The sequence below is a fragment of the Streptomyces sp. WZ.A104 genome (assembly GCF_002382885.1).
Lineage (GTDB): Bacteria > Actinomycetota > Actinomycetes > Streptomycetales > Streptomycetaceae > Streptomyces.
Genome location: NZ_NWVL01000004.1, coordinates 115,344 through 172,485, shown reverse-complemented (window position 1 = coordinate 172,485; position 57,142 = coordinate 115,344). Strand labels below are relative to the sequence as shown.

Below are 57,142 nucleotides of genomic sequence, written 5' to 3'. Positions count from 1 at the left end.
GCCGACCGGCGCCGCTCCCCGGGCCAGGACCTCATCAGTACCCTGGCCACCGCCCGGGACGGCGCCGAACTGCTCGACGACGACGAACTGACCGTCATGGCCATGGTCCTGCTCATCACCGGTCAGGACACCACCACCTACCAGCTCGGCAACATCGCCTACACCCTGCTGACCCGCCCCGAACTGCTGAACCCCCTCCGGGCCGAACCGGAGCGGCTGCCCCGCACCCTGGAGGAGCTGCTGCGGTACATCCCCTTCCGCAAGGGCGTCGGCATCCCGCGCATCGCCACCGAGGACGTGGAGCTCGGCGGGGTCACCATCAAGGCGGGCGACGTGGTGCACGTGTCGTATCTGACGGCCAACCGGGACGCGGCCAAGTTCGACCGCCCCGACGAGCTGGACCCCGACCGCCCCGCCATCCCGCACATGACGTTCGGCTGGGGTGCCCACCACTGCCTCGGCGCGCCGCTCGCAGTCATGGAGCTGGAGGTCGCCTTCGCCACCCTGCTGGCCCGCTTCCCCGGCCTGCGCCTCGACGCGTCGCCCGAGGCCATCGGGTGGAACACGACGTCCATCTGGCGCTACCCCCTCGCCCTTCCCGTCACATGGTGACGCGAGCGCACGGTGTCGAGAGCCTCCGCTTGAGAGAACGAGGAGAACCCATGGCGACCCTGTGCCGACCGGCCATCGCTGTGCCCGAGCACGTCATCACGATGCAGCAGACCCTGGAGCTGGCGCGGGAGACCCATCACGGGCACCCGCAGCGCGACCTCGTCCTGCGGCTCATCCAGAACACCGGCGTCCAGACCCGGCACCTCGTGCAGCCCGTCGAGGAGACCCTCAAGCACCCTGGCTTCGAGGTGCGCAACCAGGTGTACGAGGCCGAGGCCAAGGCCCGGGTCCCCGAAGTCGTCCGGCAGGCCCTCGCCCACGCCGAGACCGAACCGGCCGACATCGACCTGATCGTCTACGTCTCCTGCACCGGCTTCATGATGCCCTCGCTGACCGCCTGGCTCATCAACACCATGGGGTTCAGACCTGAGACCAGACAGCTGCCCATCGCGCAGCTCGGCTGCGCGGCCGGTGGCGCGGCGATCAACCGCGCGCACGACTTCTGCCGGGCCTACCCCGAGGCCAACGTCCTCATCGTCTCCTGCGAGTTCTGCTCGCTCTGCTACCAGCCCACCGACATCGGCGTCGGATCGCTGCTCTCCAACGGCCTGTTCGGGGACGCCGTCTCCGCCGCCGTCGTCCGGGGGCAGGGCGGCACCGGCATGCGCCTGGAGCGCAACGGCTCGCACCTGGTGCCCGACACCGAGGACTGGATCTCCTACGCGGTCCGCGACACCGGGTTCCACTTCCTGCTCGACAAGCGGGTACCCGGCACCATGGAGATGCTGGCCCCGGTGCTCCAGGACCTGGTCGATCTGCACGGCTGGTCCGTACCGGACATGGACTTCTTCATCGTCCACGCGGGCGGGCCGCGCATTCTGGACGACCTGTGCCACTTCCTGAAGCTGCCGCCGGAGATGTTCCGGTACAGCAGGGCCACCCTCACCGAGCGCGGCAACATCGCCAGCTCCGTCGTCTTCGACGCCCTGGCGCGGCTCTTCGACGACGGGGGCGCGGCCGAGTCCGCGCAGGGGTTGATCGCCGGGTTCGGCCCCGGCATCACCGCCGAGGTGGCCGTGGGCAGCTGGGCGCGCCACGATCCGCCGGTGGACGTCGAACGCGATCTGGGCCGGCTGGGGCTGACCCCGAGCGTTGCGCTGTCCGGCTGAACCCGCTAAGGCGCCCGACGGGCCGGGACGAAGGAACGGGTGTTCGTGCTTCGCGGATGCCCCCGATCCGTGAACGGATTCCCCACCCCGAGGAGAATGCATGCGCCTGCCCGCCCGTTGGGCCACGGCCGCCCTGCTGCTGATCGCCCCGCTGATCGCCGCCCCCGCCCCGGCCTCCGCCGACACCGGACCGCAAGGGGTCCCGGTGGAGCGGTCCACCCGGGCCGTGCCCGGGCAGTACATCGTCACCCTGGAGCCCGAACTCTCGCCGGACGCCGTCCTGAAGGAGTTCGGGCTCCGCCCGATGTTCACGTACGGAAATGTCATGCACGGCTTCGCCGCCACGCTCACCGCCACCGAACTCGAAGCGGTGCGGACCGTACCGGGGGTGCTCGCGGTCGAGGAGAACGCCGAAGTGGCCGTGGACGCGCCCAGGGCGGGAGACCTCTTCCGGGCCCCCGCGGCCGGCTGGGGCACCGACCGCGTCGATCAGCGGACCCTGCCGCTGGACGGCACCTTCACCACCACGGCCACCGGCCGGGGCGTCAAGCTGTACGTCGTCGACACCGGGATCGACGCCGCGCACAGCGAGTTCGGCGGCCGGGTCGTGAACGGTTACGACTCCGTCCGGGACGGCCGCGGGGGCATGGACTGCAACGGGCACGGCACCCACGTCGCGGGCACCGCGGGCGGCGCCACCTCCGGAGTGGCCGAGGACGCCTCACTGGTCAACGTCCGAGTCCTGGACTGCCGGGGCCGGGGCACCTGGGCGGGCATCCTCGCAGGCTTCGACTGGGTCGCCAGGGACGCGGCGAGCAGTGGCACCCCGGCCGTGCTGAACGCCTCGCTCGGCGGGGCCCGCTCCCGCGCGGTCGACGCGGCGGTCGAGGCCGTCGCCCACGCGGGCGTGCTGCCCGTCGTGGCCGCCGGGAACGACGACCGCGACGCCTGTGGCGTCTCCCCGGCCGCCGCTCACGGTGTGGTCACGGTCGGGGCGAGCGACCGGCAGGACCGGGAGACCGCCTTCAGCAACTGGGGCTCCTGTCTTGAGCTGTACGCCCCCGGCGCCGACATCGTCTCCGCCCGCCTCGGCGGCGGCACCGTATCGCTGAACGGCACCTCCATGGCCAGCCCGCACGTCGCAGGGGTCGCCGCGCTCTACAAGGAGGAGAACCCGTCGGCCTCGCCCGCCGCCGTGAGGCGCTGGCTGACGGACACGGCCACCCCGGACGTGCTCTCGGGACTCGGCCAGGGCTCGCCGGACCGGCTGTTGTACACCGGCGGCCTCTGACGGCCTGCCGTCGGGGCCGGTGAGCGGCGACCGCGTCACGTACCTCCGCTCACCGGCCCCGCTGCCCGGCGGCGTTTCCACCGCGAAGGCACCTGGCTGAGCCCCGGCGGATCGCGGGCCTGCCACGGCTGCGGCACAGTGGGCACATGGACGACCTCAACGCACTCGCCGAGGAACACCTGACCGCGGCCCACGCCTCCGCGCACGGCCGCAGCGCCCACCTCCTGCTCCAGGAGCCCCCCTTGCGGCAGACGGTGATCGCCCTCACCGAGGGGACCGCGCTCGACGAGCACAACGCCCCGCCCGCCGCCTCCCTCCTCGTCCTGCACGGCACGGTCCGGCTCACGGCCGCCTCCGGGGACGCCGAGCTGCCGGCCGGGACCCTGCACCCGATCCCGCAGGAACGGCACGGGCTGCTGGCGCTCCAGGACGCGGTGGTTCTCCTCACGGCCGTCAACGACTGAGTCGCGGCCTTCCCGGGCTGACGCACTCGCCCGGGGCCCGGGGAGGGGTGTGCTTCCGAGCCGGCGCGGCAGGAGAGGATCGAGAGCGGTCGGCGCGTCCGGGAAAGGGAAGGGACTCGCCGTACCGCCCGCCGCGTCCGCCCACCTCCCCGGAGTACCAGCTTGCCCACCCAGACCGCCGCACCCGCGGAAAGCACCGCCCCCGCCGCCGGTCCCGGTCGCACCGGCCCGTCGCTTCGCTGGCTGACCGCCCTGCGCCGCACCCCGGTCTCGCTGTGGAACGACGACGTCTCCGACTGGGCCGCCGCCCTGACGTACTACGCCATCCTCGCGCTGCTCCCAGCGCTCCTGGTGACCGTGTCCGTGATCGGCCTGGCCAATCCCGACGCCACCAGGGTCCTGATCGCCGACATCACGGCCTTCGCCCCCGCCGAGTCCGGAGAGGCGCTGCGCCGCCCGCTGGAGGAGGCCACCCAGGAGCGCACCGCAGTCTGGGTGCTCGTGGCGACCGGCAGCGTGAGCGCCGTCTGGTCGGCGTGCAGCTACCTCGCGGTGTTCCGGCGGGCGATGCACGCCATGCACGACGTCCAGGACACCCGCCCGGCGCTGCGCAAGGCGCACATCATCGTCGCCTCCGCGATCGGGCTGCTCGTCCTGCTGATGACCAGCGCGTTCGCCCTGGTCATGACCGGCCCCCTGGCCCGCTGGCTCGGCCGCCGCGCCGGCCTGCCCCACGAGGGCGAAACCTTCTGGGCGGTCCTCAAGTGGCCGGTGCTCCTGTGCCTGGTCGCCTGCCTGATCCTGGTGCTCTTCCGTACCGGACCGCGTCCGGCGAGCGGCATCCGGCGCGGCCTGCCCGGCGGGGTGCTGGCCGCGTTCCTGTGGCTCGCCGCCTCGGCGGGCTTCGCGCTGTACGCGACCCGGATCGGCGGTTTCAGCAGGCTCTACGGCTCGCTCGCCGGACTCGTCGTCTTCCTGATCTGGGTGTGGTTCGCCAACCTCTCCCTGCTGGCCGGGGCGCAGTTCAACGTCGAACTGGACCGGCCCGGTCGGGACTCTCCCGGCACGACAGGCCCTTAGGGGGCGTCGGACCGGTCAGTCCCGCTCGCGGTATCCGGCCACGATCGGCATCGTCTCGCGCAGCACCCGTACACCGTCGTTGTCCGCGTCGCCCAGCCGGTGCCCGTTCCAGGTGCCCGTCGCACCGGAGAAACGGCTGATGCGCCGGCAGTGATCGCCGCAGGCCGAGCGGTACGCCATGATCGTGTAGTGGTTCCCGTCCTCGGTGATCCAGCCGGTGTTGTACGGGCGGGTGCGGCTCACGTTCATCGAGCCGCTCGCGTTGCCAGCCAGCGTCGTACGGTCGTGGGCCAGGCCCAGATTGTGGCCGATCTCGTGGCTCGCCGAATCCAGTTCGATGCCGTCGACGTCGACGACCGAGTAGGCGTACTCGTGCGTCGAAGGGTCGAGCGCGGGCGTGTAGTCCGCTGTTCCGCCGCCCCGCTCCGCCCGGTCCACGACGAGCGTGACCAGGTCCGCGCCGTACCGTGCGCGCTGCTCGTGGACCTGGCGTCCGAGCCCCGCCGACGCGTGGTCCTTGAGGACGGCGTACGCGGCGCGGAACTCCTCCGAACCCCCGTAGCCGGACGCCGTGTAGGGGTGGACGATCCGGATGGTGCCGCAGAGTCCGCCCGCCGCCAGGGAGCGGTTCATCCTGGTCGCGATGGGCTGGGCGGAGGCGGGCACCCGGTGTTCGCCCCCGACCCGCTCCGCCGCCTTCGGGGTGTAGACGGCGAGCACGTCGACCACGGGACACCGCGCAGCCCCGGCCACCCCTGTCGCCGGGCGCGGCGGAGCCGGTGCCGGGGCGCACGCGGAGGCCGCGCAGAGCGATGCGAGGCCGACGGCGGCCAGAGCTGCCTTCAGGAGGGGTGGGCGCACGGGGAGAGTCGACTCCGTCCGGAAGGGGCCGGCTCAGGGCACTGCCGGTTGACCGAGGGTGCCTACTTTCTAACATTCCGCGATTCCGCCCGCCCGTCGCTCCGGATACCGGGTGGGCGCGTTTGTTCCCTGGCCAGAGGGGTGTGGCGGCGGGGAGGTGGGCAGGTACACCTGTACGAACTCGGACGACCGGGACGGCAGTCGGCGGCAGAGGGGCGTGTGTGACGTGACGGAACAGAGCGAATGGCGGTTCTCCGACGACCGGGGTCAGCAGTCGGCGGCGCCCCGGCCGCCGGAGCGGGTGCTCGCCTATGTCCAGGCCGGGGCCACCCTGTGGGACCTGGGCGTCCGGCCGGTCGGAATCTTCGGTTCCGACCACGACGGCCCGGACCCCGACCGGGCCAAGGCCGGGACGCTGCCGCTGCACGAGGTCGACTACGTCGGTGCGGGGAGCGGCCTGGACGTGGGGCGGCTGCTGAGTGCCGGACCCGACCTCGTGGTGGCCGTCAGCTACGGCAACGGTCATGTCTACGGGCTCGCCCCGGAGACCGCCAAGCCCCTGGAGGAGCGGGTCCCGGTGGTCGTCATCGACGTCGGCCAGGCCCGTACGTTCGCCGAGATCGGAGACCGGTTCGCCGAGCTGGCGCGCTCGCTCGGCGCGGCGGGCCGGGCGGACGCGGACCGGGACCTGGACGCCGCCCGGGCCCGGCTGCGCGTCGTCGCCACCTCCGCCGACACGCCCCGGGTGCTCGCCCTCTCTCCAGCCGGGCCGGACCAGGCGCATGTCGCACGTCCCCGGATGTGGCCGGAACTGGGCGTCCTCACCGAACTGGGCGTCCAGGTCGTGGAACCGGCCGAAGGCTCCGGTGCGAACTGGTCCACGCTTGACCGGTCGGACACCTTCGCCCTGCGTCCCGAGGTGATCCTGACCGACATCCGCGCCCACGCGGGTTCGCTCGACGCGCTGCGGGGGAGCGACGCCCGCCCGACGCCCGTCGTTCCGTGGAATCCGGAGCCCCTGTACGGCCCCCGCGACCACGCCCGGTTCCTGGGCCTGGTCGCGGACGCCCTGGAGGCCGCGCGGGCGCGTTGACGCGCAGCGGAGTTACGGGGCGGTTCTACGGGGCCGGGCTCTGCGGGGCGGGGACGAGTCCGTCGGCGACCAGGCCGGCGAGCACGGCCTCGCCCAGCGCGTGGACCGCGGACTGCGGGCGGACCATCACGGTGAACTCCTTGATCCGTCCGTCCTCGTCCAGGTGCAGCAGGTCGATGCCGTGGATCTCCCGGCCGCCGACGGTCGCCCGGAAGAGCAGGACCGCCGACGGGGCCTCGGTCCCGTCGGCGGTCGTCTGCGAGGCGCCCGCGAACTCGCCGACGTAACGGAAGTCCTCGAAGGTGCGCAGCAGGACCCCGAACAGGCCGAGCACCATCGGCCTGCCTTCGAACGGGCCGAATTTCACCGGGCTGTAGAGCCGGACGTCCTGGGTGAACAGATCGTCCAGGGCACTGAGGTCGCGGCTGTCGACGGCGGCGCGGAAGCGGTCCACTGCGGTGGTCATGTGTCCTCCTCGATGAGGCGCGTCCTCGTTGGGGCGCTCTGCATAGTCATGAAAGTGACTAGTCAGTTTCATGACTATCATGAGGCTCGGTGTTCCGGACAGGGGTGCGCCGGGGCGCGGGAGAGAGTGAGGCGGTCCGATGGCGTTGCGTCATGCCGTGCTGGCGGCGCTGCTCGACGAGGAGTTGAGCGGCTACCAGGTGACCAAGGCGTTCGCGGTGGGCGTCGCGAACTTCTGGCACGCGCTGCCGCAGCAGGTGTACGCGGAGCTGGCCAAGCTGGAGAGGGAGGCCCTGGTCGCCGGGCGGGAGGTCGTCCAGGAGGCGCGTCCCAACAAGCGGCTGTTCCGCGTCACCGGCGAGGGGCTGGCCGAGCTGGAGCGGTTCGCGGCGGCCGCCGCCAAGCCCTCGTTCCTCCGTGACGACCTGCTGGTCAAGGTGCAGGCGGCCGATCACCTCGACTCCGAGGTGCTGATCGGACGGCTCCTGGAGCGGGCCGCCTTCGCCGACGCCAAGGCCGCGTCGTTCGAACAGCTGCTGCGCGTCATGCGCGGCGACCGCGACGAGGCGGAGTTCCTGCTGCGAGGGGCGCGGGTCGGCCCTTACCTCACCTGCCGCCGGGGGCTGGACTTCGAGCGCGCCAACCGCGACTGGTGCCGTGAGGTGGTGGCGGTGCTCCGGGCGAGGCGGGGGGCCGGGCCGGGGTCCTGAGCGGACCGCTCCAGGATTTTCCAAAAAATATTCTGCAAAAATACTTTGGGAAAGTGTCCTCGTCGTCCTACGCTGACGCCATGGACAGCGACGACGACCACCGCGTGCTCGATCCGGCGCAGGACGGGGCCGCCCTCAAGGCCCTCACCCACCCCTTGCGCCTCACGCTCCTCGGCCTGCTGCGGCAGCACGGACCGGCCACCGCGAGCGAGCTGGCGGCCAGGACGGGGGAGTCCTCAGCCTCCACGAGCTACCACCTTCGGGTGCTCGCGAAGTACGCGTTCGTCACCGAGGCCGACCACCGGGACGGCCGGGAACGGCGCTGGAAGTCCGTGCACGACATGACCTCGTGGAGCAACGAGGCGATGCACCGCAGCCCCGGCGGCAGCACGATCCTCAGCGTCCTGCGCCGCCGCCAGGTCGAGCACCTCCAGCAGTCGCTGGACCGCCACGAGGCGGACCTGGAGAGCGGCCGGCTGGGCCAGGAGTGGCAGGAGCCGTCGGGCGTCAGCGACTCGATGCCCCGGCTGACCCCCGAGTCGCTCGCCGAGCTGTGGGAGGTTCTCCGGGCGAAGACGGACGAGCTGACCGCCCGCGACGCGGGCGACCCCCGCGCCGAGCAGGTCGTCCTGTTCACCGCCGGACTCCCGCTGGCCCCGGACCCGGTGGCCGGGCCGGACCGTGCGGCGGCCGCCGCTGGACCCGACGAGGCGGCCGCCCCTGGACCCGGCGCGGTGTCCGATGCGTCCGATGCGGGGGACGCCATATGAGCGGCGTGACCGGCGCGGCGGATGTGCCCGCCCCCGCACCCACCGGGCCGGGCCTGGACGAGGCGACCGCGCGTCGCCGGTTCGTCGCCGTCTCCTTCCTCTTCTGGCTGCCCATCGGCATGAGCCTCGCCCCCGCCGTGCTCCTGTTCACCGAACGCGGTATGGGCCTCGCCGCCGTCGCGGGCTTCTTCGCCGCGCACTCCCTCACCGCCGCCGCGATGGAGCTGCCCACCGGAGGCTTCTCCGACGTCATCGGGCGGCGTGCCGTCCTCGCCACCGCCGGACTCCTCAACCTGACCGCCCTGACCCTGCTCGGACTCACCACCGCCGCCTGGGTGTTCATCCTCGGCATGGTGTTGATGGGCTCGGCGCGCGCCCTGTCCAGCGGCCCCGCCGAGGCCTGGTACGTCGACACCGTGCACGCCGCCGCCGGACCCGACGCCGATGTGCGCACGGGTCTGGCCCGGGGCAGCTCGGCGGTCTCCGTCGCGCTCGCCCTCGGCACGCTCCTCGGCGGCGCGCTGCCCTGGCTGCTCGGCCTCGGCCCCGACCCGGGAGCCTGGCTCACCGACGCGACCTCCGGGCTCGTCCTGCCGCTCTCGGTGCCCGCACTCCTCGGCGCGGTCGTCGAAGTCGTCTTCGTCCTCCATGTCCTGCGGGCCCTGTCCGAACCGCCCCGGCCCAAGGCCACCCCGCGCACCATCCTGAGCGGCGTGCCCGCCGCCGTCGCCGAGGGGCTGCGGCTCGGCGCCCGGGACGTCCTGGTCCGCCGCGTACTGCTGGCCGCGAGCGCCGCCGGGGCCGCGCTCGCCACGCTCGAACTCCTCACCCCCGGCCGGGCCGCCGCGCTCACCGGGGCCGCCGAGTCCGGAGCCGTACTCTTCGCCGGACTCGCCTGCGCCGGGTTCGTCTGCTCCGCCCTGGGCAGCCAACTCGCCCCGGCAGCGGCCAGATGGACCGGAAGCAGCGAACGCGCGGTGCTCGTGGGTCTCGGGGCGGGCGCGGCGGGTCTGGCCCTGCTCGGGATCACGGCCTCCACCGCCTCCTCCACGGACGCGTTCGCCACGGCGACGGCCGCCGCCGGATACGGGCTCGTCTACCTGGGGCTCGGCATCGCGGGTCCCAACGAGAACGACCTGCTCCACCGCCGCGTCGACTCCTCGGGCCGGGCCACCGCGCTCTCCGTGCAGTCGCTCGCCCTCCAGTTGTGCGGCGCGGCCGCCGGACTCGTCGCCGGAGTGCTGCCGCTCGGCCCGCTGCCCTGGCTGCTGGCCGCCGCCGTCCTGCTCGCGGGCGCCCTCCTGTGGTTCCGCCGAGCCGCCCCGGAGCCCCCGGAGAATGCCAGGCTTGACCAGGACACCCCCATCGCGGCACCTCAGGAGGCCAGGCCCCATGCTCGACCCCGGTGAACTGCTGGTCATCGGCGAGTGCGTCGCCGACATCGTCCGGCTGCCGGGCGAGGCCGACGTGGTCCACCCGGGCGGCAGCCCGGCGAACGTCGCGTACGGACTGGCCCGGCTCGGCCATGACGCAACCCTGCTCACCCAGCTGGGCCCCGACGCTCACGGGCGGCTCATCCGGGACCATCTGGCGGCCGCCGGGGTCGGGGTCCGTACCGACGGTTCCACCGGGCCCACCCCCACCGCCGCAGTCACCCTCGACGCCGACGGGCACGCCACGTACACCTTCGCGATCGGCTGGACCCTGGGGCCGGTGGCGCTGGAGCGGCCGCCGGTCCATGTGCACACCGGCTCGATCGCGTCGGTCGTCGAGCCCGGAGCGGCGACCGTCCTGGCCGGCGTGGAGTCGCTGAGGGCGGGTGCCACCGTGAGCTACGACCCCAATGTGCGGGCCGAGTTGATGGGCGAGCACGCCCCGGCGGTGGCTCGCGTCGAGCGCTGTGTCGCACTCAGCGACGTGGTGAAGGCCAGCGACGAGGACCTGGCCTGGCTCTACCCGGGCGAGGAGGCGGAGCGGATCGCCGAGCGGTGGCTCGCCGCCGGGCCCGCGCTGGTCCTCGTCACCCGGGGCGGCGCGGGCGCGTTCGCGGTGTTCGACGGTGGCCGCGCCTCGGCCGAAGCGCTGCCCGTCACCGTCGTCGACACCGTCGGAGCGGGCGACGCGTTCATGTCCGGCACTCTGCACGCCCTGGCCCGGCACGGGCTCCTCGGCGCGGCGGGCCGGGCCGGGCTGCACGCCGTCGGCCGGGACATCGTCACCGACGTCCTGGGCCGTGCGACCGCTTCCGCAGCCGTGACCGTCTCCCGTGCGGGAGCCAGCCCTCCCGACGCCGTCGAGCTCCGGGAGATCCGGGCCCGCAACTGACTGATCGTCATGACCCGTTCGGCGCAGTCGAACGCACCCTCGTGAGACGTTCCGCCGTTCGTCAACCGGTCGCAGTACGACAACGGGATCGGGGCAGCGGGTGGCATCGGGGCAGCGGGTGGCGAGGAGACGGACGGCCGACAGCGGTACGGAGCCGGGGGCGCGGGCGGGCGCCTTAGCGGCCGGGGCGCGCACGGCGCTGTTGGAGAGCGTGGCGGGCTGGGTGCCGGGGGAGCCCGTCGGCAACGACCGGCTGCCCCTCGACTGGGACGTGGACGACGCCTGGGTCCGCCGCCGCACCGGAATCGGCAGCAGGCACCGCGCCGGGCCCGGGGTGGCCACCGGCGACCTCGCCTACGAGGCGGCCTCCCGGCTGATCGCGGGATACCCGGCGGCCGGACCCGTGGATGCCGTGCTCCTCGCCACCGCCACCCCCGACCACCTCTGCCCCGGCACCGCCCCCGCCCTCGCGGCCCGGCTCGGGCTCGGCACCGTACCGGCGCTGGACATCGCCGCCGTGTGCAGCGGCTTCGTCTACGGACTCGCCGTCTGCCACGGGCTGATCGCCTCGGGCCTCTTCGAGCGGGTCCTGCTGGTCGGCGCCGACGTCTACTCGACCTGGCTCGACCCGGCCGACCGCTCGGCGGGCGTCGTCTTCGGCGACGGGGCGGGCGCGGCCCTAGTGGCCGCCGGGCAGTCCGGCGATCCCGGCGAGCTGCTCGCGTTCGACCTGGGCAGCGACGGCACCGGCTACGACCTGATCACGGTCCCCGGCGGCGGCGCCCGTGCCCGGTCCGGCCGGAAGCCGTCGGAGCCGGACGACGCGTACTTCCGCATGCAGGGCGGCACCGTCTACCAGCACGCCGTCGAGCGGATGACCGGGTCGTGCCGCACACTCCTGGACCGGGTCGGCTGGGACCCGGCCCAGGTCGACCGGTTCGTGCCGCACCAGGCCAACGCCCGCATCCTGAGCGCCGTCGCCGACCGGGTCGGCATCGCACCGCAGCGCTGCGTCACCCACCTGGAGCGGGTCGGCAACACCGGCGCGGCCTCCATCCCCCTCGCCCTGGCCGACGCGGCGGACCATGGGCTGCTGCGGGGCGGCGACCGGGTGTTGATCACCGCGTTCGGGGGCGGGCTGACCTGGGGTTCGGCGGCCCTGCGCTGGCCGGGGACGCCGCAGACGATTTCCACGGATTCTACGGAAGGAACACAGCATGTCGCTCCCCGCTGATCAGGGCACCGAGGCCGGAGCCGGCACCGCGATCGCGGTGACGGGGGTCGGTCTGGTGACACCCGCAGGGGCGGACGAGCACAGCTTCTGGGAGGGGCTGTGCTCCGGGCACTCCACCGCCCGGCGGTGCGAGGAACTGGCCGGTCTGCCGGTCGACTTCGCCTGTCCGGTCGACGGCATCGACCTGGACGCGGCGGTGGGCGGCCGGTCGGTGTGGCGGATGGCCAGGTTCGTGAAACTGGCCGTGGTGGCCGCCCGGCAGGCCGTCGCGGACGCCGGACTCGACCCCGCGCGGTGGGACGGCACCCGGGTCGGGGTGGTCCTCGGCGTGGGCGTCGGCGGTGTCTCCGTGCTGGTGGACAACGCGGCGAAGCTCGCGGGCTCGGGCCCCGACGCGGTCTCCCCGCTGCTCGTCCCGATGATGATCCCCAACGCGGCGGCGGGCGAGGTCGCCATCGCGCTGAAGGCGGGCGGCCCGAGCCTCGCCCCCGCGACCGCCTGCGCCTCCGGGGCCACGGCCATCGCAGTCGCCCGCGACCTGCTGCTCGGCGGTGGCTGCGACGTGGTGGTGGCGGGCGGCGCCGAATCGGTGCTGACCCCGTTGGTGGTGACCGCCTTCGCCCGGATGGGCGCCCTGTCCACCCGCACCGGCGACCCGGCGGGGGCCTCGCGCCCGTTCGCCGCCGACCGGGACGGCTTCGTCATCGGGGAGGGCGCCGCCATGCTCGTCCTGGAGCGGGCAAAGACGGCCCGCGCCCGGGGCGGCCGTCCGCGCGCCCTGCTCACCGGGGCCGGGTCCAGCACGGACGCCCACCACCCCACCGCCCCGGCCCCCGACGGCCAGGGCGCCCAACGGGCCGTGCAGGCCGCCCTGGACCAGGCGGGCTGGGCGCCCGGCGACGTCGACCACATCAACGCCCACGGCACCTCCACGCCCCTGAACGACGCCATGGAGGCCACCCTCATCTCGCGGCTCTTCCCGCACCGCCCGCCGGTGACCGCGCCCAAGGGCGTCGTCGGACACACCCTGGCGGCGGCGGGCGCGATCGAGGCCGTGGCCACGGTCCTGACGCTGGAACATTCCGTCATTCCGCCGATCGCCAACCTGGACGCGCTCCCCGACGCGTTCCCGCTCGACTGCGTGCTGAAGGAGGCCCGCCCCCGGCGGATCGAGACGGCCGTGAGCCACTCCTTCGGCTTCGGCGGACACAACGTCGCGCTGGCCTTCCAACGCACCTGATCCGTACGGCCGTTTGGGACGGCGAGGGGTGTCCTCGCCGTTCCTTGATCGTTCCCATACCGTGACCGTAACCACGAACGACGCGGCCCCGCCGTCCACGAACGACCTGCTCACCGGCGTGCTCTTCGGACCGAACTTCCGCCGGGAGCACGGCTTCTGGCGGCGACTGCTCACAACAGAACCGTTTCGCCGCCCCGGTGGCGGCACCCCTGACGAACGGCTCGCCCTCTCCTACCACCGGCTGCGCATTCTCAACAACGCGCTGGACAGCGGCGCGAGGCTGGCCGCCGACCCCCGGGCACTCGCCGCCCTGCACGAGTGGCTGGGCCCGGTCGACCCGGCGCTGACCACCGTCGCGGGCATCCACTACAACCTCTTCCTCGGCAGCCTCCTCGACCATGACCCGGGCACACTCCGTGATCTGTCGGACTACCTCGAACTGCGGCGCGTGGGCACCTTCCTCTGTACGGAGGTGGCCCACGGCAACGACGCGGCGGCCGTCGAGACGACCGCGACGTACGACCGCGAACGCGACGGCTTCGTCCTGCACACCCCGCACGCCGGGGCGCAGAAGTTCATGCCCAACACCAGCCCCGCCGGCGGTCCCAAGTCCGGTGTGGTGGCGGCGAGGCTGCTCGCCGACGGCGCCGACCACGGCGTCTTCCTCTTCCTCGCCCCCCTCACCGACGACGTCCGCGCCCTGCCGGGCGTACGGGTGCGGCGGCTGCCCGCCCGGATGGGCTCGCCGGTCGACCACTGCCTGACTTCCTTCGACCGGTACTTCGTCCCGCGTGACGCGCTGCTCGACGGCGCGCAGGGGCGGATCGGCGAGGACGGCCGGTTCACCAGCGAACTGGCCAACCGCAGAAGGCGGTTCCTCGCCTCCATCGGCCGTGTCACCCCCGGCAAGCTCTCCATGAGCGCCTGCGCGGTCGGTTCCGCCCGGGTCACCCTGGCCATCGCCGTCCGTTACGCGGGCCACCGGCTGATCACCGGATCGCGGGCCGCGCAGCGCGTCCCCGTCTACGCCCACCGCACCCACCACGGGCCGCTGGCAAACGCGATGGCGACCGTCTTCGCGATGAGCCTGCTGCACCGCAGGGCGCTCGACCGCTGGGAGTCGGCTCCCGAGGCCGACCGGGACGAGGCGGAGCGTCTGGTGGCCGTTGCCAAGGGCTGGATCACCTGGCAGGCACGAGGCGTCATCGTCGAGTGCCGCGAGAGGTGCGGGGCCCAGGGGCTGCTGGAGAACAACGGCATGACCGAGCTGTTCACCGGTATCGAGGGCGCGATCACCGCCGAGGGCGACAACCTGGCCGTGCATGCCAAAGCCGCCGCCGAGATGCTGTTCAGCGCGACCACCAGGGAGGCGGCGGTGGACGAAGGGCCCGGCGACCTCGACGAGCCCGCGTTCCTGGACCGGCTGCTCACGGCCGTGGAGGACCTGTGGTTCGCCCGCGCCCGCGAGCGGATGAGCGCCGCCCCGCCCGGCGACCGGCTCGGCCGCTGGAATGCCGCCTCCCCGGCCGCGCTGCTCGGCGTCGAGGCGTACGGCTACCGGCAGGCGGGCGAGGCGTTCGAGCAGGCCGTGGCCTCCCTGCCGGAAGGGCCCGCGCGTGATCGGCTCACGGAGCTCCGGCGGCTGTTCGCGCTGCGGTGGATCGCCCGCAACAGCGGCGACCTGCTCGCCACCGGACGGCTGACCGCCGATCAGGTCACGTTTCTCCCCGACGCGGTGGAGGACGCGATCGCGGCCGTGGCCCGGCACACGCCCGCCCTGGTGGAGTCCTTCGCCCTGCCGGAGCGGCTGATGTCGGACTGGCCGATCGCCGGGCCCGGTTACGCGGCGGTCTACGACGACCCCGAGGGGCCCTGGCACCGGGGCCGCACGGCCGGAGCCCGGGGGCGTCCCGGGGAGTTCCGGCGTCCCGCCCGCGGCAGCGGGAGGCGCCCGCTGCGCGAGAGGGTGGCGGCGCTGGGTGTCCGCGGGGTCCTGCTGGCGTACTGGGGAACCACGTCCATGGTCTCCCGATGGTTCGAGAAGTCGCAGGTGAGCGTAGACGAATCGGTTCGCCCCAGGGCGTAACCGGAAGATCGTCTTCCAGTTACTTCGGCGGTGGGTTGCCGCGTTCGGCCACCTGCCGTTCCAGCGACGCCGATCACACGACGCCGATGACATACAGAGGAAGAGGAATCACCGTGAAGACCATCCACCCGAAGATCACCGAGGTGCTGACCGAGACGTTCAAGGTGCCCGCGGCCGAGATCCTGCCGGAATCCACCATGGACAGCCTGGAGATGGACTCCCTGGCGGTGGCAGAGTTCGCGGTCATCATCAAGGAGACCCTCGGCGTCGACGCCGACTCCGAGAAGCTGTACAAGGACGCCACGCTGGCCGACGTCTCCGCGTTCATCGACGCGGCCGTCGGCGGCGCGGCGGCCGGGGCCACGGTGCCGGTGAGCAACACCCGATGAAGCGACCCGCCATCGCCGTGACCGGCCTGGGAATGATCACCCCGGTCGGCACCACCACCGACACCACCTGGGACGGGGTCCTGGCCGGGCGGTCGCCCGCCCGGACCGTCCCCGAACTCGACGGCTGCGCGGTCGACTTCGCCTGCACGGTATCCGGCATCGACCTGGACGACGCGGTCGGCGGACGTACGGCCTTCCGTATGGGCCGGTACGTCAAGTTCGCCGTACTCGCCGCCCGGGAAGCGGTCGCGGACGCCGGACTCGACCCGGCGCACTGGGACGGAGCCCGGGTCGCCGTCGTCGTCGGCACCAGCAGCGGAGGCTCGGCCGGACTCACCGAACAGGCCGTCGCCCTGGAACGGAGGGGGCCCGAGGCCACCTCGCCCTCGGGCATCCTGCTCACCATCCCGAACATGCCCGCGGCCGAGATCGCCATCCGGATGAAGGCCACCGGGCCCAGCCTGGCGCCGTGCACGGCCTGTTCGTCCGGGGTGACCGCGCTGTCCGTGGCCCGGGACCTGCTGACCCTCGGCCGGTGCGACATCGCGATCGCCGGGGCCACCGAGTCGATCGTGTTCCCGGTCGCCATGACAGGCCTCGCCCGCTCGGGCGCGGCGGCCCCGCGGGACGGCGACCCGGCCCGCCTCTGCCGCCCCTTCGCCGCCGACCGGGCCGGACTCGTCATGGGGGAGGGCGCCGCCGTCATGGTCCTGGAACGGGCCGATGAGGCGCGCGCCCGGGGGGCCGCGCCCCGGGCCCTGATCACGGGCGTCGGGGAGACCACCGACGCCCACCACCCCACCAGCCCGCACCCCTCGGGGGACGTCGCTCGGGCGGCCGTGGACGCCGCGCTGCGCGACGCGGGCTGGCGCGCCGAGGACGTCGGCCATGTCAACGCGCACGGGACGGCGACCCCCCAGGGCGATGCCACCGAGGCCGCCCTCATCGCCCGGGCCTACCCGCACCGGCCGCCCGTCACCGCCCCCAAGGGCGTGCTGGGCCACTGCATGGGGGCGGCCGGGGCCATCGAGACCGGTCTGACGATCCTCACGCTCCAGCACGGGCTGATCCCGCCGATCGCGAACCTGGACGCCCCGGCCCCCGGGTTCGACATCGACTGCGTCACGAAGACGCCGCGCGAGCTGCCCGTCCGGCGTGCCGTCAGCCACTCCTTCGGCTTCGGCGGCCAGAACGCGGTGATCGCCCTACAGGCGCCGTAACGCCGTAACGCCGTAACGCCGTAACGCCGTAACGCCGTAACGCCGTAACGCCGTAACGGAAGCCGGCGGGCCGGTGCGGCGGGACGATCCCGCGCCGCACCGGCCCGCCCGGCCGCCTTCCCGGACGTCGTCCGCAGCGCACCCTCACCGCCTCTGATTCTGCGCGAAGGCGCGTGATAGCTTGCCGGGGCCAGTCGAACCCCAACGACGGGGTCAGGGAATCCGGTGCGAAACCGGAACTGACGCGCAGCGGTGAGGGGGACGGGCGGGGCCACGGCCACTGGAGTACTCACCTGCTCCGGGAAGGCGTCCCGCCCGGACGAACCCGAGTCCGAAGACCTGCTGGCGCCCGCGCCCCGCACCGGGGCACGGGAACCGTACGACGGGCTCCGCGGCTGGGCCCAGAGACACCGAGGTCCTTTCGTGCTGCCCACGGCCCTGCCCGCCCCGATACGCACCGCTGCCCTGTTCGCTGCGGGACTCGTCCTGCTGACGGCCTGCGGCACCACCACCGACCAGGCCGCCGACGGCGGCGGCAAGGCCGACGGCTATCCGGTCACCCTCAAGAACTGCGGGCGCACCGTCACGGTCAAGGCCCCGCCGCAGCGCGCCGTCTCGGTCGACCAGGGGTCGACGGAGATCCTCCTCTCGCTCGGCCTCGCCGACCGCCTCGCGGGCAGCGCCACCTGGAGCGACCCGGTCATGAAGGGCCTGGAGAAGGCCAACGCGCGCGTCGAGCGGATATCCGAGAACCGGCCGTCGTCGGAGAGGGTCCTCGACAAAGAACCCGACTTCCTCAGCGCCTCCTTCGCCTCGACCCTCGCCAAGGGCGGCGTCGCCCCCCGCGAGCAGTTCGAGAAGCTCGGCGTCCCCACTTACATCTCGCCCGCCGACTGCACGGGCAAGGACAACAGCGGCGGCGGCGACGGAGCCCGTACCGCACCCCTCACCATGGACAGCGTCTACACGGAAGTCCGCGAACTGGCCCAGGTGTTCGGGGTGCCCGAGCGTGGTGACGCCCTGGTGAAGAAGCTCCAGGCGCGGGTGGAGAAGGCCACCGAGGGCATCGACGCCTCCGAAGCGTCACTCCTCTACTGGTTCTCCGACTCCAAGGCCCCCTACCTCGCGGGCTGCTGCGGCGCCCCCGGAGTCATCACCAAGGAACTCGGCGCGAAGAACGTCTTCGACGACACGCACGACGAATGGCCCCAGATCAGCTGGGAGACCGTCGCCGACCGCAACCCCGACGTCCTGGTCATCGGCGACCTGAGCCGTACGATGCAGACCGCCGAGAGCGCCGAGAAGAAGATCGAGTTCCTTGAGTCCAACCCGGTCACCAAGACCATGGACGCCGTCAAGAACCGCCGTTACGTGCTGCTCAGCGGCCAGGCGATGAACCCGACCATCCGCACCGTGGAGGGCCTGGAGCGTGTCGCGGCCGGGCTGCGCGACTTCGGCCTCGCGGGTTGAGTACGGGCAGCCGTACGGCCGGGGAGCGGGCCGGCACACCGCCCCTCACCGACCGGCCCCGCCCGGCCCGCGGCGGCGGGCCGCTCGCCGTGCTGCTCTGGGTCGGCGGCCTCCTGCTCCTGCTGCTCTCCGTCGCGGTCGCCGTGACCATCGGGCCCGCCCGGATCTCCGTGCCCGACGTCTGGTCGGCCGTCGCCGCCCACCTCGGGATCGGCGACTCGGAGCTCAGCCCGATCCGGGACGGCATCATCTGGAACCTGCGGATGCCCCGGACCCTGCTCGCCGCCGTGTGCGGCGCGGGGCTCGCGGTGTGCGGGACGGTGATGCAGTCCCTGCTGCGCAACCCGCTGGCCGACCCGTTCGTCCTCGGCGTCTCCTCCGGCGCCTCGACCGGGGCGGTCGTGATCGTGGTGCTCGGCGTCGGCGGGGGAGCGGTGTCCCTGTCCGCCGGGGCCTTCGTCGGGGCGATCTGCTCCTTCGCCCTGGTGCTGCTGCTCAGCCACACCCTGGGCGGCACCACCGACCGGGTCGTGCTCTCCGGCGTCGCCGCGATGCAGCTCTTCTCCGCCCTCACCTCCTTCGTCGTGATGACCTCCGCCGACGCCGAGCAGACCCGCGGGGTGCTGTTCTGGCTCCTCGGCTCGCTCGGCGGCGTCGGCTGGAGCGAGGTCGCGTTCTGCTCCGCCGTCCTCGCCGTCTGCCTGGTGGTCTGCCTGGCCCACGCCCGTACGCTCGACGCCTTCGCCTTCGGGCAGGACGCGGCCGCGGCGCTCGGTGTCGACGTGGGCCGCACCCGGATCGTGCTGCTGTGCACCACCGCCCTGCTCACCGCCGCCCTCGTCAGCGCGGCCGGGGCGATCGGCTTCATCGGGCTGGTCCTGCCGCACGCCGCCCGTGCCCTGACCGGTTCGGGCCACCGGCGACTGCTCCCGGTCACCGCGCTCGCCGGGGCGGTGTTCCTGGTGTGGGTCGACACCCTCGCCCGGACCGTCCTGGACCCGCAGGAGGTGCCGGTCGGCGTCGTCACCGCCCTGATCGGCGTCCCGGTCTTCGTCCTCGTCCTCTACCGCACCCGGAGAACGACATGACGCACACCGCCGCCCCCGCCCACGGGCTGAGCGCCGAGCTGGTCAGCAGGAAAGCGGGCGGGCGGCTCATCCTCGACGGGGTCGACATCGCCCCGCCGCCCGGCGCCACCGTCGGGCTCCTCGGCCCCAACGGCTCCGGCAAGTCCACCCTGCTGCGGATTCTCGCGGGCCTCCTCGCCCCGGCCACCGGGGTCGTCACCCTGGACGGCCATCCCCTCGCCGGTCTCGGCCGCCGTACCGTCGCCCGCCGGATCGCCGTGGTCGACCAGCACGCGGTCACCCAGGTCGACCTGAGCGTCCTGGACGTCGTACGCCTGGGCCGCATCCCGCACCGGCGCGCCTGGTCCGCCCCGGACCGCACCGACGAGGAAGCCGTCGCCGACGCACTGCGGCGCACCGGCCTCGCCGACCGGTCCGGGCAGTCCTGGCACACCCTGTCCGGCGGTGAACGCCAGCGCGTCCAGATCGCCCGCGCCCTGGCCCAGCAGCCCCGCGAACTCCTCCTGGACGAACCGACCAACCACCTCGACATCCAGCACCAGCTGGACCTGCTCGCCCTGGTCGCCGCCCTCCCCGTCACCAGCGTCATCGCCCTGCACGATCTCAACCTCGCCGCGATGTTCTGCGACCGGATCACCGTGATGAAGGCGGGCCGGGTCGTCGCGGGCGGCACCCCGGCCGAGGTGCTCACCGAGGAACTCATCGAGGACGTCTACCGGGTGCGCGCCGTCGTCACCCCGGACGGCCCGGACGGGCGGCCCTCGGTACGGTTCCTGCCGCGCCGCTGACGAGGACGGCGGCGGACAGCCCGCCGGGCGGACTCGGAGGTACGAGCCCGCCCGGCGGCCGAGGACGTGGGAGCGGCCGTTGAGGCCACCGGTGACATAGCTGCGCGGTCAGCGGCGGCGGCCCTGGCCGAACTCGCCACCGGCGTCCTTGCCGGTGCCCATGTCCTTGCCGTCCGCGTAGTCGATCTTCTCCTTGCGGACCTCGGCGGAGACTTCCTTCTGCTCGGTGACCCGCTCGGTCTCCAGCCGGACCCGTTCCACCGGCACGGCCTCCTTGCGCACGGTGGCGCGCTCCGCGTGGAGCGTGACCTCGACGTCCTGCTCGCCGATGTCCGTGGTGCCGGTGGTCTTCTGGCCGGGCTGGAGCGGTTCGCGGACCACGCGTACCTCTTCGTGGGACACGGGCACGGTCCGGGTGACCTCCTCGGTCACCACGTACTTGTGCAGCCGTGCCTTGCCGCTCTCGTACTCCTCCGTGCCGACGTGCAGTTGCTCCTCGGAGCGGATCATCTCCCCCTTGCCGCTCATGTCGGCGGCCCGGGACGTGCCCGCTCCGGCACCCGCCAGCGGGCGTGCCGTGGTGGCGGCGTCCGTGTCGCGATGCCTGCCCGTACCACCACTGCCTGCCCCGGCCATGCCCGTTCCTCCTGCCGTGCCCGGACCGGCCGCTCCGGCACCCGTCCCCACCGTCGTGGCCTTCCCGGTCGCCTTGGCGCCCGGCGGCGTCCCGGCCGTTCCCGTCGTACGGGTCATGCCCGCAGCGGCCCCACCGGCAGCTCCGGCTGTCCCCGCGGCACCCGCGGCACCCATCGTCCCGGTCCCGGCTACGGTCGGCGCGTCCATGCCGGTCGGCCGGTCCTCCCCGAGATTGCCGGACTTCCGGTTCAGGCCGTAGTGCCGGTACAGCTCCTCCTCCTCGGCGACGGAGAGATGCGCGTCCGCGTCCACCCGAGGCGCGTCCTTGACGCTCTCCTTCGGATGCGCGACATGCAGATCGGAGCCCACTCGACGGGCTCCGGCGAGCGGTACGAAGCTCTCCTTCATGCCGAACAGGCCGGTCTTGACCGTCACCCAGTCGGGCTTGCCGGTGGCGTCGTCGACGTACACCCGGCCCACGCTGCCGACCTTCTCGCCCTTGTCGTCGTACACGGTCAGACCGTCGAGCTCTCCGGAATCCGTGAAACCGTCAGCGGCTCCCATAACCGATTCCTCCTCTCGGGCACGCCCTGTGGGTGGCTCCACCAGATGTGGCGCGTCCGGCTTCCATCGCGCCTCACCCGCATGGACGCTGCAACCGCCCGCCCGCCCGGGCCGCGCCCACGGGGCCTCCCGGGGCGGGCTCCCGGAGGCCCGGCGAGCGGTGCCGGGCGCGGTACGGCGGGGCGGTGCGGCCCCGACCCGGATTAGGCCGAACGGGTGAGGGCGCGGTGTCCGCGCGGGAGCGGCGCCGCCCGTACGTGGTCTGCGGGTGCCCGCATGGGATCAGGGGGTCCCCGCATAGGATCAGGGGGTCACGGCGACCTCAGGGAAGCCCACAGCCGACCCGCCGAGCCACCAGGAGTGCGCCATCCGTTCCGTAGGCGTCCACTTGCCCGCGCAACGCGGGGAACTGCGCGACCGGCACGAGGACGGGCACCGCCTCCACCACCTCCTCTGGCGGCTGGGCCCCGGTGTCCGGGTGTGCAGCAGCGCGGTTCTCGGCGGCGGCATCGGCCCCCGCGCCTGGATCATCAACGTCCAGGTCCCCGGCGGCTACCCCCGCCTCGACCCGGACCGCCACCTCGCCGAGATCGCCGCGGCGGAGGGGCTCACCGGCCCCGGCGCCGGGCTGATGACCGCGGCCGAGGTCGCCGCGTACACCACCGGGCACGACGGCGGCGTCGCCGCGACCGTCACAGCGGGCCTCGGCGTACGGGGGTGGGCGGCGGCCCCGGACGAGGGCGCGGGGTCGCCACACGGGCCCGGTACGGTCAACATCGTCGTCACCGTCCCCGTCGCCCTGTCCGACGCCGCCCTCGTCAACGCCGTCGCCACCGCCACCGAAGCCAAGGTCCAGGCGCTCCTGGACGCCGGACTCGACTGCTCCGGAACCCCCACGGACGCGGTGTGCGTCGCCTCCCCGGAACCGGGCCCGGCCGGCGGCGAACCCTTCGCCGGACCCCGCTCCGCCTGGGGCGCGCGGATCGCCCGGGCCGTGCACACCGCCGTACTGGCAGGCGCCCGCCCGGCGCGGTGAACGGGGTCGGTTCACCGTGACCGGATGCCGTACCAACGCGTCGAACAGAGAGCCCTGCGGGTGGTGCGCGGTCGCCTTCGGCCGCCTGAGACCCGAAGCGGACCACGATGTCCGCGCCGTGCTGGATCGTGCGGCGGGTTCCGTCCCGGCTCAGCGGGGCGTCGGCACCTCGGCGATGGAGCGGCCCGCCCACGCGGGGGCCGGTTCGGTGAGCCCGGCCAGCCGGGCCCGGACGGCTTCGGGGAACGGCGTGGTGCGGCCCGCCTGTTGGTCCACGTGGAGCGCGAGCAGTTCGCTCGTCGCGACCGGGGCGGCGTCCGGTTCCGGTACGGCGTCGGGCGAGCCGAGTGCGTACAGCTCGTGGCAGAGGCGCACCTTCTTCGCGTCCGTCCCCAACAAGCGCGTGCGGATGGCCAGATGAGTGCCCTCGGCCACGTCGCGGAGGTAGCGGATGTGGGACTCGACGGTGTAGAGCGAGCAGCCGGTGCTCTCGCGGTATCCGGCGTGCAGGCCGGTCTCGATCATCATGGCGTCGGTGGCGTGCCCGAAGACCAGGACGTAGAACGCCTCGCTCATATGGCCGTTGTAGTCGATCCATTCGGGCCGCACGGTCCGGCGGACCAGGGGGAGTTCCGCGCCGTCCCCGATCACGGTCGTCTCCTCCGCCACCGCTGTCTCCTCTGTCGCCGCGGGAGTCTGCTGCTCGTTCATCGGGTGGCCTCCTCGGCCGACCGGGGCAGGCGACCGGTCGCGCGCAGGACGTCGATCACGCCCCGGTCGCGCTCGGCCACCAGGTCCGCGATGCTCCGGCCGTCGGCCGCCTCCTCGCAGCCCGCGACCACCGCGTCGTACAGGGCGCGGTCCAGTTCGGGGGCTTCGAGCCGGGTCCAGGGTGACTTCAGTGAGGGACCGAAGTGGTCGAGCATATGGGCCATGCCTCCCTCGCCGCCCGCGAGGGCGAACGTCAGCATCGGGCCCATCACCGCCCAGCGCAGCCCCGGCCCCTCGGTGATCGACGCGTCTATCTCCGCCACGGACGCCTCACCGTTCGCGACCATGTGCAGGGCCTCCCGCCACAGGGCTTCCTGGAGCCGGTTGGCGATGAAGCCCGGCACCTCGCGGTCCATGGTGATGACGGACTTGCCCGCGGCCTCGTAGAAGCGCGAAGCCCACTCCACCGCCGCGGGAGCGGTCCGTTCGCCGCCGACGACCTCGACCAGGGGGATGAGGTAGGGCGGGTTGAAGGGGTGCCCGACGACGAGCCGTCCGGGGGTGGCGGCCTCGGTCTGCATGTCCGTCATCGGGTAGCCGGAGGTGGACGAGGCGATCACCGTACCGGCGGGTGCGGCGGCGTCCAGCCGGGCCAGCAGGTCGCGCTTGAGGTCCAGCTTCTCCGGGGCGCTCTCCTGGACGAACTGGGCCTGGGCGACGGCCTCTTCGAGTGTCGCGGCAACGGTCAGCCGGTCCGGCGACGCGCCCTCGGCCAGGCCGAGCTGCTCCAGCGCGGGCCATGCGGCGGCGATCAGGCGGCGCAGCCGGGCCGCCGCGTCGGGTGCCGGGTCCCAGGCGGTGACGTCGTAACCGCGGGCGAGGAAATGGGCGGCCCAGCCACCGCCGATCACCCCGGCCCCGATGCACGCGACACGGCGTACGTCCTCCGGGGCGCAGGGGGCGGGGGCGGGCACGGCGGCCGAGGGGGTGACAGACACGGACGGCACTCCAGAACGAGGTGGGGGGGGGAAGAGACGGGAGAGGTGGGAGAGGCGGGCGAGGCGGGAAAAGGGGGGAGAGGGGAGGAGAGGGGAAGGAAGAAGGAGGGAGGGAGGAGCGTCAGGTGCGCGGGCGCAGGCCGAGCTTCTTGCGGGCCTCGTCGGGCGTGGCGACCCGGGAGCCGAGGGACTCGGTGATCCCTACGGCGCGCTCCACCAGCTGGGCGTTGGTGGCCTTGACGCCCTTGCCCAGGTAGAGGTTGTCCTCCAGGCCGACCCGGACGTGTCCGCCGAGCAGGATCGACTGCGCGACCCACGGCATCTGCATCCGGCCGAGGGCGAAGCTCGCCCACTGGGCGCCGGTGGGCAGCATGTTGACCATCGACTGGAGGACGCCCGGGTCGGCGGGCGCGCCCCACGGGATGCCCATGCAGAGCTGGAAGACCGTGGGGTCGTCGAGCAGGCCCTCGGCGAGGAGCTGCTTGGCGAACCACAGCTGCCCGGTGTCGAAGATCTCCAGCTCGGGCCGGACCCCGAGTTCCTGGATGCGCTTCGCGCCGGTGCGCAGCATGTCGGGGGTCGAGACGTAGAGGTTGCTGCCGTCGCCGAAGTTGAGCGAACCGCAGTCCAGGGTGCAGATGTCGGGCAGCAACTCCTCGACGTGCGGCAGCCGTTCCAGCCCGCCGACCAGGTCGGTGCCCGGCAGCCGGCGGAGCGGGGCCTGCGGGTCGATCACCAGGTCCCCGCCCATTCCGGCGGTCAGGTTGATGACGACGTCCGTGCCGCTCTCCCGGATGCGCTCGACGACCTCGCGGTACAGGCGGGGGTCGCGGGAGGGCGCGCCGGTCTCCGGCTCACGGACATGGATGTGCACCACTGCCGCCCCGGCCCCGGCGGCCTCGACCGCGGACGCGGCGATCTGCTCGGGGGTCACCGGAACATGGGGGCTTCGGCCGACGGTGTCACCGGCTCCGGTGAGGGCGCAGGTGATGATGACGTCCTGGTTCACGGGCATGTGGGGGCGTCTCCTCTCGGGGAGTGGGGAGTGGGAAGTCTTCTGGGGAGTCTTCTTCGGAGGCGGGCGGGAGGTCAGGCACGCGTGGGCGCGCTGAGGCAGGCGTCCACATGGGCGAGCAGCGCGTCGTGCATGGACTGTGCGTCGGTGCCCGGACGGCCGGGCTCGGTGGCCAGGACCTGGGAGGCCAGCCCGTCGATCAGCGCGGTGAGGGCGAGGGCCGCTGCGTCCGCGTCGACCGGGCGGAACACGCGCTGTTCGATGCCGCGCCGGATCACGTCGGCTACCGTCTCCCGCCACTGGCGGTAGTACTCCACGTGGAGCCGTCCGACGGTGGTGGACCGGGCGGCCTCCGCCCACAGGTCGAGCCAGACGCACCACTGCCGCCGCTGCTGATCCGTGCGGGGAGTCTGGAGCGCGATCAGCAGGCGCAGCTCGTCCTCGGCATGGCGGGTGCCGGCCGTGGCCTCCGCACGGCGGCGGGTGTCCTCGTCCATGCACCAGCGCACGGCCGCTTCGAGGAGTTCGTCGCGGCCGGGGAAGTGGTAGTGGATCGCCGCGGTGCTCGTGTCGCAGGCCGCGGCGATGTCCGCGACCCGTACGGCGTGGAAACCGCGCTCGGCGATCAGCCGGACCGTCTCGCGCACGATCTGCAAGGGCCTGCCGCCCTCCGGTGCGGGCGAGGGCGGGCGCGGGTGGGACGGCGAACGTACGGGTGGCGGTGCCGCTTGCGTACCGGCCGCCGAGCCGAGGAGCCACCCGACGTCCACGCCGCCGATATCGGCGATACGGGCCAGCTCGGCGGCGGTGAAACGGCGCGTCCCGTTCAGGGAACGGGAGAGCTTCGACGGATCGATGACGATCCGCCGCGCGAACTCCCGGGCGCTCACCCCCGCCGCGTCGATCACTTGCCGGACCCGTGCGGCCACCTCGTCCTGCTGCATGGTCAGCCACCGTAACGGTGTGTTGAGAAAACCTCAATTCTGATGGGTTGGTAGCGGGCAAGTGGAGAGGCGTTGTGGTTCTGACTGATGCATCAGTCAGAACCACAACGCCTCTGCGGCCCGCGGTCCGCGGCGTGCGGGCCGAGGGCTCACTCCTGGGCGAGCATGGCGCTCCGCAGCCTGCCCAGCATGCGGTTCAGCAGCCGGGACACATGCATCTGCGATATCCCCAGTTCCGTGCCGATCTGCGCCTGGGTCATCTCGCGGCCGAAGCGCATGTCGATGATCCGGCGTTCGCGTTCGTCCAGTTCGTCCAGCAGCGGTGCGAGGGCGTGGAGGTTCTCGACGCTCTCCATCGCGGGATCCGGTTCGCCGAGCACATCGGCGAACGTCCGCCCCGCCGTCCCGTGGGGCCCGGCCTCGGAGGCGTCGGTCGGCATGTCCAGGGAACCCGCCGTGTACCCGTTGGAGGCGACGATGCCCTCCGTGACCTCGGACTCCTCGATGCCCAGGTGCTCCGCCAGCTCCGGCACGGTCGGGTCCCGGTCCAGGTCGCCCGCGAGCGACTCCTTCGACTTGGCGAGGTCGACCCGCAGCTCCTGGAGGCGCCGGGGCACATGCACCGCCCAGCTGGTGTCGCGGAAGAACCGCTTGATCTCACCCACGATGTACGGCACCGCGAACGAGGTGAACTCGACCTCCCGGGAGAGGTCGAACCGGTCGATCGCCTTGATCAGCCCGACCGTGCCGACCTGGATGATGTCCTCCATGTCCCCGCTGCCCCGGTTGCGGAAGCGGCCGGCGGCGAAGCGGACCAGGGACAGGTTCATCTCTATGAGGGTGTTGCGCGCGTACTGGTACTCGTGCGTGCCCTCGTCCAGCACCTGGAGACGGTCGAAGAAGAGGCGTGAGAGCCGGCGCGCGTCCATCGGGGCGACCTTCCCGGCGTCCTCGATCCACGGAAGCTCCTCCGTGGCGCCCGCCCGCTCCGGACCGGCGATCTGCGCACTGTGCTCCGTCATTCCGTCACGCTCCTCTGGTCGTAGGCCATGAGGTCTCGTCGCCTGCCCTGAGTCGGGGCTGTCATACGTGAAGGAGGGAGGTGATCTGGCCACGTGGCGCGAGTTGGCCGGAAACGAGCCCTGTTCGGCACTGAAGTGCCGTCACAGGGAGGGTGGGAGCCGCGGAGGCGCGCGGAACCGCCCCACCGGTACGGGGGAGCCCGGTGGGGCGGTCGCCACCAGAGTGCCACAGGCGGGGGGCAGTTGGGGCCCGACCGGCTTGTATCGGCCTAGGGATGAGTCGAATTCGCCGCTACTCCACGCGGCCGTGTGCCGCGCGCGGGGCGGCGGAGGGCCGGGCCGCCGGGGCCGGGCGGCGCGCTCGGTCGGCCGCGGTCTCATGAACGGCGGCCGGTCGTGGAATACGCGCCGTGGGCATCGGCCTTTCCCCTGGTGGGCGTGGCGTGCTCGACGCGGCCGTCCGCCGTCCGACGCCGACGACCCGGAAAGGCGCAACGTCCCGTGCAGTACCCCGGCAGCCCCACGGCACACCATCAGGTCCGCCCCGAGGCCGACCCGCCCTCCCCGTCCCGCCACCATCCGCTGGACAACCCGGCCCGGTCCTCCCTCACCGGCCCGCACGCCCACTTCGCCGTGCGCCGCGGGCGCATCCTGCGCTACCCCTTCGACGTCAGCCCGTGGCTGGCGCTCCCCGACGCCCCGGACGCCCAGGACTGGGCCGACGTCGCGGCGCTCGCCGGGGACACCGGCCCCATAGCCCTGACCGCGTTCCGGGAGCCGCCGCCGCACGACTGGGAGATCCTCTTCCGGGCCGAGGGCGTCCAGCTCGTCGACGAGTCGGTGGCCGCGGCCCCGGACCCGGAAGCGGTCCGGCTGGGCCCGGCGGACGTGCCGGAGATGCTGGACCTGGTGGCGCGCACCCGCCCCGGCCCCTTCCTGCCGCGCACCGTCGAGATGGGCGCCTATCTGGGCATCCGGCGGCACGGGGCGCTGGTGGCGATGGCAGGGGAGCGGTTGCATCCGCCCGGCTGGACCGAGATCAGCGGCGTCTGCACGGACGAGTCCGTACGGGGGCAGGGGCTGGCCGGCCGACTGGTCCTGGCGGTCGCGCACGGAATCCGCGAGCGCGGTGAAACCCCGTTCCTGCACGCGGCCGGGTCCAACACCGGGGCGATCCGGCTCTACGAATCGCTCGGCTTCCGGCTCCGCCGCCGGACGGAGTTCCTCTCCGCCCTCGCCCCCGCGAAGCTTCTGTAGGCCGAATGCCCCCGTAGGCCCTCGCTGCGCTGACCCGGCCCCCGCCCGGGGGTCGAAAGTCCCGGGTCACAGGTCCCGCCCGGGACCTTCGGCACCCCCTGAGGGTCCTAAGCCCTCCTGCGCCGACGCCCGGGTCCCGGTCAACTGGAAGGGACCGGCCGAAACTGCGGGCGGCGCCGACAGACCAGCGGGAGGACAGGCCGTGCCCATGAGGAACCTGCGCATGGCACGGAAGCAGCACACGGCACGAGGCCGGAACGCGGCCCGGAACCGGAATGCCGCCCTGCCCGGTACGGAAGCGGCCGTCGCCTCCGACACCGGCGTCATCGCGGCGTCCGCGAGCCGGATCGGCGACTGGCCGCTGGCCGCCGGGCTGGCGCTGCTGACCGTGCTGGTGGTGTTCCTCGACCACACGACGGGCGACGAGCTGCGAGTCGTTCCGCTGCTCGTGGTCGTCCCGGCCCTGGCCTCCGTCTACTGCACCCTCCGCCAGACGGTCTGGGTCGCGGTGTGGATGACCACGGTCGTCGTCGGGTTCCGGGTCGGCGCGGACGGAACCTTCTGGGACTTCGTCTTCGGCATCGGCTTCGCCGTGCTCGCCTGTGCCCTGGGCGTCGCCGCCTGCGCGGCCCGTATCCGGCACGCCACCGAGATGGCGCGGCTGCGCTCCGCCGCCGTCGCTCTGCAGCGCCAGATCCTGCGGCCGCTGCCCGTCGTGACCGATCACCTCTTCGCGTACGGGCTCTACGAGCCGATCGAGGAGGACCGCTTCGTCGGCGGCGACATCTACGAGGTCGTCGAGTCGCCCCACGGCACCCGGGTGATCATCGGGGACGTCCAGGGCAAGGGGATCGCGGCCATAGGGGCCGGGTTCGCGGCGATCGCCGCGTTCCGTGAGGCGGCGATCCGCGAGCCCACGCTCACCGGAGTGGTGGAGGCCCTGGAGGACGCCGTCGTCCGGCACAACGTCTTCTCCGCCCAGACGGGGGAGGCCGAGCGCTTCGTCACCGCGCTGGTTCTCGGGTTCGACGAGAGCGGCCGCGTGGAGGCCGTGAACTGCGGCCACCTGCCGCCGAGGCTCCTGCACGAGGGCCGGGCCTCGGCCGTCACGCTCCACCGGACGTACGTGCCCCTCGGCCTCGCCGGGCTCAGCAGGGAGATCCGTACGACCGAGTCGTTCGCCCTCCCGCCGGACGCGACGCTCCTCGTCGTCACGGACGGGGTGACCGAGGCCCGTGACGCCGCCGGGGCCTTCTACCCCCTGGACGACCGGGTCGGGCGCTGGGCGGGGCGGGGGCCGCGCGAACTGCTCGCCGCGCTCCACGCCGACCTGGAGGACTTCTCCGACGGCGTCCGGCGCGACGACATCGCCGCGCTCGCCCTGCGCCGGGCGCCGGCCGAGGACCGGCTGCGCCGACGGGCCGCCGCTGTCTGAGCGAGCACCCGGGCCCGCAGTCGTCCCCTGATGCCACTGCGCCCTGACCCGCACGAAGGCCGGAGCAACGGCCGGGCCGTCCGCCCCCGGCGAATGACCCGCCCCCACTCCCCGCGGCCCGCCCCGGTACCCCCGGGGAGAAATCCCCGGCACGGGTGGCGGCACCCCCGTACACTCGACGCCATGGGTTCGTACTACTACTTCCGCTGATTCCCGGCCCGGACGGCCGCCGCGCGCTCGCGAGCCGCGCGTGCCCTCGCCGTCCCCTCCGCCGTCCGGCATCCACGCCCCGCTTCCGCCGTGCCCCCGTGCGCGCTGTCGCGGGCCGTCACCCAGGGAACAGGCACCCATGCACCCCCAGCGCGACCGCGCTCAACTGACCCTCAAGGACGTCTCCAAGGCGTACGGGGACCGCTCCGTACTCGACCAGGTCACCCTCACCGTCCGGCCCGGCGAGAAGACCGCCGTGATCGGCGAGAACGGCTCCGGAAAGTCGACCCTGCTCCGGCTGCTGGCCGGGGTGGAAGCGCCGGACAGCGGTGAGATCACCGTTCGGTTCCCCGGCGGCACCGGCTACCTCGCCCAGACGCTCGACCTCGACCCGGCCGGGACCGTACAGGACGCCGTCGACGCGGCCCTCGCCGAACTGCGCGACCTCGAACACCGCATCCGCGCGGCGGAGGCGGCCCTCTCGGAGCGCAAGCCCGGCGACCCCGGGCCCACGGACGCGGAGCTCGCGGCGTACGGAGACCTCCTCACCGCCTACGAGGACCGCGACGGCTACCGGGCGGACGCCCGTACCGAAGCGGCTCTGCACGGCCTCGGCCTCGCCCGCATCACCCGCGATCGGGCCCTCGCCACCCTGTCCGGCGGTGAGCAGTCCCGGCTGGCCCTGGCCTGCGTCCTGGCCGCCGCCCCCGAACTGCTGCTGCTGGACGAACCGACCAACCACCTCGACGCACGGGCTGTCGGCTGGCTGGAGGAGCACCTGCGCGCCCACCGGGGCACCGTCGTCACGATCACCCACGACCGGGCGTTCCTGGAGCGCGTCACCACGGTGATCCTGGAGGTCGACCGCGACCTGCGCACGGTCGCCCGGTACGGGGACGGCTGGGACGGCTACCGCACCGCGAAGGCCGCCGCCCGCCGCCGCTGGGCACAGGAACACCAGGAGTACCTGGCGGATCTGGCCCGCACCGAAGAGCTGGCCGAGGCCGCAGGCCAACGGCTCGCGGCCACCGGCAAGGACCCCGGGCAGGGCTTCGGCAAGCACCGCCGCTCCCACGAGGCGAAACTGTCCGGCCAGGTCAGGGCCGCCCGCACCCGGCTGGAGGCCCTGCGTCGGACTCCCGTACCGGCCCCGCCCCGCCCGCCGGCCTTCACCGGCCGCCCGACGGAAACCGAGGGGACGGCCGTGTCCGCGGGCCGCGGCGCCGCCCCTCGGACGCTCCTCGAACTGGACTCCGTCTCCGTGGGCGACCGCCTCCACCTCCCCTCCCTGCGCGTGGAGTCCGGAGCGCGCCTGCTGGTCACGGGAGAGAACGGGGCGGGAAAGACCACGCTCCTGCGCGTCCTCGCGGGGGACCTGACGCCCGACACCGGCACCGTCCACCGCCGCGCCCGGGTCGGCTACCTCCCGCAGGAGCTGCCCGCCCGGCCGACCCGGCGCACCCTGCTCGCGACCTTCGCGGCGGGCCGCCCCGGCTTCCCCGACGAGTACGCCGACGAGCTCCTGGCCCTCGGCCTGTTCCGGCCCGAGGACCTGGCCGTGCCCGTCGCGGCACTCTCCATCGGCCAGCAGCGCAGGCTGTCGCTGGCCCGCCTGATGACCCGACCGGCCGATCTGCTGGTGCTGGACGAGCCGACGAACCACATCGCGCTCAGCCTGGTCGAGGAGCTGGAGGCGGCCCTCGACCAGTACCGGGGAGCGGTCGTCGTCGTCTCGCACGACCGCAGCTTCCGCGCCCGCTTCACCGGCGACGTCCTGGAACTGCGCAACGGCCGCCCGGCAGGGGCGACGCCGGTCTACGCCTCGGGGGAGGCGGCCGTCCCGCGCACCTGAGCGCGCAGCCGGTCGACGAACACCCGCTGGCCCGCGACCAGCCGCTCGGCGGCCACCTCCGGCGTACACCAGGCGAATCGGTCCATCTCCGGGAACTCCCGCTGTACGCCGGAGCCGCGCGGCCACTCCATCGTGAACGTCCCCGGCACCACGGACGCCACGTCGAGCTCAGCCTCGACCGCCCACACCGTCACCGTCTTGCCACTGCGCTGCCGGGCCTCGCCCAGCGCGATCCAGTCGCCGGGCGGGATGGGCACCCCCAGCTCCTCCACGAATTCCCGCCGTGCCGCCGCCTCCGCGTCCTCCTCCGGTCCGTACTCGCCCTTGGGCACCGACCAGGCGGCCGCCTCCCGCCCCGCCCAGAACGGGCCGCCCATGTGCCCGATCAGCACCTCGACGTCCCGCTCACCGCCGCTCCCGGTTCCCATGACCCGGAAGAGAAGAAGACCCGCGCTGCGCCTTCCTGTCGGCATATCACCAAACCCCTACGTCGTGGCCCCTACGTCTTGCGGTAGCCGTACGCCTCCGAGGCCGCCGCCTCCACCGCCGCGAGGTCGCCGCCCGCCGATGCGGTCACCACGGCGGCCACCGCACCCTCCACGAACGGCGCGTCCACCAGCCGGGTGTCCGGGGGCAGTTCGTCGCCCTCGGCGAGCATCGCCTTCACCGTGAGGACCGCACTGCCCAGGTCCACGAGGACCGCGACCCCGACGCCACGGTCCACCGATGCGGCGGCGCGGCCGATGAGCTCGGCGCTCGTACCGAGCCCGCCGTTCGGCAGCCCTCCTGCCGCCGCGACCGGTGCGGTCACCCCACCGGCGGCGAGCCCCCGGGCCAGCTCGGCCACCGAGTCGGCGACCGGGCCGCTGTGGGAGACCAGCACGATGCCCACCTGCGGCTCGCCGCTCATGCGCCGCCCCCGTCCGCCGCGGTCCGCGCCAGGGCCTCCACCAGCAGCGCCGCCGATGTCGCGCCCGGGTCCTGATGCCCGATGCTGCGCTCACCGAGATAGCTGGCGCGCCCCTTGCGCGCCTGCAACGGCACCGTCGCCTCGGCGCCCGCGCGGGCCGCGTTCGCGGCGCCCTCGAACGACGAGCCCAGGGCCTGTGCCGCGGGCAGCAGCGCGTCGAGCATCGTCTTGTCCCCGGCCTGCGCCCCGCCCAGCTGCCCGACCGCGGCGACCCCCGCGGCGAAGGCCTGGGCGAACTGGTCCGGCGTCACCTCGGCCTCCTCCCCGAGCGCCTTGCCCGTACGGCGCAGCAGCGTCCCGTACAGCGGCCCGGACGCCCCGCCGACGGTGGAGATGAGCTGCCGCCCGGCCAGGGTGAGCACGGCGCCCGGGGTGGCGGGGGCGTCCTTCCCCACCGCGGCGGTCACCGCCGTGAAGCCGCGCTGGAGGTTGCTTCCGTGATCGGCGTCCCCGATGGCCGAGTCCAGCTCGGTCAGATGGTCCGCCTCCCGCTCCACGGAGGCCGCGGTGGCGGCCATCCAGCGGCGGAAGAAGTCGGCGTCGAGCACGTGATCTCCTGTTCCTCGGTCCGGCCCGGTACGCGGAGTCCCGGGGGGCATCAGCAGCCCCAGCGGAGCGCGGCCGTCCGCACGGGCGCGTCCCACAGTCGCAGCAGCTCCTCGTCCACCTGGCACAGCGTCACCGAGCAGCCTGCCATGTCGAGCGACGTCACGTAGTTCCCGACGAGCGTACGAGCCACGGGGACACCCCGCTCGGACAGCACACGCTGGACCTCGGCATTGAACCCGTACAGCTCCAGCAGCGGCGTCGCCCCCATGCCGTTCACCAGGGCCAGCACGGGGCCGGTCGGGCGGAGATCCTCCAGCACCGCGTTCACGGCGAAGTCGGCGATCTCCCCGGACGTCATCATCGACCGCCGCTCACGCCCCGGCTCGCCGTGGATGCCGATGCCCAACTCCAGCTCCCCGGGCGGCAGATCGAAGGTGGGACTGCCCTTCGCCGGTGTGGTCACCGCGCTCAGCGCCACCCCGAAACTCCGCGAGGCCCCGTTCACCTGCCGCGCCAGTGCGGTGACCCGCTCCAGCGGGGCACCCTCGTCCGCCGCCGCTCCGGCGATCTTCTCGACGAACAGGGTCGCCCCCGTACCGCGCCGCCCCGCGGTGAACGTACTGTCGCTGACGGCCACGTCGTCGTCCACCACCACCTGGGCGACCTGCACCCCCTCGTCCTCGGCGAGCTCGGCGGCCATCGCGAAGTTCAGCACATCACCGGTGTAGTTCTTGACGACGAACAGCACCCCCGCCCCGCTGTCGACGGCCGCCGCCGCCCGCACCATCTGGTCCGGCACGGGCGAGGTGAACACCTCCCCGGGACAGGCGGCCGACAGCATCCCGGGCCCGACGAACCCGGCATGCAACGGCTCGTGCCCCGACCCGCCCCCGGAGACGAGCCCCACCTTCCCCGCCACGGGAGCGTCCCGCCGCACGACGATCCGGTTGTCCACATCGACGGTCAGTTCGGGGTGTGCGGCCGCCATACCCCGCAGGGCGTCGGCGACGACGGTCTCCGGGACGTTGATGAGCATTTTCATGTCGGTCTCCTCGCGAGCGTGGAAGAGGGCTTCGTGAGCTGCCGATCGTCTCGCACTGATCCTCCCAGCACATCATGTGGCGTCTGTGGCGTCGACCTTCGGACTCGCGGAGGAACGCCGCCCCAGGACTCCGGTCGGGAATGAGGGAACCGGAGCGCCGGTTCATCCGACTGTCTTCTCGGTAGGCCGTGCTGTTGCAACTCCTGAGGAACGGGGACTTCTGTGGTGGCGGAGAGAACAACGGCAGCGACAGCGCCGGGCAGGGGAGGGCGGGAGCCCCGCACCGTATCCGTGTTGCTGACCTGCGCCATGGCGTTCTCGATGCTGCAGTTGTTCCTGCTGGGCGCCCTGGGACCGCGCCTGGTGGAGGCGCTGGACATCACACCCACGATGCTGGGACTGACGACCACGGTCGGATTCGGGACGGCCGCCGTGCTGTCCCCGAGCGGCGGCCGGATGGTGGACCGGATCGGGCCCCGGCGTTCGCTGGTGCTCCTGTTCCTCGTCTCCGCCCTCGCGCTCGCGCTGACCGGGGCCGCTCCCGGAGCGGGGCTGCTGCTGGGTGCGGTCGCGCTGGGGGGAATACCCCAGGCACTGGCCAACCCCGCGACCAACAAGGCGATCCTGGCGACGGTCGAACCTGCCCGGCGGGGTGCGGTGACCGGCCTCAAACAGTCCGGTGTGCAGCTGGGAGCGTTCGCCGCGGGGCTGCCGCTGGCCGCACTCGCGGGCGGTCTCGGCTGGCGCGGCGCGGTGTGGACCGCCGCCGGGGTGGCTGTGCTCGCCGGGGTGTGGGCGCTGCGCGCGCTGCCGGCGGACCCGTCGTCGGCGTCGGCTCCGCCCGCTTCGACGTCGTACCGTCCACGGGGCATGGTGGCTTGGCTGGCGGGCTTCTCGCTGTTCCTGGGAGCCGGCATCGCCTCCGTCAACACCTACCTGGCCCTGTACGGGGTGGAGCGCCTGGGGATGGGCCCCACCGTGGCCGGCGGTCTCGTCGCCGTCCTCGGGGCGGCGGGCATCCTCGGGCGGATCGGCTGGTCGAAGGCCGCCCGCCCTGGGCGCGCCGAGTGGCTGCCGGGTCTGCTGGCCTGCGGTGCGGTGGGTGCGGCGGCCCTGCTGGCAGCCGGGCTCCTCGCGGTACCGCTGGTGTGGGCCGGTGCCGTCGCCATCGGGGTGTTCGCGGTCTCCGGCAATGCCGTCTCGATGGTGCTGGTCATGCAGCGTGCCGCACCCGGCCGGGCCGGAGCGGACTCGGCGCTCGTGGCGGCCGGGTTCTTCGCCGGATTCGCCGTGGGCCCGCCCCTGTTCGGCCTGCTCGCGGAGAGCGGCCGGTACGGGACGGGCTGGTTGCTGGTGGCGGTGGAGTTCGCCGCAGCGGGAGCGGTCGCCTTCCTCTGGAGCGTACGGGACCGGCGCCTGCGGACGGGGACGGCGGGATGACGGCCGACAGCTGGGCCGGCCGGGCGCTCGCAGCCGTCGTCGACCGGGTGACGGCGACCGAGGCCGAGGTCGGCGAGCGTTTCCCGTTGTACGCCGAGCCCGGCGACGGCCGGTGGACGACGACCGGCCGCGGTTCATGGACGGGTGGTTTCTGGGCCGGGCTGCTGTGGCTGCGAGCCCGTTGCACGCGCGGCGAAGCGGACCGACTCGCCGCCGCCCGGTGCACGGCCCGTCTGGCGCCGTGGGTGGACGCCGACACCGCCACCCGGGGGCTGATCTTCTGGTACGCCACGGCTCCGGCCTTCGATTCGGAGGAAGCCGCCGCGCTGCGAGGAGCGGCGGGCCGGGCCTGTCTGGCCTCGTACGATCCTGAGTCCGGGATCGTGCCCTGGGGCGCGGCGTTCGGCGGACCCCGGCTCCTGGCCCGGGCGGACGCCGTACCGGGTCTGGTGCCCCTCCTGGCCGGAGCGGGCGGCGACGGGCCGACCGTGGCGGCGGCACATCTGCACCGGCACCTCGGCCTCTTCCTCGGCGAGGGGCCCGCCGGGAGCGTCGGCCGGCCGACGCCCGCCTGGCAGTTCGACGCGGCAACGGGGTGGCGCCCCCGCGAGGACCCCGCACCGGGCTGGAGCAGGGGCGAGGCGTGGATGCTCCTGGCCGTCGCCGACGCGCGCTTGCGTCCGGATGTGGCCGGCCGGCGGCCGGAGCGGCTCGCCATCGCCGCCGAGCAGTTGCTGGCGCGGACGGAGGTGCTGACCGGGCCGGTCGTCCCGCCCGATGACGTGTCCGGGCCGCGGGGGGCGGTGGACACCTCGGCGGCGGCGATCACCGCCGTCGCACTGCTCAAGCTGGCGCGTGCGGGGGGACCCCGGGCCGCGGTGTGTTCGCACCGGGCCGTGGCGATCCTGAACCGCCTGGTCGAGGCCCACCTCACCGGACCGGGCCCCGGGCGCCCGGCGGGCATGCTCCTGGACGGCTGCTACGACGCGGCCAAGGGCCTGGCGGTGCGCCATGAACTGATCTGGGGCGACTTCTTCCTGGCCCTCGGACTGGCCGCTCTCGACGATCTTGTCGACATCACCCGCGTGTAGGGGAACCGTGACCCCGGCCGTAGCCGCGCAGTACCCGGCCGGCCACCGAGGTGATGTGCAGTTCGTCCGGGCCGTCCAGGATGCGGGCCGCCCGCCCGCCGCGGAACAGGGACGGCAGCGCGGTGTCGGGGCCGAGCCCGGCGGCGCCGTGCACCTGGATGGCGGAGTCGGTGACCTGCTGGAGCAGCCGGGCAGCGGCGACCTTGGCCAGCCCCACTTCCGTACGGGCGTCCCTGCCCGCCGCGATCAGCGCGACCGCCTCGTGGACCAGGGGGCGGGTGGTGCGCAGGGCGAGGAGCGCGTCGAAGACGTGCTGCTGGACCAACTGGTGGTCGGCGAGGGGCCCGCGCGCCCCGTTGCGGGTGGCGGCACGTTCACACATGAGGTCGAACGCCCGCTCGGCCTGGCCGAGCCAGCGCAGGCAGCGCAGGGTGCGGCCGAGCGCGAGCCGTTCGCCCGCGATGGCCAGGGCGTCGCCCTCCGCGCCGAGGAGATGGTCGGCGGGAACCACCACCCGGTCGAATTCGATCTCGTACTGGCCCGCCGCCCCGAGTACGGGGAGTTCGCGCACGACGCGGAACCCGGGTGAACCGGTCGGTACGACGAACAGCGCCAGCCCGTCACGATCGCGTGCCGTCCCCCCGGTGCGTGCCATCACGGTGACGAGATCGGCACCCGCGGCGCCGGAGGTGAACCACTTGCGGCCGCTGACGGACCAGTTGCCGTCCGGCCGGGCCTCGGCCCGGGTCCCGGTGAGAAGCGGGGCGGTGCCCGGCGCGCCCGGTTCGGTCATGGCGTAGCAGCTGCGTATCTCGCCCGCCACCAGCCCCTTCAGGTACTCCTCGCGCACCCGGGTGCTGCCGTGGCGTCTCAGCATGGTCACGTCGAGCAGCGGGGCGGAGCCCAGTGCGGCGGGACCGTGGTCGCTGGCGCCCTCGGTCTCGGCGAGCGCCGCGTACTCAGGGAAGGCCAGGCCGCCGCCGCCCAGGTCCGCCGGGAGCGGCAGGGCCCACAGCCCGGCGGCCCGTGCCGCTCCCCGCAACTCCGTCAGGGCGCCGGTCGCGTCGCCTCCACCGGCGTCCAGCACGGTCTCGGCGGGGATCACCCTCGTTCGGATGAAGGCGCCGATCCTCTCCCTCAACTCGCCAGCCCCTGAAGTGTGTTGAGCCGATCCGAGACGTGCGGTAGCTGAATTCGCCATTGCATTCCTCCTCATTGCCGGGAACCCACGGGAACTGCTGTCCGACTCTCTGTCTGTGGAACTGGTCGGGTGAGTACCTCTCCGAGTTCCCGCATCCCGTTCGACCCGGGCGACGGCCACCGCCGTGCCGGGAGAGGAGAGGCATGGCGTTTCCCACCACCACGCAGACGGACCGGCCCCTGGACGCACTGAGTTTCGGCACCTCAGGGCCCCCGCAGATCACCGGTGTCGTCGCCCGGCACCTGCGGCTGCTCGGAGCGCGACCCGACGAGGTCGACCACACAGACCCGTCGGGCCGCATCACGCTCTCCGGCGGGGGCTTCGGTCCTGCCTGTGCGACCGCCACCTGGGGGAACCCCGCCGGCGGGCTCGTCGACGAGGCGACCGTACAGGCCGCGACCGGCATGATGGCCGTCCACGGCCGCCGCGACGGAAGCCCGCGCGGCCTGGCAGTCGACTACGCGGCGACGGCCACCGCGGTCCTCACCGTCCAAGGACTGCTCGCAGGCCTCGTCGGGCAGGCCCGCGGAGCCGCGTCCTCGCACCTCATCGCCTCTGCCGACCGGGCCGGGCTGCTCGCCGTCTCCCAGTACCTGGCAGCGGCCGGTGCCGACGAGGGCGAATCAGCCGAACTCGCCCCAGGTGGACCGCCCTTCACCTCGGCCGAAGGCGTGTTGTTCGAGCTGGAGACCCTCGACCCGGAAGCCTGGGCCGCGTTCTGGCGGGCCCTGGAGGCCCCGGCCGACGCCGTGCGGGCGGGGTGGCGGCCCTTCCAGTTCCGCTACGCCACCGCCTGCGCCCCCTTCCCCGAGGCACTCCACACCGTGACCCGGGCGCACCCCCTCCCGCGGATCCGGCAGGCCGCGGTGGACTCCGGCGCCGAGGTCTGCGCACTGAGGACCCTGGCGGAGCGGGCTCTGGAGGCCGACGGCTCAGCGCCCTGGTCGCTGCGGCCGCTCGGCGCCCCCGCCTCGACGAGCCCCCGTACGGCAGCCGCTCCTTCCTCCGCCCAGCCGCTCGCCGGGCTGACCGTCCTGGAGGCGGGCCGACGGATTCAGGCCCCCCTCGCCGCCTGCCTCCTGGGTCTGCTGGGGGCCGAGATCATCCGGATCGAGCCGCCGGGCGGCGATCCGCTGCGTGGCATGCCCCCCGCCTGCTCCGGCATATCGGCCCGCTGGCTCGCGCTCAACCGGGGCAAGAAGGCCGTGGAGATCGACATCAAGGCGGAGGGCGACCGGCGTCGACTGCGGGAGATGGCCGCGGAAGCCGACGTCTTCCTGCACAACTGGGCCCCGGGCAAGGCCGCCGAACTCGGCCTCGACGCCGACGACCTCGCCTCGGTCAACCCCGCCCTGGTCTACGCCTACACGAGCGGTTGGGCCGACCGGCTCCAGGACGCCCCCATGGGTACCGACTTCATGGTGCAGGCCCGCACCGGGGTGGGCGAGGCGGTCCGTCCCGAAGGCGAGGCGCCCGCCCCATCCCTGATGACCCTGCTCGACGTGCTCGGGGGACTGCACGGCACCGAAGCCGTGCTCGCGGGACTCCTGCTCAGGGAACGCACCGGCAGCGGCGTACGGGTGGACTCCTCCCTCCTCGGCGCCGCCGACACCCTGACCGGCCCCGCGCTCCGGCGGGTGGCCTCCGGGGACGACGCCCGGCGGCCCGCCGGGTTCCGGCACCCGCTGCCCACCGCCGACGGCTGGATCGCCCCATCCGATGCGAGCGCCAAGGCTGCCGCCTCGTACGACCTGCGTGAACTCTCCACGAGCGACGCGCTGACCCGGCTGGGTCAGCGGGGTCTCACCGCCACTGCCGTCACCACCGATCTCTCCACCCTCCACCACGACGCTCGGTTCCCGGGCTCCATCAGCCGTGACGCGCATGGTGCCCCCGCCGTTCCCGACCCCTGGAGCTTCGCGTGACCTTCTCCCCGCACGACCTGCTGCCCGCCGAACTCCGCCGATCCTGGGTGGCCGACGGCACCTGCCCGGGACTCGACCTCTACAGCCTTTTCAGAGCCCGCCAGATCGCCGACCTGCACCACACGGCCGTCCTGGACGCCAAGGGAAAGCTCTGCTACACCGCCCTGGACCGCAAGGTCCGATGCCTGGCCACCGGCCTCCGGGATCTCGGCGTACGCGAGGGCGACGTGGTGGGAGTGCAACTGCCCGACAACCGCAACGCCGTCATCGCCGACCTGGCCCTGGCCGCCCTCGGCGCTGTCGCCCTGCCCTTCCCGGCGGGCCGCGGCCCCCTGGAGGCCGAATCCCTGCTCCGCCGGGCCGAAGCCGTGGCTGTCATCGCCGCGATCGAGTACCGAGGCAGCCACCACGCGGCCGACCTGCACGCCCTCTCCCCGGGACTGCCCGCCCTCCGCGACGTGGTGGCGGTCGGACCCGGGACCGCACCCGAGGGAACGACCGCGTGGTCGGACCTCATGCGCAGCGACGCCGGTGATTTCGTCCCCGCCCGCCCGGACCCCGACAGCGCTGCGCGCATCCTGGTCTCCTCGGGCTCCGAGGCCGAGCCGAAGATGATCGCGTACTCGCACAACGCACTGGCCGGCGGGCGCGGAAACTTCCTCGCCTCGCTCATCCCGGACGGGAAACCGCCGCGCTGCCTCTTCCTCGTACCGCTCGCCTCCGCCTTCGGGTCCAACGGCACCGCCGTCACCCTCGCACGGCACGGAGGCACCCTGGTCCTGCTCGACCACTTCTCGCCCGAGGCCGCCCTCGCGGCGATGCGTGAGCACGAGCCGACCCACGTCCTCGGCGTGCCCACGGCGGTCCGCATGATGCTGGAGCGGCCGGCCGCGGCGAGTGATCCGCTGCCGCCCCCGACCGCGCTGGTCCTGGGCGGTGCCCCGCTCGACGAGACCACCGCACTCGCCGCCGCCGAGGTCTTCGGCTGCCCTGTGGTCAACCTCTACGGCTCCGCCGACGGAGTCAACTGCCACACGGGGCTGGGCAGCACGGTGCCTCCGACCAGCGCTTCGGGGGTCGTGGCGGGCCGCCCCGACCCCCGGGTCGCCGAGATCCGCATCGCGGCCCCCGTGACCCACGAGCACCTGCCCGACGGCCAGATCGGCGAGATCGTCTCCCGGGGGCCCATGACACCGCTGTGCTACGTGGCCGCCCCGGATCTCGACGCCCTCTACCGCACCCCCGACGGCTGGGTACGCACCGGCGACCTCGGCTACCTCGACGCCGACGGCGTCCTGCACGTCGTCGGACGTCTGAAGGACATCGTCATACGCGGCGGAGCCAACATCAGCCCGGCCGAGGTCGAACGTGAACTCCGCTCTCATCCCCAGGTCCGCGACGTGGTGTGCGTGGGCGTCCCCGATCCGCTGATGGGCGAGCGGCTGGCAGCCTGTGTGGTCGCGCGGGGCCCGCGGGTTCCCACGCTGGACATCCTGGGCGAGCATCTGACGGCACGAGGGCTGGAGCGGCGCAAACACCCCGAACGGCTCCTCGTGGTGGAGTCGATACCCCTGACGCCCGCGGGCAAGCCCGACCGCGCTGCCCTCAAGGAACGCCTGGCCGAAAGTCCTCGGCAGGCTCAGCACGGCGTCCCCGGAGCCCATCGCACCCCTTGAACCGGGGTGTTGCAACGACTCCTGGAACCCAGGGACGGCCACCGGGCCCCATCGGTTCGTGAGGTGGCCGCACGTGAACACTCTCGCCACCTGCTCCGGCCACCCGGGCATGTCGTGACGGCTGGAGTGGCGCCGTCACGACATGCCCGGGTGGCCGGGCCAATGGTCAGGAGGTACCCATGGCCTTCTTGAGCTCGGTCGCCGCGTTGCGGTAGACCGACAGCAGGTCCAGGTCGTCCCCCGGATAGTTGACGATGTCGACCTGCTCGGCGCCGGAGTCGGGCAGCACCGTCCCGGTGGACATATGGGCGTTGTCCAGCACCAGGGACGGCTGCTTCGCGGAGAGTTCGGCGAGCTGCGCCGGAGTCACCGCTTCCGGCCCGTAGGTACCCGCCACGGTGGCACCCGCCAGCGTCGCGGCCCAGGTGGTGAAGACCTGGGAGACGACGGAGGGGGCCTTGCCGCCGGGCCATGCGCCCTGGACATCCTTGTTCAGCCGGTCGTATTCGGTATCGAACCCGGCCTTCCACTTCGTCGCGGCGTCCTCCGTACCGAAGAGCGCGCCCAGTTCGCCGACCTCCGCCCTGACCTTGGCGGGGTCGTTGTCGAGATCGACCTCGACCAGCCTCGCCCCGGAACCCGCCGCCTCCTTGATCTTCGCCGCGTACGGCTCGAAGGGCGCGTACAGCACGAAGTCCGCTTCGGCCACGGCAGCCAGGTCCGAGGGCTTGGGGTCGTAGTCCGGGGCGTGGTGGACGGACTGCGGCACGATGACCTTGACGTCCTCGGCTCCGGCGGCCTTCGCGAGAGCGCCCTCCCAGGTCGTGGTCACCACCACGACAGGCTTGTCCTTCGCTGCGGCCCGGGCGTCGTCGGCGGCCTTGGGACCGGTGCCGTCTGCGCAGCCGGTGACGAGGGCGAGTGCCGCGCTCAGTGTGAGGAGGGAAGTGATGCGGACGCGGGTGCGCGCCATGAGCTGATTCTCCGTTCGGGTATGAAGTGCACGGCGAGGACGAGAGCCCCCGCCGTCAGGACGAGTACGGGGCCGGGCGGCCAGTCCAGCCACAGGGCCAGCAGGAATCCGGTCGCGTTGACGGCCACCCCGATACCGACGGCCCAGAGGGTGATCGACTTCAGGGAGCTGCCCAGGCGGCGAGCGGCGAGCGCGGGGAGCAGCGTCAGGGCGTCGACGAGGAGGGCGCCGGTGAGCTTGATCGCCCCGGCTACGGCGATCGCGACGAGGACGAGGAGAATCGCGGTCAGCGCGCGGACGGGGACACCGGAGCACTGGGCCACCTCCCGGTCGTGCAGGAGCAGGCCGATGTCACGCCGCCGCCACCAGAACAGGCCGGGGACGGCGGCGGCCAGCACGCCGAGCACGATCAGGTCGGACGTACCGACCGAGAGGATCGACCCCCACAGGAGGGCGAAGGCCCCGGAGGCGTTGACCCCCGAGACGGCGAGCAGCAGCAGCGCGGCAGCGATGGCCAGGCTCATCAGCAGGCCCATGGCTCCGGACAGCCCGTCGGGTGTGCGGGCGAGCGGGGCGACTCCGGCACCGGCGAGTGCACAGGCGACGAGCGCGCACAGCATGGGGTCCAGGCCGGTGAGCAGCCCGACCGCGATACCGAGCAGAGCCACATGCATCATCGCGAACCGGACCGGCATGATGTCGAGCCCGACGATGACCACCCCGATGACGGGCAGGCCGATCGCCGCGAGGAGCAGAGCGAGGCCGGCCCGCTGGACGGGAAGCAGCTGGAGCAGCTCGCCCAGATCGGCGGTGGCGAGGTGCACCGGGTTCACCGGACCTCTCGCAGCCGGCCCGCCGCCATCTCCAGCACGCGGTCGCAACGGCCGGCCAGAGCCCGGTCGTGCGTCACCACGACCAGGGTGACCGGCAGTGAGGTGAGGACGTCCGCAGCCTTCTCCTGCCCGTCGAAGTCCAGGGCGGCGGTGGGCTCATCGGCCAGCAGCACCTGTGCACCCGCGGCGACGCAGCCGATCGCCCGGGCCAGATACATACGCTGCAACTGGCCGCCGGAGAGCGTGTGCAGAGGACGTCCGACCAGGTCCCCGACGCCCAGCCGACAGGCGGCTTCGCCCGCGTCCCGGGGCGCCGTACTGCTGGCGAGCAACTCGGCACCGAGGAGGGGGAACCGGCCCGCGGCCGGCTTCTGAGGTATCCAGGCGCATGCCCGGCGCCGCCAGGACCACTCGGCGGGGGAGCCGGTCTCCCGGCCGCCGACCGAGATCGATCCGGTCACCTGGCGGTGCAGGCCGAGCATCGCACGCAGCAAGGTGGTCTTACCGGAGCCGTTCGTGCCCGTCAGCGCCACACGCTCACCGGCGGCGATCTCCAGGTCGACTTCGGACACCGCCTCGACGCGGCCGTGCCGACAGCTCACCCCTCTCATGCGTACGTCCAGCCCGCCCATCCCACACCTTTCCCCGGCACCGAACCCTGCGGAGCGACGGGTGTCCACCGCCCGCGTTCCAGTAGTCGGGTGTCGACGGGCCACAGTTCCCGGGTGCCCGCGGGATTTCGCCCACGTACTTCTGGACACCGGAGCAGCGTGTGCGGCGTGAGGCTGCGGAGTCGCCCGATCGGGATACGGCCGCGGGCGGCCTGCCGACCGCAACCCGCTCCGCGAAGGCGGGAGGTGGCGAAACGCGCGGTCGGCAGGCGGGGGCCGGGCCGTACTCGGGCTCTCCTCGCAGCGGCGCCCAGGTCCGAGGCTGGATGACGAGGGACAGCTCGGAGAGCCGGTGTCTCAGCTCGACCGGCGGCGGCCGCGGCCGAAGAGCAGGACGCTCACCGCGAACAGGGCGGCGCCGGCTGCCCAGGCCACGCCACCTGACAGCGGGGAGTCGGCGGGCCGCGATGCGGCGGAGACCAGTACCGGCGCGTGCTCGTCCCCGCCGTGGCCCTTGTGGCTGACGGTCGAGTGGGCCGCGCCCGCCTCGATCCTGTTCTCGGCCGGAACCTTGGCAGCGGATGCGCCCGCTGTGCCGAAGACGACATCCGAACAGCCGTAGAACGCCTCGGGGCTGTCGTGGCGCTGCCAGACCTTGTAGATGATGTGGCGGCCCGTACGGGCGGGGAGGGAACCGGTGAAGTGGTAGTAGCCGTTGTCGCTGGTGCGTGGCGTGGGATGGGTACCCACTGGCGTCGGGTCCAGGTCGGACCACTTCAACGGCTTGGCCGGGTCGAAGCCCTGCTTGGTGATGTACATCGTCATGGTGCCCAGGTGGGGCGCGGTGACCCTCACGTCGAAGTCGTAGGAACCCGCGGCCACCGTCGTGGCGGGCCAGTCGGTGCGGGCCCAGTCCAGGGCGCGGTACTTCTCGCGGTTGGCGGAACAGAGCTTGCCGTCGGGAATGACCTCCTGGTGTCGGCCGTCGGCGTCGGCGATGTTCACCTCGTTCCAGTCGTAGAGCGGTTGCGTCCCCGAGTCGGCGACAAGATCCTTGCAGACCTGGGACTTCGGCGCCTCCGGACCTTCGGCGAAGCAGGCGCTCACCCGGCTGACCGGGCCGAACACGGAGCCGTGCGCGCTCGCGGGCGAAGGCGTCAGGGACACGAAGGTCGCGGCGGAGGCGACAACGGAGGCTGCGGCGAAAAGGCGCCGGGCAGAGGGCATCGGGGCTCACTCTCGTACGTGTAGGGGCCGTCGGGAGGTTCATGAGGCGTCTCAGTAACACCAGCCCGCATGAGGGGAGTTAGGGGGTGGTGTCTGCGTCAGCAGGATGGCATTGGTCCATACCAATCAACAAGAGGTGTGCGCGAACCCATCCGGAAGACGGCTCCGGTGCGAGCGCACCCGGAACCGGGCTCCGCCGCTGCCGGTCGGCCGCCGCTGCCGGTCGGCCGCTCATGCCCCTGTTCGAACGCGGCCCGGTTCCGCCGCCGAGGTGCCGCTGCGGCCTCGCTGGGACGAGCCATCCGTGCGGAACGACCGTTCCGCTGCCGTGCGCGCCACGGGAACGCGGCGTCAGGCAGCTGCTCGCGGGCTCGTCGGCGGCTCGTACGGCGGTGCTGGTACGGGTTGGGCGGGGCGCCCGCCGCGATCGTGGAGGTGGCCGACCTCGTACGCCTCGGCAGCTACCGAGCCGTCGACCGGCTGCGCAGCATGCCAGACGGCTCATGGGTACCCGAGTGTGGCTGACTGTTCGTCAACTTCTTGGCGACGTCCGGTGCACAAAGGGGATCGCCGGTCTGCTGGCGATGGCCGGACTGCTGTCGGCACCGGCGCGCCGGACACCGGGGGGCGCGCAACTCGGCGGGCCCGGTCCGCAGGCCGTTGCGGCCGCGGACCGGACCCGCCGGTTCGGAACGTGTGAGCGTGCCCCGGGTGTGTCAGGGGCGCCCCGTGAGGTACCCGCCCATGGAGGTGAAGTAGTCGGTCGCGGGCAGTTCGCGGCCGTCCTCCGTCCGCACGCGGGTGATGGACAGGCCGCGGTTGCGGCCGGTGCGGGCGTCGGCTCCGGCGACGATGACCACGCCCTCGCCCTCCCGGTAGAAGATGCGGCCGGGCGTACCGCCGTAGTTGTTCCGGGAGACGACGGCGGTGAGGACTTCGAGCCGCTTGCCCTTGTGGTAGGTGAACGCGCTGGGGTACGGGGCGGACTGGGCGCGGACCAGGCGTTCGAGGTCTTCCGCCGGCCAGCTCCAGTCGATGCGGATGTCCTCGGTGGAACGCTTGTGGAAGAAGGTCGCCCGGGAGCGGTCCTGCGGGGTGAACTCGGTCTGCCCGGAGGCGATGAGGTCGAGGGCGCCGATGGTGACCGGGGCGATGAGGTCGACGGTCCGGTGGAAGAGGTCGGTGGCGGTGTCCGTCGGTCCGACCGGGATCGCCTTCTGCCGGACGATGTCACCCGCGTCGAGTTCCTCGTCCATCAGGTGCGCGGTCACGCCGACTTCGCGCTCGCCGTTGATCAGCGCCCAGATCAGCGGCGAGAACCCGGCGTACTTCGGCAGCAGTGAGTCATGGACGTTCAGCGTGCCGTGCCGGGGAAGGCCGAAGATGCGCGGAGGGATCCAGGTCCGCCAGTTGTTGGCCACGATGATGTCCGCGTCCGCCTCCTTGAGGCGCTGGAACAGCTCCTCGTCGTCGGGCCGGTTGCGGATCAGGACCGGCACGCCGTGCTCCTCGGCGAGGTCGGCGACGGAGTCGCTCCAGATCCTCTCGTACGCGTGCTCGCTCTTGGGGTGCGTCACGACCAGCACCACCGTGTGCTCGGATTCGAGGAGGGCTTGCAGGGTGCGGTGCCCCCAGGTCTGGTAACCGAACATGACGACCCGCATGGGGTACCTCCTTGGGGCAGGGATGGACCGCGGCAAGTAAAGCAAGCCTTACCTGGTGCTGCAACAGGGCTTGTTTCTAGCCATGATTGACGCTCTGTCAGCTAACTTCTCGGCCAGTCGGCCCTATCGACAACGCTGCCAAGTGAGCTTAGGCTCACCTAAGTTCACGTTGGGCGGCTCTTTCGGTATGCCCATCCTTCGCCTTCCCTCCGCGCCTGACAGGCGTCCTTCCCGGACGATGGGAGTGACATGTCACAGGTTCTTCCTGGCGACACACCGCTGGTCCACGACCTCATCGGCGTCGGCTTCGGTCCGTCCAATGTGGCCATGGCGATCGCGCTCAGCGAGCACAACGCCGGCGTCGGTGGGCAGGAGCCGGTCACCGCTCGCTTCTTCGAGCAGCAGGCGAGCTTCGGCTGGCACCGGGGGATGCTCATCGACGACGCCACCATGCAGGTGTCCTTCCTCAAGGACCTGGTGACGCTCCGGAACCCGGCCAGCCAGTACAGCTTCCTCTGCTACCTGCAGAGCAGGGGCAGGCTGATCGATTTCATCAACCACAAGAACCTCTTCCCGCTGCGGGTGGAGTTCCACGACTACTTCGAGTGGGCGGCGGCCCAGGTCGAGGATCTGGTCTCCTACGGCCACGAAGTCGTCTCCGTCTCGCCGTTCGTCTGCGACGGCGTGGTGGAGCACCTCGACGTGACCGTCCGTTCCCGAGAGGGCCTTGAGGTGCACCGGGCCCGCAACCTCGTCATCGGCACCGGGCTGCGCCCTCTCATGCCGGACGGCGTCGAGCGCGGGGAGAGGGTCTGGCACAACTCCGACCTGCTGCGGAAGGTCGACGGCCTGGAGGGCGCGTCGCCCTCCCGGTTCGTCGTCGTCGGAGCCGGTCAGAGCGCCGCCGAGAACGTCGCCTATCTGCACCGCCGTTTCCCGGACGCGGAGGTCTGCGCGGTGTTCTCCCGATACGGCTACAGCCCCGCCGACGACAGCAGCTTCGCCAACCGGATCTTCGACCCCGCGGCGGTCGACGACTATTTCGCCGCGCCCGAGGACGTCAAGAGCCAACTGATGGCCTACCACGGCAACACCAACTACTCCGTGGTGGACATCGACCTGATCGACGACCTCTACCGGCAGATGTACCGGGAAAAGGTCCTCGGCACCGAACGGCTGCGCTTCCTCAACGTCTCCCGGGTCACCGGAGTGGAAACGGCGGACGACCGGGTGCGCGCCACGGTGAAGTCCCTGGTGACGGACGAGGAATCCACCCTGGACGCCGATGTCGTGGTATTCGCCACCGGCTACAGCCCCGCCGATCCGCTCGGCCTGCTCGGCGAGGTCGCCCGGAGCTGCCTGCGCGACGACGCGGGCCGCGTCCGGGTCGAGCGCGACTACCGGATCGCGACCGACCCCGAACTGCGCTGCGGTATCTACCTCCAGGGCGGTACGGAGCACACGCACGGGATCACGACATCCTTGCTTTCCAACACCGCCATACGGGTCGGGGAAATCCTGGACTCGCTGCTCGACCGCCGCGTCAAGTCCACCTCCGACGAGTCCCGGCCGGTCGTCGAGGGGGGTACGGGTGCGGCTGAGGCGGCAGCGGGCTGAAGCCCGCGTCCCCGTTCCGATCAAAGGGATATCGTTCGTCGACATGCGCGCGATTGCAGTGGAACGCCCTGCGCCCGCAGGGTCAACGCACCTTCGTAGAAGGCGGGTTGCCGGGCTGGGAGTCCTCGCCGCGACCCTGGTGGCAGCGGTCGCGGTGTCCCTGGCCGTCGGCGCACGCGCGTTGACCCCGGCCGAGGTCTGGCACGGGCTGTTCGCGGACCCCGATCCCGACCAGCGGCTCACCGAGATCCGGCTCATCGTGCAGACCGTGCGCCTGCCCCGTACAGTCCTCGCACTCGTGGCGGGCCTGGCCCTGGGGGTGGGCGGTGCGCTGATCCAGGGATACACGCGCAACCCCATAGCGGACACAGGGCTGTTGGGGGTGAACGCCGGGGCCTCCTTCGCCGTGGTGTCGGTGATCGCCGTGTTCGGGCTCAGCAACCCGTTCCAGTACGTCTGGTTCGCCTTCCTGGGCGCGGCGGTCGCGGGTGTCGTCGTCTTCGGCCTGGCGAGCATCGGCAGGGGCGCGGGCAACCCGCTGACGCTCGCCCTCGCCGGGCAGGGCGTCACGGTGTTCCTCGCGGCGATGACCACAGCGGTCGCGCTCTCCGACCAGAAGTCGCTGAACGCGCTGCGGTTCTGGAACGCGGGCTCCGTGGCCGGAGTCGGGTTCGACGTCATCTGGCCGGTGACCGCGTTCATCGCCGCCGGGCTGGTCCTGGCGCTGGTCACCCTGCCCGCCCTCAACCTGCTCAACCTGGGCGACGATGTGGCGCGCGGGCTGGGAGTGAACCTCGCGGCCAGCCGCACCATCGGCATCGTCTCCATCACACTGCTGGCCGGCGCGGCCACCGCGGCCTGCGGGCCCATCGCCTTCCTCGGGCTCATGGTGGCCCATGTGGCCCGCTATCTGACCGGCCCGGACTACCGCTGGCTGGTGCCGTACGCGGGTCTGCTCGGCGCAGGTGTCCTGCTGGTCTGCGACATCGTGGGCCGTCTGGTGGTGCGGCCCGGTGAGCTGGACGCGGGCGTCGTGGTCGCACTCCTGGGCGCCCCGTTCTTCGCGGTCCTGGTGTGGCGAGGAAAGTTCAGGAGCGCATGAACGGGACCGAAGTGAAGACGCGGACAGTGGTGGCGCCGGGCGTGCGGCTCGGCCGGGTGTCGTTCTTCTGGCGGCCCTGGCTCGTGCTCCTCACGCTGGTCCTCATGGCGGCGACCTTCCTGGTCTTCTGCCTCTCCATCAGCATCGGGGACTTCCCCGTCGGCCTGTCCCGGGTGATCGCCACGCTCCTGGGCCAGGGCGAACAGGTCGACGAGTTCGTCGTCATGGACCTGAGGATGCCGCGCGCGCTGGCCGGTCTCCTGGTGGGCATCGTGCTGGGCATGTCCGGGGCGATCACCCAGTCCGTGGCGCGCAATCCGCTGGCCAGCCCGGACATCCTGGGGATCACCGGCGGAGCGAGCGCCGTCGCGGTGTTCCTGGTGACGGTCTCGGGCGGAGCCGGGGCGGCGATCGCCGGGTCGATCGGGCTGTCGGCAGCTGCGCTCCTGGGCGGTCTCGGCACGGGGCTGCTGGTGTACTTCCTCGCGTGGCGGCGCGGGGTCGACGGCTTCCGGCTCATCCTCATCGGCATCTCGGTGACAGCCGTGATGGAGGCGATCAAGAACTGGCTGCTGGTCTCGGCCGACCTCAGGGACGTCGCCCGGGCCCAGGCATGGCTGGTCGGTTCCCTGGACAACCGGTCGTGGGACGAGGTCCGCGTGGCGTTCTGGTGCGCCCTGGTCCTCCTCGTCGTCGTGGCCGCCGCCGCCTTCTCGTTCAAGCCGATGCACCTCGGCGACGAGGTCGCCGCCGGGCTGGGCGTCCGGTACACCCGTGTGCGGGCCGTCCTGCTGCTGTGCGCGGTGCTACTGGCCGCCGTGGGGGTGAGCGCCGCGGGTCCGGTGCCGTTCGTCGCGCTGGTGGCGCCCCAGGTGGCGATGCGCCTGGCGAAGTGGCCGACGCCGCCCATCGTCGCTTCCGGGCTGGTGGGCGCACTGCTGCTGATCGGCTCGGACCTGGTCGCGCGCGCGGCGCTGCCGATCGGCCTTCCCGTCGGTGTGGTCACCGCCGCGATCGGCGGGCCGTTCCTCGTCTACCTGTTGGTACGGGCGAACGTCAGGTAGATGGTAGTAAGTAAGGCGAACCTCAATAAGGGGGGCTTATGGCCGCTCAGTTCACCATCCCGGCCGATGCCGGCGTCAAGGGCGTCGCACGGTTGGCAGCCAGGGGCGTCACGGTCGGGTATGGCGGCCGCACCGTCATCGACGGGCTCGACGTGGCGATACCGGCCGGAGTGATCACGACGATCATCGGCCCCAACGGCTGCGGCAAGTCCACCCTGTTGCGCACCCTGACCCGGCTGCTCAAGCCGACCGGCGGCACCGTCCTGCTGGACGGCGAGGACATCGCCAAGCTCCGGACCAAGGACGTGGCCAGGAAGCTCGGCCTGCTGCCGCAGGCGCCGGTCGCGCCGGAGGGACTGACCGTCGCCGACCTGGTGGCGCGCGGACGCCACCCGCACCAGAGCTGGCTGCGGCAGTGGTCCTCGGACGACGCCGGTGTCGTGGAGCGCGCGCTCGCCATGACCGGGGTGTCGGACCTGGCCGACCGCCCCGTCGACTCGCTCTCCGGGGGGCAGCGCCAACGCGTGTGGATCTCGATGGCCCTGGCCCAGGGCACCGATCTGCTGCTGCTTGACGAGCCGACCACCTATCTGGACCTGGCGCACGCCATCGACGTACTCGACCTGGTGGACGATCTGCACGAGTCGGGCCGCACTGTGGTCATGGTGCTGCACGATCTGAATCTGGCCACGCGCTACAGCGACAACCTCGTCGTCATGCGCGCGGGGGCCGTCCTGGCGCAGGGGCATCCGCGGGACGTGATCACCGCCGAGCTGCTGCGCGAGGCGTTCGGACTGCACGCCAAGGTGATCGACGACCCGGTGGGGGACCGGCCCCTCATCGTGCCCATCGGTCGCACACATGTCCGGCTCGATGTACAGCAACCATGAGTCGAACGCCTGTGTGTGCAAACGCTCTTGACGGAGTGACAGATTGATTCATCGGTCCGTGATGCGTTGACCTCGGTCAACTCATGCCTAGCGGCGGGAAGTTGTCTGGTTAGGCTAGGCTGGCCTCACTTTCCGGGATACAGTCTGGCTGCCCTCGGTCCGGGCGCAGTGGACAGCGCGAAAGTAGGGATTGCGGATGCTTCTTCATCGAACGGCGACTGTGAAGCCGTGGCGGAAACTGGCCGCGGCGGTTTCCGCTGCGACCCTCGGCGTCGGTCTCCTCGCGGGATGCGGTTCCGACTCGGCGGACGGCAAGGACCGCAAGGGCGGCAAGGACGGCGACAACGCGCCTGCCGCGGCCGACGGCGCGTTCCCGGTGACCGTGGAGCACGCCTTCGGATCCACCGAGGTGGCCAAGGCCCCCAAGCGGGTCGTCACCGTCGGCTACACCGACGACCAGGCGGTCCTGGCGTTCGGCATCAAGCCGGTCGGCATGGTCGACCAGTACCCGAACCCGGTCGGCCAGTCGCCCGACATCAACACGCAGTGGCCCTGGGTGAAGGACAAGTGGGGTGACGCCCGCCCCGAGGTCGTCATGAAGAACGGTGACGCGGGCCCCAACTTCGAGAAGATCGCCTCCCTGCGTCCGGACCTGATCATCGCGGTCTACTCCGAGGTCGACAAGGCCGCCTACGAGAAGCTCTCCAGGATCGCCCCGACTGTGGGCCGCACCAAGGGGGAGAAGGAGCTCTTCAGCGCCCCCTGGCAGGACAACGCGGTGCACATCGCCAAGGCGCTCGGCAAGGAGGAGGAGGGCGCCGAACTGGTGAAGGGCATCCAGGGCAAGCTCGACGCGGCCAAGAAGGCCCACCCCGAGTTCGCCGGGCAGAGGGCCGTCGCGCTGTCCTGGTACAAGGACTCGATCTCGGCGTTCACCTCCACCGACGTCCGCGGACGGCTCGTGACCGGTTCCGGATTCACGTATCAGTCCGAGATCGACAAGATCGCCGATGGCGGCTTCTCCGTCGCGCTCTCGCCCGAGCGTGTCGACCTGATCGACGTCGACCGTATCTTCGTCATCAACGACAAGGCGGACACGGAAGCGCTCAAGAAGTTCGAGCTGTTCACGAACCTGCCCGCCGTCAAGAACGGCAAGGTGTCCTACCTCCTGGACAGTGAAGGCCCCGCGGTCGGTGCGGCGATGTCCCAGGGCACCCTGCTCTCCCTGCCGTATGCGATCGACGAGCTAGTCGCTTCGGTCAAGTAGCGTGACGAACCGACGGTCCCTTCCCCGGCGAGATGTGGTTCCCGAGTGACTGCCACCGACACCCGCGCAACCCCGGTGAACCTGCACACGGCGACTGGAGGCGAGGCCGCCCGCTGGGTGGCCGGGCACTGTCGGCAGGCCCCCTGGCTGACGGCCTCCACCGTGCTCACCACGGTCGCCGGGGCGGCGCTCCAGGTGCTCCCCGTGCTGCTGCTGGGCCGGGTCGTCGACGGGGTGGTCGGGGGTGCGTCGCGGTCGATACTGCTCACGGTCGGGGTGCTGATGGTGGCCGCCGCGCTGCTCGGTGCGGCGGCCACCGCGGCCTCGACCTACCTGATCGGGAAACTCGGAGCCGAACTGCTCGCCCGGCTCCGCGAGGAGGCCGTCCGTGCCGTGCTGGGCATGCCGAGCACCCGCGTCGAACAGGTCGGCCGGGGTGACGTGCTGTCCCGCGTCGGGGACGACGTGGCCGTGCTCTCCAAGGGCATCCGCACGGCCGTCCCCACCGTCTTCTCCGCGGGCGTCCTGGTCGTCATCGCGACCATCGGGATGTTCGGCCTGGACTGGCGCCTCGGTCTGGCCGGAGCCGGGGCGCTGCCCGCGTACGCACTGGCGCTGCGCTGGTACCTGCCCAGGTCCGCCCCCCTCTACCGGCAGCAGAGGATGGCCCAGGCCGACCGCGCCCAGGCCCTGATCAGCGGACTGAACGGGATCGACACGGTACGGGCGTACCGACTGGAGGGCGACGTCCGCGAGAAGGTCACCAGCGAGTCGTGGCGGGTGCGCAATCTCGGCGTCGAGGTGTTCCGCTTCTTCGGACGGTTCGTCGGCCGCGAGAACCGGGCCGAGTTCATCGGGCTCGTCCTGATCCTGGTCGTGGGGTACGCACTCCTGGAGGGCGATGCCGCCACGCTGGGCGAGGTGTCGGCCGCCCCGCTGATGTTCCACCGCCTGTTCACCCCGCTGGGCGCCATCATGTTCACCTTCGACGAGGCACAGAAGTCGGGCGCGAGCCTGACCCGCCTGGTCGGGGTGTTCAAGGAGCCCGCGGAGGAGCGGCTGGTGGGCGACAGGTCCGTCCGGCCGGCCGACGTCGCGCCGCATCCGGTCACCGTACGGGGGCTGACCTTCCGCTATCCGGGCGCCGAGGAACCGGTGCTGCGAGAGGTGTCCCTGTCCATTCCCGCGGGTGGATCGCTCGCCCTGGTCGGGGCGACAGGGGCGGGCAAGTCCACCCTGGCCGCGCTCATCGCGGGCATCGGGAGACCGGGGGCCGGATCGGTACGCATCGGCGCGCACGACCTCGCCGACCTGGACGAGGCCGGCGCGCGCGCCCTGGTGAGCATCCTGACCCAGGAGACCCACGTGTTCGCCGGTCCGCTCGGCGACGACCTGCGGCTCGCCGCACCCGAGGCGAGCGATGCCGAACTGCTGGACGCCCTGCGGACGGTGGGCGCCGGAGCGTGGTTCGAGCTGCTGCCCGACGGGCTGGACACCCGGGTCGGGGAAGGCGGCGAGCGCCTGGACGTCACCAAGGTCGCCCAGATCGCCCTGGCCCGGCTGGTCCTGAGCCGGTCACCGGTGGTCGTGCTCGACGAGTCGACCGCCGAGGCGGGCAGCGAGGGCGCCGCGGAGCTGGAACGTGCCGTGCTGGCGGCGTGCTCGGGCCGGACCACGCTGTTCGTGGCCCACCGGCTGACCCAGGCCATGGCGGCGGACCGGATCGCCGTGCTGGACGCGGGACGCGTGGTGGAGGAAGGAACACACAGCGAACTGGTGGCCCTGGGCGGCCAGTACGCGCGACTGTGGCGCGCATGGCGAGAAGGTAGTTAGGTAAACCTAACGAAGGCTAGGCTAACTCGCATGTCCTGGAAGGGTGCTGAGACTTCGATGACGGAACCGACCGCTCCTTGCGTACTGCTCACTCCCGCGCGACTGGCCGCCGTACGCAGGCGGATCGGCGACTACAGCGACCGTGGCGTCATCGAGGCGTGCGCCGTCGGACTCGCCTACTGGGCGACCGGCAGCGGCCCGGACGGTATGCGCCTCACGCCCGCCACGCCCTTCCCCGACGTCCTCGGATGGGTCGACAACGGCGGCCGCACGGCAGGAGGTTGGGAGGTCGACGTCGACAGCCGGAGCATCGCCCTGCCGGCCGGCGTCGATCAGGCCGACGCGCAGCAGGCGCTGGACGACCTCGCCGACTTCCCCGACCGGCCCCTCGGCACCATAGGCCCGTCCGGCCCCGGAGCGAGGATCGAGGCCCTGGCCCGGTGGAACGACACCCGCGCCGACCGGGCCCGCCCGACCATCATGGAGATGTTCCGCGAACAGGCGCGCCTGAGGCCGGAAGCCATTGCCGTCGTCGACGAGCACCGCTTGCTGACGTACCGACAGTTGGCCCAGAAATCAGCCCAGTTGGCCCATCATCTGATCGAGCGCGGCCTCACCTCCGAACAGACCGTCGGCATCTCGCTGGGCCGCTCCGCCGACATGGTCGTCGGACTCCTCGCCGTACTCCAGGCGCGGGGCGCCTTCGTGCCGCTCGATCCGCAGTGGCCCACCGCCCGCCGGGCCGTCGTCGTCCAGGACGCCCGGGTCGTGCTCCAGCTCAACACCACGGGCAAGGCCGACGCCGGGGAGCCGGACGCCGTCGCCGTCGACCTCGGTGACTGGAAGTACGGCGCCCACCCGGTGGACGCGCCCGACGCGGCCGTCCCCGGCTCCGCCCTGGCCTACGTGATCTTCACGTCCGGTTCGACGGGACGGCCCAAAGGCGCCATGATCCGCCACGACGCGATCAGTGAGCGCCTCCTGTGGCAGGCCGGTGAGATCCTCCGGTTCGGCCACGACGACGCCTCGCTCTTCAAGGCGCCGCTCTCGTTCGACATCTCCGTCAACGAGATCTTCCTGCCGCTGGTCTCCGGCGCCCGCCTGGTGATCCTGCGGCCCGGCGGCGAACGCGACCCCCACCACCTGCTGAGCGTCATCTCCGAACAGCGCGTCACCTTCACCTATCTGGTGTCGTCCATGCTGGACGTGCTGCTGGAGATCGCGGGCGACTCCGGCCGACTCGACAGCCTGCGGCACGTCTGGTGCGGCGGCGAGGTGCTCACCCCGGAGCTGTACGAGCGGTTCCGCCGCCACCTCGACATCCCCCTCTACCACGGCTACGGCCCGGCCGAGACGACCATCGGCGTCTCCCACGTCATCTACCGGGGCGCGGCCGAACGCCTGACGACCTCGATCGGCCGGGCCAACCCCAACACCCAGCTCTACGTCCTCGACGACGAACTGCGCCCCGTCCCGGTCGGCGTCGGCGGCGAACTGTACGTCGGAGGGTTCCTCCTGGGGCGCGGATACGTCGGCGCCCCCGGCCTCACCGCCTCCCGCTTCGTGGCCAACCCCTTCGCCTCGGACGGGTCCCGGCTCTACCGCACCGGCGACCTGGCGCGGTACGCCCCGGACGGGTCGCTGGACTTCCTCGGCCGGGCCGACAACCAGGTCAAGATCCGCGGCATGCGGCTGGAGATCGAGGACGTCGAGGCCTCCCTCGCCGAGCACCCCGGGGTACGGCACACCTGCGTCGTCGCGAAGAAGAACACGGCGGGCGGCACCTACCTGGTCGGATACGTCATCCCGTCCGCCGGGAACGAGGGCCTGAGCGGTGACGAGGTCAAGGCGTGGGCCGCCGCCACCATGGTCGACTACATGGTCCCGGCCCACCTCGTGGTGCTGGCCAGGTTCCCGCTCACCGCCAACGGCAAGGTCGACCGGGCCGCCCTGCCGGAGCCCGCGACCGGCACCGGCGCGGTGTTGGCGCCCGCCACCGAGAACGAGCGCCTGGTGTGCGCGGCCGTCGCGGCGGTGCTGCGGAGGGAGGAGGTCGGCGTCGACCAGGACTTCTTCCAGCTCGGCGGAGACAGCATCCTGGCGATTTCCCTGCTGAGCGCCCTGCGGGACGT

The 57,142-nt window shown here is 72.6% G+C and carries 51 protein-coding genes and 1 riboswitch (2 of these 52 only partly in view); of the genes, 33 read left to right on the top strand and 18 right to left on the bottom strand.

From position 1 onward, the window contains the following. The 5 genes from CIB93_RS03530 to CIB93_RS03510 form a co-directional block, all read left to right on the top strand. Positions 1–612: the 3' portion of a cytochrome P450 gene (locus tag CIB93_RS03530; protein WP_096623943.1), read on the top strand. 609 nt of this gene lie to the left of the window's left edge; 612 of the gene's 1,221 nt are visible here — the last part of the coding sequence; its start codon lies off the left edge, out of view; it ends in the stop codon at positions 610–612. Then, entirely contained in the window at positions 606–1,781 is a 1,176-nt protein-coding gene (locus CIB93_RS03525; protein WP_107470935.1) for a type III polyketide synthase, read from the top strand. Before CIB93_RS03530 ends, CIB93_RS03525 begins: the two co-directional genes overlap by 7 nt. 100 nt (positions 1,782–1,881) lie before the next feature. Then, complete coding sequence (locus tag CIB93_RS03520) at positions 1,882–3,072, top strand: S8 family peptidase (protein ID WP_096623941.1); 1,191 nt, start codon at positions 1,882–1,884, stop codon at positions 3,070–3,072. Positions 3,073–3,218: 146 nt separating this feature from the next. Next, entirely contained in the window at positions 3,219–3,536 is a 318-nt protein-coding gene (locus CIB93_RS03515; protein WP_096623939.1) for a cupin, read from the top strand. Positions 3,537–3,698: 162 nt separating this feature from the next. Next, positions 3,699–4,616 carry a YihY/virulence factor BrkB family protein gene (locus tag CIB93_RS03510; protein ID WP_096623937.1) on the top strand — a complete coding sequence of 306 codons (918 nt, stop codon included), beginning with the start codon at positions 3,699–3,701 and terminating at the stop codon, positions 4,614–4,616. Between the two features lie 15 nt (positions 4,617–4,631). On the opposite strand, the gene CIB93_RS03505 is transcribed toward CIB93_RS03510, so the two are convergent. Then, on the bottom strand, positions 4,632–5,477 hold the full coding sequence (locus CIB93_RS03505; protein ID WP_096623935.1) for a M12 family metallo-peptidase: 846 nt from the start codon (positions 5,475–5,477) through the stop codon (positions 4,632–4,634). 226 nt (positions 5,478–5,703) lie between these two features. On the opposite strand from CIB93_RS03505, the gene CIB93_RS03500 reads away from it, so the two are divergent. Beyond that, positions 5,704–6,570 carry an ABC transporter substrate-binding protein gene (locus CIB93_RS03500; protein ID WP_096623933.1) on the top strand — a complete coding sequence of 289 codons (867 nt, stop codon included), beginning with the start codon at positions 5,704–5,706 and terminating at the stop codon, positions 6,568–6,570. A 25-nt stretch (positions 6,571–6,595) separates the two neighbouring features. Here the strand turns inward: CIB93_RS03500 and CIB93_RS03495 are convergent, their stop codons facing one another. After that, the gene (locus CIB93_RS03495; RefSeq protein ID WP_096623931.1) at positions 6,596–7,036 is read right to left on the bottom strand and encodes a nuclear transport factor 2 family protein; all 441 of its coding nucleotides are present in this window, start codon (positions 7,034–7,036) and stop codon (positions 6,596–6,598) included. Between the two features lie 139 nt (positions 7,037–7,175). Between CIB93_RS03495 and CIB93_RS03490 the strand changes: the two genes are divergently transcribed. The 12 genes from CIB93_RS03490 (at position 7,176) to CIB93_RS03435 (ending at position 20,355) form a co-directional block, all read left to right on the top strand. Then, complete coding sequence (locus tag CIB93_RS03490; protein WP_096623929.1) at positions 7,176–7,745, top strand: PadR family transcriptional regulator; 570 nt, start codon at positions 7,176–7,178, stop codon at positions 7,743–7,745. Between the two features lie 80 nt (positions 7,746–7,825). Continuing rightward, on the top strand, positions 7,826–8,515 hold the full coding sequence (locus CIB93_RS03485) for a winged helix-turn-helix domain-containing protein (RefSeq protein ID WP_096623927.1): 690 nt from the start codon (positions 7,826–7,828) through the stop codon (positions 8,513–8,515). After that, complete coding sequence (locus CIB93_RS03480; protein WP_257001989.1) at positions 8,512–9,924, top strand: MFS transporter; 1,413 nt, start codon at positions 8,512–8,514, stop codon at positions 9,922–9,924. The genes CIB93_RS03485 and CIB93_RS03480 overlap by 4 nt, the downstream gene beginning before the upstream one ends. Next, positions 9,908–10,840 carry a carbohydrate kinase gene (locus CIB93_RS03475; protein WP_096623925.1) on the top strand — a complete coding sequence of 311 codons (933 nt, stop codon included), beginning with the start codon at positions 9,908–9,910 and terminating at the stop codon, positions 10,838–10,840. Before CIB93_RS03480 ends, CIB93_RS03475 begins: the two co-directional genes overlap by 17 nt. Positions 10,841–11,039: 199 nt before the next feature. Then, on the top strand, positions 11,040–12,074 hold the full coding sequence (locus CIB93_RS03470; protein ID WP_096623969.1) for a beta-ketoacyl-ACP synthase 3: 1,035 nt from the start codon (positions 11,040–11,042) through the stop codon (positions 12,072–12,074). Beyond that, positions 12,058–13,314, top strand: a complete 1,257-nt coding sequence (locus CIB93_RS03465; RefSeq protein WP_096623923.1) for a beta-ketoacyl-[acyl-carrier-protein] synthase family protein — start codon at positions 12,058–12,060, stop codon at positions 13,312–13,314. The genes CIB93_RS03470 and CIB93_RS03465 overlap by 17 nt, the downstream gene beginning before the upstream one ends. Positions 13,315–13,375: 61 nt before the next feature. Continuing rightward, a complete protein-coding gene (locus CIB93_RS03460) occupies positions 13,376–15,400 on the top strand; it encodes an acyl-CoA dehydrogenase (RefSeq protein ID WP_096623921.1) in 2,025 nt (674 codons plus the stop codon). A gap of 113 nt (positions 15,401–15,513) precedes the next feature. Continuing rightward, positions 15,514–15,789, top strand: coding sequence for an acyl carrier protein (locus tag CIB93_RS03455; protein ID WP_096623919.1), 276 nt, complete (start codon positions 15,514–15,516; stop codon positions 15,787–15,789). Then, positions 15,786–17,009 carry a beta-ketoacyl synthase gene (locus CIB93_RS03450; protein WP_096623917.1) on the top strand — a complete coding sequence of 408 codons (1,224 nt, stop codon included), beginning with the start codon at positions 15,786–15,788 and terminating at the stop codon, positions 17,007–17,009. Before CIB93_RS03455 ends, CIB93_RS03450 begins: the two co-directional genes overlap by 4 nt. A gap of 174 nt (positions 17,010–17,183) precedes the next feature. Continuing rightward, positions 17,184–17,371, top strand: a riboswitch (cobalamin riboswitch). A 61-nt stretch (positions 17,372–17,432) separates the two neighbouring features. After that, positions 17,433–18,479, top strand: a complete 1,047-nt coding sequence (locus CIB93_RS03445) for an ABC transporter substrate-binding protein (RefSeq protein ID WP_096623915.1) — start codon at positions 17,433–17,435, stop codon at positions 18,477–18,479. Next, on the top strand, positions 18,476–19,567 hold the full coding sequence (locus tag CIB93_RS03440) for an iron ABC transporter permease (protein WP_096623913.1): 1,092 nt from the start codon (positions 18,476–18,478) through the stop codon (positions 19,565–19,567). Before CIB93_RS03445 ends, CIB93_RS03440 begins: the two co-directional genes overlap by 4 nt. Then, positions 19,564–20,355, top strand: a complete 792-nt coding sequence (locus CIB93_RS03435) for an ABC transporter ATP-binding protein (RefSeq protein WP_096623911.1) — start codon at positions 19,564–19,566, stop codon at positions 20,353–20,355. The genes CIB93_RS03440 and CIB93_RS03435 overlap by 4 nt, the downstream gene beginning before the upstream one ends. Positions 20,356–20,463: 108 nt before the next feature. Here CIB93_RS03435 and CIB93_RS03430 read toward each other — a convergent pair whose 3' ends face one another. Next, complete coding sequence (locus CIB93_RS03430; protein ID WP_096623909.1) at positions 20,464–21,555, bottom strand: PRC and DUF2382 domain-containing protein; 1,092 nt, start codon at positions 21,553–21,555, stop codon at positions 20,464–20,466. A 388-nt stretch (positions 21,556–21,943) separates the two neighbouring features. Between CIB93_RS03430 and CIB93_RS03425 the strand changes: the two genes are divergently transcribed. Further along, positions 21,944–22,591, top strand: coding sequence for an adenosylcobinamide amidohydrolase (locus CIB93_RS03425; protein WP_306454800.1), 648 nt, complete (start codon positions 21,944–21,946; stop codon positions 22,589–22,591). A 150-nt stretch (positions 22,592–22,741) separates the two neighbouring features. Here the strand turns inward: CIB93_RS03425 and CIB93_RS03420 are convergent, their stop codons facing one another. The 5 genes from CIB93_RS03420 to CIB93_RS03400 form a co-directional block, all read right to left on the bottom strand. Further along, positions 22,742–23,302, bottom strand: a complete 561-nt coding sequence (locus CIB93_RS03420) for a thioesterase family protein (protein ID WP_096623905.1) — start codon at positions 23,300–23,302, stop codon at positions 22,742–22,744. Continuing rightward, positions 23,299–24,300: a 3-hydroxyacyl-CoA dehydrogenase NAD-binding domain-containing protein gene (locus CIB93_RS03415; RefSeq protein WP_096623902.1), complete on the bottom strand. Its 1,002-nt coding sequence runs from the start codon at positions 24,298–24,300 to the stop codon at positions 23,299–23,301. The genes CIB93_RS03420 and CIB93_RS03415 overlap by 4 nt, the downstream gene beginning before the upstream one ends. 121 nt (positions 24,301–24,421) lie before the next feature. Continuing rightward, positions 24,422–25,315 carry a 3-keto-5-aminohexanoate cleavage protein gene (locus tag CIB93_RS03410; RefSeq protein ID WP_179499937.1) on the bottom strand — a complete coding sequence of 298 codons (894 nt, stop codon included), beginning with the start codon at positions 25,313–25,315 and terminating at the stop codon, positions 24,422–24,424. A gap of 74 nt (positions 25,316–25,389) precedes the next feature. Then, positions 25,390–26,259 (bottom strand): TetR family transcriptional regulator C-terminal domain-containing protein, encoded by an 870-nt coding sequence (locus CIB93_RS03405; RefSeq protein ID WP_096623900.1) that lies wholly within the window; start codon positions 26,257–26,259, stop codon positions 25,390–25,392. Between the two features lie 149 nt (positions 26,260–26,408). Continuing rightward, complete coding sequence (locus CIB93_RS03400; protein WP_096623898.1) at positions 26,409–27,281, bottom strand: RNA polymerase sigma factor SigF; 873 nt, start codon at positions 27,279–27,281, stop codon at positions 26,409–26,411. A gap of 582 nt (positions 27,282–27,863) precedes the next feature. On the opposite strand from CIB93_RS03400, the gene CIB93_RS03395 reads away from it, so the two are divergent. The 3 genes from CIB93_RS03395 (at position 27,864) to abc-f (ending at position 32,035) form a co-directional block, all read left to right on the top strand. Next, a complete protein-coding gene (locus CIB93_RS03395; RefSeq protein WP_257001993.1) occupies positions 27,864–28,538 on the top strand; it encodes a GNAT family N-acetyltransferase in 675 nt (224 codons plus the stop codon). 223 nt (positions 28,539–28,761) lie between these two features. Then, positions 28,762–29,973, top strand: a complete 1,212-nt coding sequence (locus tag CIB93_RS03390; protein ID WP_096623894.1) for a PP2C family protein-serine/threonine phosphatase — start codon at positions 28,762–28,764, stop codon at positions 29,971–29,973. Between the two features lie 349 nt (positions 29,974–30,322). Further along, positions 30,323–32,035, top strand: coding sequence for a ribosomal protection-like ABC-F family protein (gene abc-f, locus CIB93_RS03385; RefSeq protein WP_096623893.1), 1,713 nt, complete (start codon positions 30,323–30,325; stop codon positions 32,033–32,035). On the opposite strand, the gene CIB93_RS03380 is transcribed toward abc-f, so the two are convergent. The 4 genes from CIB93_RS03380 to dhaK are packed head-to-tail and all read right to left on the bottom strand — an operon-like array spanning position 31,999 to position 34,596. After that, the gene (locus tag CIB93_RS03380) at positions 31,999–32,508 is read right to left on the bottom strand and encodes an NUDIX domain-containing protein (RefSeq protein ID WP_096623891.1); all 510 of its coding nucleotides are present in this window, start codon (positions 32,506–32,508) and stop codon (positions 31,999–32,001) included. The two genes, abc-f and CIB93_RS03380, sit on opposite strands and share 37 nt — an antisense overlap. Before the next feature lie 26 nt (positions 32,509–32,534). Continuing rightward, positions 32,535–32,945: a PTS-dependent dihydroxyacetone kinase phosphotransferase subunit DhaM gene (locus CIB93_RS03375; protein WP_096623889.1), complete on the bottom strand. Its 411-nt coding sequence runs from the start codon at positions 32,943–32,945 to the stop codon at positions 32,535–32,537. After that, positions 32,942–33,553 (bottom strand): dihydroxyacetone kinase subunit DhaL, encoded by a 612-nt coding sequence (dhaL, locus tag CIB93_RS03370; RefSeq protein ID WP_096623965.1) that lies wholly within the window; start codon positions 33,551–33,553, stop codon positions 32,942–32,944. The genes CIB93_RS03375 and dhaL overlap by 4 nt, the downstream gene beginning before the upstream one ends. 50 nt (positions 33,554–33,603) lie before the next feature. Next, on the bottom strand, positions 33,604–34,596 hold the full coding sequence (gene dhaK / locus CIB93_RS03365; RefSeq protein WP_096623887.1) for a dihydroxyacetone kinase subunit DhaK: 993 nt from the start codon (positions 34,594–34,596) through the stop codon (positions 33,604–33,606). Between the two features lie 309 nt (positions 34,597–34,905). Between dhaK and CIB93_RS03360 the strand changes: the two genes are divergently transcribed. Continuing rightward, positions 34,906–36,036, top strand: a complete 1,131-nt coding sequence (locus CIB93_RS03360) for an MFS transporter (RefSeq protein WP_096623885.1) — start codon at positions 34,906–34,908, stop codon at positions 36,034–36,036. Next, positions 36,033–37,127: a sugar ABC transporter permease gene (locus tag CIB93_RS03355; protein ID WP_096623883.1), complete on the top strand. Its 1,095-nt coding sequence runs from the start codon at positions 36,033–36,035 to the stop codon at positions 37,125–37,127. The genes CIB93_RS03360 and CIB93_RS03355 overlap by 4 nt, the downstream gene beginning before the upstream one ends. Here the strand turns inward: CIB93_RS03355 and CIB93_RS03350 are convergent. Then, positions 37,114–38,328 carry an acyl-CoA dehydrogenase family protein gene (locus CIB93_RS03350; protein ID WP_096623881.1) on the bottom strand — a complete coding sequence of 405 codons (1,215 nt, stop codon included), beginning with the start codon at positions 38,326–38,328 and terminating at the stop codon, positions 37,114–37,116. The two genes, CIB93_RS03355 and CIB93_RS03350, sit on opposite strands and share 14 nt — an antisense overlap. Positions 38,329–38,471: 143 nt before the next feature. Here CIB93_RS03350 and CIB93_RS03345 point away from each other — a divergent pair, with 143 nt between their 5' ends. Next, the gene (locus CIB93_RS03345; RefSeq protein WP_096623879.1) at positions 38,472–40,253 is read left to right on the top strand and encodes a CoA transferase; all 1,782 of its coding nucleotides are present in this window, start codon (positions 38,472–38,474) and stop codon (positions 40,251–40,253) included. Then, on the top strand, positions 40,250–41,929 hold the full coding sequence (locus CIB93_RS03340; RefSeq protein ID WP_096623877.1) for a class I adenylate-forming enzyme family protein: 1,680 nt from the start codon (positions 40,250–40,252) through the stop codon (positions 41,927–41,929). Before CIB93_RS03345 ends, CIB93_RS03340 begins: the two co-directional genes overlap by 4 nt. A 166-nt stretch (positions 41,930–42,095) precedes the next feature. Here CIB93_RS03340 and CIB93_RS03335 read toward each other — a convergent pair whose 3' ends face one another. The 5 genes from CIB93_RS03335 to CIB93_RS03315 all read right to left on the bottom strand — a co-directional run bounded on the left by CIB93_RS03335 (position 42,096) and on the right by CIB93_RS03315 (position 47,237). Further along, entirely contained in the window at positions 42,096–42,902 is an 807-nt protein-coding gene (locus tag CIB93_RS03335; protein WP_096623875.1) for a metal ABC transporter solute-binding protein, Zn/Mn family, read from the bottom strand. Next, entirely contained in the window at positions 42,860–43,735 is an 876-nt protein-coding gene (locus tag CIB93_RS03330) for a metal ABC transporter permease (protein WP_257001987.1), read from the bottom strand. Before CIB93_RS03330 ends, CIB93_RS03335 begins: the two co-directional genes overlap by 43 nt. Further along, positions 43,732–44,367, bottom strand: a complete 636-nt coding sequence (locus CIB93_RS03325) for a metal ABC transporter ATP-binding protein (RefSeq protein ID WP_096623873.1) — start codon at positions 44,365–44,367, stop codon at positions 43,732–43,734. Before CIB93_RS03325 ends, CIB93_RS03330 begins: the two co-directional genes overlap by 4 nt. A gap of 336 nt (positions 44,368–44,703) precedes the next feature. Continuing rightward, positions 44,704–45,573 carry a lytic polysaccharide monooxygenase gene (locus tag CIB93_RS03320; RefSeq protein WP_096623871.1) on the bottom strand — a complete coding sequence of 290 codons (870 nt, stop codon included), beginning with the start codon at positions 45,571–45,573 and terminating at the stop codon, positions 44,704–44,706. A 716-nt stretch (positions 45,574–46,289) separates the two neighbouring features. Further along, positions 46,290–47,237, bottom strand: a complete 948-nt coding sequence (locus CIB93_RS03315; RefSeq protein ID WP_096623869.1) for a methionyl-tRNA formyltransferase — start codon at positions 47,235–47,237, stop codon at positions 46,290–46,292. Between the two features lie 249 nt (positions 47,238–47,486). Between CIB93_RS03315 and CIB93_RS03310 the strand changes: the two genes are divergently transcribed. The 7 genes from CIB93_RS03310 to CIB93_RS03280 form a co-directional block, all read left to right on the top strand. Then, positions 47,487–48,854, top strand: coding sequence for a lysine N(6)-hydroxylase/L-ornithine N(5)-oxygenase family protein (locus CIB93_RS03310; protein WP_096623867.1), 1,368 nt, complete (start codon positions 47,487–47,489; stop codon positions 48,852–48,854). A 43-nt stretch (positions 48,855–48,897) separates the two neighbouring features. Further along, positions 48,898–49,956: an iron ABC transporter permease gene (locus tag CIB93_RS03305; protein ID WP_096623961.1), complete on the top strand. Its 1,059-nt coding sequence runs from the start codon at positions 48,898–48,900 to the stop codon at positions 49,954–49,956. Continuing rightward, the gene (locus CIB93_RS03300) at positions 49,953–51,020 is read left to right on the top strand and encodes an iron chelate uptake ABC transporter family permease subunit (protein ID WP_096623865.1); all 1,068 of its coding nucleotides are present in this window, start codon (positions 49,953–49,955) and stop codon (positions 51,018–51,020) included. Before CIB93_RS03305 ends, CIB93_RS03300 begins: the two co-directional genes overlap by 4 nt. Positions 51,021–51,058: 38 nt before the next feature. After that, the gene (locus CIB93_RS03295; protein WP_096623863.1) at positions 51,059–51,910 is read left to right on the top strand and encodes an ABC transporter ATP-binding protein; all 852 of its coding nucleotides are present in this window, start codon (positions 51,059–51,061) and stop codon (positions 51,908–51,910) included. Positions 51,911–52,106: 196 nt separating this feature from the next. Beyond that, positions 52,107–53,177: an iron-siderophore ABC transporter substrate-binding protein gene (locus CIB93_RS03290; protein ID WP_096623861.1), complete on the top strand. Its 1,071-nt coding sequence runs from the start codon at positions 52,107–52,109 to the stop codon at positions 53,175–53,177. Positions 53,178–53,222: 45 nt separating this feature from the next. Beyond that, positions 53,223–55,010, top strand: coding sequence for an ABC transporter ATP-binding protein (locus CIB93_RS03285; protein WP_096623859.1), 1,788 nt, complete (start codon positions 53,223–53,225; stop codon positions 55,008–55,010). A gap of 57 nt (positions 55,011–55,067) precedes the next feature. Then, a protein-coding gene (locus CIB93_RS03280) for a non-ribosomal peptide synthetase (RefSeq protein ID WP_096623857.1) crosses the window boundary here: on the top strand, positions 55,068–57,142 show its start. Its footprint extends 8,824 nt past the window's final position; only the first 2,075 of its 10,899 coding nucleotides appear in the window; it begins with the start codon at positions 55,068–55,070; its stop codon lies beyond the right edge, outside the window.

Coding starts and splice junctions, on each gene's coding strand:
- CIB93_RS03525 (WP_107470935.1), top strand. CDS start 606: ATGGTGACGCGAGCGCACGGTGTCGAGAGCCTCCGCTTGAGAGAACGA.
- CIB93_RS03520 (WP_096623941.1), top strand. CDS start 1,882: ATGCGCCTGCCCGCCCGTTGGGCCACGGCCGCCCTGCTGCTGATCGCC.
- CIB93_RS03515 (WP_096623939.1), top strand. CDS start 3,219: ATGGACGACCTCAACGCACTCGCCGAGGAACACCTGACCGCGGCCCAC.
- CIB93_RS03495 (WP_096623931.1), bottom strand. CDS start 7,036: ATGACCACCGCAGTGGACCGCTTCCGCGCCGCCGTCGACAGCCGCGAC.
- CIB93_RS03490 (WP_096623929.1), top strand. CDS start 7,176: ATGGCGTTGCGTCATGCCGTGCTGGCGGCGCTGCTCGACGAGGAGTTG.
- CIB93_RS03485 (WP_096623927.1), top strand. CDS start 7,826: ATGGACAGCGACGACGACCACCGCGTGCTCGATCCGGCGCAGGACGGG.
- CIB93_RS03480 (WP_257001989.1), top strand. CDS start 8,512: ATGAGCGGCGTGACCGGCGCGGCGGATGTGCCCGCCCCCGCACCCACC.
- CIB93_RS03475 (WP_096623925.1), top strand. CDS start 9,908: ATGCTCGACCCCGGTGAACTGCTGGTCATCGGCGAGTGCGTCGCCGAC.
- CIB93_RS03465 (WP_096623923.1), top strand. CDS start 12,058: ATGTCGCTCCCCGCTGATCAGGGCACCGAGGCCGGAGCCGGCACCGCG.
- CIB93_RS03450 (WP_096623917.1), top strand. CDS start 15,786: ATGAAGCGACCCGCCATCGCCGTGACCGGCCTGGGAATGATCACCCCG.
- CIB93_RS03435 (WP_096623911.1), top strand. CDS start 19,564: ATGACGCACACCGCCGCCCCCGCCCACGGGCTGAGCGCCGAGCTGGTC.
- CIB93_RS03430 (WP_096623909.1), bottom strand. CDS start 21,555: ATGGGAGCCGCTGACGGTTTCACGGATTCCGGAGAGCTCGACGGTCTG.
- CIB93_RS03420 (WP_096623905.1), bottom strand. CDS start 23,302: ATGAACGAGCAGCAGACTCCCGCGGCGACAGAGGAGACAGCGGTGGCG.
- CIB93_RS03410 (WP_179499937.1), bottom strand. CDS start 25,315: ATGCCCGTGAACCAGGACGTCATCATCACCTGCGCCCTCACCGGAGCC.
- CIB93_RS03405 (WP_096623900.1), bottom strand. CDS start 26,259: ATGCAGCAGGACGAGGTGGCCGCACGGGTCCGGCAAGTGATCGACGCG.
- CIB93_RS03400 (WP_096623898.1), bottom strand. CDS start 27,281: ATGACGGAGCACAGTGCGCAGATCGCCGGTCCGGAGCGGGCGGGCGCC.
- CIB93_RS03390 (WP_096623894.1), top strand. CDS start 28,762: ATGGCACGGAAGCAGCACACGGCACGAGGCCGGAACGCGGCCCGGAAC.
- abc-f (WP_096623893.1), top strand. CDS start 30,323: ATGCACCCCCAGCGCGACCGCGCTCAACTGACCCTCAAGGACGTCTCC.
- CIB93_RS03380 (WP_096623891.1), bottom strand. CDS start 32,508: ATGCCGACAGGAAGGCGCAGCGCGGGTCTTCTTCTCTTCCGGGTCATG.
- CIB93_RS03375 (WP_096623889.1), bottom strand. CDS start 32,945: ATGAGCGGCGAGCCGCAGGTGGGCATCGTGCTGGTCTCCCACAGCGGC.
- dhaK (WP_096623887.1), bottom strand. CDS start 34,596: ATGAAAATGCTCATCAACGTCCCGGAGACCGTCGTCGCCGACGCCCTG.
- CIB93_RS03360 (WP_096623885.1), top strand. CDS start 34,906: ATGGCGTTCTCGATGCTGCAGTTGTTCCTGCTGGGCGCCCTGGGACCG.
- CIB93_RS03355 (WP_096623883.1), top strand. CDS start 36,033: ATGACGGCCGACAGCTGGGCCGGCCGGGCGCTCGCAGCCGTCGTCGAC.
- CIB93_RS03350 (WP_096623881.1), bottom strand. CDS start 38,328: ATGGCGAATTCAGCTACCGCACGTCTCGGATCGGCTCAACACACTTCA.
- CIB93_RS03345 (WP_096623879.1), top strand. CDS start 38,472: ATGGCGTTTCCCACCACCACGCAGACGGACCGGCCCCTGGACGCACTG.
- CIB93_RS03335 (WP_096623875.1), bottom strand. CDS start 42,902: ATGGCGCGCACCCGCGTCCGCATCACTTCCCTCCTCACACTGAGCGCG.
- CIB93_RS03325 (WP_096623873.1), bottom strand. CDS start 44,367: ATGGGCGGGCTGGACGTACGCATGAGAGGGGTGAGCTGTCGGCACGGC.
- CIB93_RS03320 (WP_096623871.1), bottom strand. CDS start 45,573: ATGCCCTCTGCCCGGCGCCTTTTCGCCGCAGCCTCCGTTGTCGCCTCC.
- CIB93_RS03315 (WP_096623869.1), bottom strand. CDS start 47,237: ATGCGGGTCGTCATGTTCGGTTACCAGACCTGGGGGCACCGCACCCTG.
- CIB93_RS03310 (WP_096623867.1), top strand. CDS start 47,487: ATGTCACAGGTTCTTCCTGGCGACACACCGCTGGTCCACGACCTCATC.
- CIB93_RS03305 (WP_096623961.1), top strand. CDS start 48,898: ATGCGCGCGATTGCAGTGGAACGCCCTGCGCCCGCAGGGTCAACGCAC.
- CIB93_RS03300 (WP_096623865.1), top strand. CDS start 49,953: ATGAACGGGACCGAAGTGAAGACGCGGACAGTGGTGGCGCCGGGCGTG.
- CIB93_RS03295 (WP_096623863.1), top strand. CDS start 51,059: ATGGCCGCTCAGTTCACCATCCCGGCCGATGCCGGCGTCAAGGGCGTC.
- CIB93_RS03290 (WP_096623861.1), top strand. CDS start 52,107: ATGCTTCTTCATCGAACGGCGACTGTGAAGCCGTGGCGGAAACTGGCC.